The sequence below is a fragment of the Actinoallomurus purpureus genome, from assembly GCF_024055795.1.
Lineage (GTDB): Bacteria > Actinomycetota > Actinomycetes > Streptosporangiales > Streptosporangiaceae > Actinoallomurus > Actinoallomurus purpureus.
In genome coordinates, this window is sequence record NZ_JAMXMY010000016.1 from 115,344 (window position 1) to 170,806 (window position 55,463).

A 55,463-nucleotide genomic window follows, 5' to 3' on the forward strand; every position below is an offset into this window, starting at 1 on the left:
CTCGAACCTGGCGGTACGGGACGGGTCCTGCCCAGCTTGTGGGACAGCGCCGCCGACCGAGCCACCCGCGCCTCGTACGTCACGCTGCGCGAAGGCGGCGTGCTCCTCCTCGACGGAGCGCTCCTCCTCGGCCGGGGCCTGCGCTTCGACCACGTGGTCCACCTGTCGATATCCACGGCGGCGCTGGCCCGGCGAATCGACCCCGAACAGGAGTGGACCCTGCCCGCCTACGCCCGGTACGAGGATGAGGCGCAACCGGCGCAGGCCGCCGACGTCGTAATCCGCGTCGACGATCCGAGGCACCCCGCGCTGGTGGAGCGGCGGCCATGACCCGGCTCGCGGGCCGCCCGGGATCCGGCGTCGGCTTCCCGCACGACTTCCTGGCCAGGCCGATCACTAAAGCTGGAGTAGCAGGTCGCGCACTCCCGCACCCAGCCGGGACGATCCCTGGCTTGACCGCGTTCTCGCTCCACAGCAGGAGCGGGCCCAGCGTGTGCTTTACAGGGGATCTTGCGGCTGGGGCAGGAGCAGCGGAAGACGGGCTCGGTCAGCGCACACTCCGAAGCCACCGACAAGGTCTGACGAACAGGGGCCTCCAGCGCGGCCCGTGCGGCGTGGGGCGGCAGGCTACCGCGTGGCTACCACACCTCGAGTGCGGGGATGGCCACAATTTTCTTAGCCACTATCAGACGCTCTGAGGAGATGACGAGCTGGCCTATGTCGAGACCGCCGTTCGCGGTCTGGTCACGAGCAACCGGGACGGCATCGCTCGCCTCATCGACGTCTGGGAGTCGATCCGGACGTGCACCCTGTCCCAACGCGAATCGATCGAGCTCATCAAGAGAACGGCAGACGAACAATGGACCTGAACAACGCGGACTGGCGCAAGTCACTGCGCAGTAACGTCAACGGCGGAAACTGCGTCGAGGTATGCGTCGCGGAGCAGGCGCGATAACCCATGGACCTGGACCACACCGACTGGCGCAAGTCACGGCGCAGCGGCACCAACGGCGGAAACTGCGTCGAGGTGCGCGTCGTGGAACAGGCCGAGTAATCCCCTCGCGCGCGGTTCACGCCGGGGCTCAGGCGACGGCGTGGACCGCGCGAGCGGCCAGGAGGCGGCTGCGGAGCAGGATGCCCAGGTGCGTGGCGACCACCATGCTGAGCGTGAAGAACAGGATCGAGTCGCCGAAGGCAGCCGGGCTGATGCGGTTCTCGACGAGGAACCGGCCCAGGTCCCGGGTGAACCAGTGCTGGCAGCCGTACACGAACAGCTGGCGCAGCGCGGTGATCAGGACCCAAAGGACGACGTACGGGTAACCGGCGTCGTACCAGCCCTTGCCCTCCTCGTCCACGCTCACGCGCAGCATCGCGCAGGCCAGCGCCCCGACCGCGATACGCCGGCCGGTGAGCGATCTCGCCATTCACATCGTCGTCGCCGATGGGACTGCAGCCGGATACCCCTCGCCGAAGACCATGCGGTGCCCGCGGGCCGTGTCCATGTATTCGCGGACCCGGTGGATCAGGCCGTCCCGGAGCTCGAAGACGAAGCAGTAGTCGTTGGCGTAGTGGTTGCCGTTGGCCAGAGTCGCCGTCATGGTCTCCTCGACGATCACCCGATCACCGTCGGCGTAGATCCCATGGAAGGTGACGGTGACGTCCTGCACGAAGAAGCGGGCGAAGTCCTCGGCGAGGAAACGTACGATCGCCGTCTTGCCGACCATGTGGCTGGGGCCCTGCAGCGCGACGGCAGTGGCGTTCCCGGCGGGCGCCAGCCACTCGGCGTCCTCGGTGAAGACTGCGGCGATCCGGCCGGCGTCGTGGCTGGCGAACGCCTTCCAGGCGCTCTCGACGATGGTGCGGCTCTGCTGCGACATGCCGCGACCCTAGGCGGGCACAGGCGGAGGGGCTGGCCGCTTTCCGCCCTCACCGCCGATCACCGACATCGACATCGACATCGACATCGACGACGGCGGGTACGGGCTGTCCGCGATGCGGGAGCGCGTCCGGCCGGCGGGCGGCACGGTCATCAGCGGATCGACCGAGGACGGCTGGCGGGTGCGCGCCCGGGTCGACCGGTGAGCGAGCCCGCCGACCCCGCCTTTCACTGGTTCGATCAATGGTGGAAGCTCGTGCCGTCCTCGGGGCCCAACATCGGCCGGGGCTGCTTTCGCAACCACGGAATTAGGCTCTCCAGGTCCTCGACCAGCCTGTCGGCGAGGTCCAGAGAGAATCCGTTCCGGACCACGATCCGGAGTACTGCCAGGTCCTGGCGGTCGGCCGGGAAGGTGTAGGCCGGAACCACCCAGCCGAACTCCCGCAGCCGTCGAGAGACATCGAAGACGTCGAATTCGGTCACCTCATCGGTGGTGGTGAAGGCGAGCACCGGTAGCTGGTCGCCGCGAGTGAGCAACTGGAAGCAGCCCATCGCCTCGATCCGCGCGGCCAGGTGCGTCGCGATGTCCCGGCTCGCCTGCTGGACGGCGCGATAACCCTGGTAGCCGAGCCGCAGGAAGTTGTAGTACTGCGCGACCACGTGCGCACCGGGCCTGGAGAAATTGAGCGAGAATGTGGGCATGTCGCCGCCCAGATAGTTCACGCGCTCCACCAGTTCTTCGGGCAACACCTCGCGGTCGCGCCACAAAGCCCAGCCGACTCCCGGGTACACCAGCCCGTACTTGTGGCCGGAGGTGTTGATCGAGGCGACGCGGGGAAGCCGGAAGTCCCATACCAGGTCGGGATCCAGGAACGGTGCGATCATGCCCCCGGATGCGCCGTCCACGTGGACGGGCACGTTCCACTCTGTGCGCTCCTCCAGCGCGTCGAGGGCGGCGCAGATCTCGGCGACCGGCTCGTAGCTGCCGTCCATCGTCGAGCCGAGGATGGCCACGACGCCGATGGTGTTCTCATCACACCGCGCGGCGGCTTCTTCTGCACTGAGATGGAACCGGTCACCGGCCATCGGCACCTGACGCGCCTCCACCTCCCAGAAATTGCAGAACTTCTCCCAGCACACCTGCACGTTGGTGCCCATCACCAGGTTAGGCCGAGCCCCGGCGGCGTACCGATCGGCATTGCGGTGCATCCAGCGACGCTTGAGTGCCATCCCGGCGAGCATGCATGCTTCACTCGATCCGGTCGTAGAGCAGCCGACTGCGGTGTCGGGGTCGGGAGCGTTCCATAGGTCGGCCAGTATCGCGACGCAGCGGCGCTCCAGTTCGGCCGCGTGAGGGTACTCGTCCTTGTCGATGATGTTCTTGTCGGCGGTCTCGGCCATGAGCGTGGCCGCCTGCGTTTCCATCCAGGTGGTCACGAACGTGGCGAGGTTCTGGCGGGAGTTACCATCCAGCATCATCTCGTCGTGGACGAGATGATAGGCGGTCGCCGGGGCCATCGGACGCTCGGGAAGCCGATGCCGTGGGAGGACGGTCTCGACACCGGATACCGGGTCCGCCTCCCCGAACAGCGGATTCACGTGTAGCGGCCGTTGACGGCCGTCCTCGCCCTTGTGCAACGCCATCGGTCGTGACCTCCTTCGTCGGCTCGTTTGAGCCGCAAGCGTCTCTGATCAGCTTAGGGATCCGTAGTCACATTGGAGTGTTGTGACTGGTGGATCTACCCACCGGGGTGGGGTGGCGTGGGCGTGCAGGTGGAAGCCTGCGCCCAGTGCCGCTCCCCTGGGCCGGTGCCGTGGGTGGTCCGGTCGGGTGGTGGGTGTGCTTGAGCTGATCGTGTGCACGATAGTTGTGCGTACGCCCTGGTACCGGCAGGCCGCGCGGGGCGGTCTGTGGTCCGTGTGAGCGTGTCCCTCCGGACGCTGACCCGCCGGCCTTTGGGGGCTGGGGGTGGAGGGTGCCCTGCGTCGCCTGGGCGCGGGGCGTGGGGATCTGGGCGGGGTGGGTCCGGTCTTGGACCGGTCACCCCCGCTGGCCTGAGAAAGTGCGGTCGGGGTGATGACCGCACCGGTCTCGAGTTCGTCGATGACGCGGCCGATGGTCATCTGGCCGGTGGCGCGGTCGATGGTGGTGTTGTTTTGGTGGGTCAGGCCGCGGGCGGCGATACGGCGCCATGCGCCGTGGTCGCGGTCGCCCTGCCAGCCACAGTGCGGGTCGGGGCAGTACGCCCATTTCCATCCGGGTGTGGTGGGGCGGTCGGGTGCTTTGCAGTGCCGTAGCGGCAGTAGACACTGTGGACAGTGCTTGGAAGTGTTCTTCGGCGGGACGGTGACCACGGCGATACCGACCTCGGCGGCCAGGTGCCGCATGTTGCCGACGATCCGCCCGCGCACCGCTTGGGACAGGCGGGTGTTCATCGTGCGGCCCATGCCCTTGGCCTCCAGCGACCGCAGATCCTCCACATACATCACCGTCGCACCCGCGGCGATCGCCTGATCCACCGCCCACCGCGCCGCTGACCAGGCGAGTGCGTCGTTCAGGCCCGACCGGCGGTCGGCCACATGCCCGCTCTCGGCTTTCACTACGGTGTGTTTGGCGACCAGGGCATGATCTGGGTCGCCATCGATCAGGTGTTCGTAGGCATCGGTCTTGGCGTGCAGGTGTTCGCCGTGGCGGCGCAGCCGGTGCTGACGGGCCATCACCCCGGCGGCCCTAAACATCGCCCCGGCCCCGAGTGCGGTGATGGTGCCGTCGGGGTACAACCGGCACGGCCCCGCACTGAGCAGGGTGTTCAGACCCCAATCCACGCCCAACGCCGTCACGTGCCCGGCCCGTTCGGACTTGGGGACGGGGTAAGAGAACGCCAGATCCGCGCGCACCTTGCTGCCGTGTGGGCGCAGCGTGGGCAGGTGCAGCACCGCATCAGGCGGGACGGTGGGCGGCAGCGTGAGCGGGCAGGCCACCCAGGTCCAGTCGGCATACGAGCGCGGATCCGGGCGGGCGGGCAGTTGCACCCGCAGCAGGGCCCTGGCCGGGTTGTCCTCGGCGCGTTCCAGGGTGGCCTGCTGCCGGTCCACCGCGGCCAGCACCAGCATCCGCGCCACGCGCGGCGCGTCTTCCAGTTCGAACACATCGACCGGAAGCCGCCCATGACGGGCGACGAACGCGCTGATCTGCCTGGTGCGTGCCTTGATCACACCGCCGGGCAGACACCGACCATCAGGCACCGCCCCGCGAACGGCGTCCCACTCAACCGCCGTCCGCTTGTCCGGGTCGGCAGGCCAGGTTTGCAGGACCCCGCCGGTCAGTTCCGCCCGGTGCCGGGCACCGCGAAGGATCCGCCCGGCCTGTTCCTGAGCCATCCGCACGATCCGGTCATTGACCTTGACCCCCTCGGGGACGGTCACGTCCCAGCCCAGCCTGCGCAACGCCATCCACGCATTCGACGGTAAGACGCGGCCCGCGCCATCCACCCCGGCGGCCAGCCCGGCCACGTCACGGGCGTTCCAATGCTCGGCCAGCAGACCGGCGGCCATCCCAGCGACCAAATCAGCGGCCCAGCCGACGCGCTCGGCCACCGTCCGGGCCGACAACACCTCACCGGTCTTCTCATCCGCCCCACCACGCAACAACACACGGGCGGTCGCGGTCCGGGCCACCTGACCGACGGCCAGCGGAAGCTTACGGCTACTCATACGGCGCGACCCTGCGGACACTGCCCGGTCCCAGGCGGCAACCGTCGGGGGTGACGAGACATACACGTACCGTAGCGAACGGCATCGGCATTCCGCTCGGCGATTCGAAAATCTGAGCGAGGTCAGCCCGCAAAGCGTCGGCCATCCAGCGTCGACGCGTAATCGGGCGCGCCAAACGCTTCACCGCCTCCGAAAATGCAGCAACTCTAGGCCCCATAGCGGTACCTACATGACAAGAGGTAACACTGAAGATCTCTAAGCAAATCTGTGAGCCTGACAGGCGGCGCTTTAAGAAGAGGTATATGCGCCTTTTCGCCTGAAGCCCAGCAGCGCGGGCGCTGCCGATGTCATTGCATCACGAACCCACTCGGCGAGCCGCGACCGCAGTTCGCCCTCGCTCTGCCCGCCGACTAGCCTGCGCCCATGGCCGGGCGCCCGCCTGGGCGCTCGTCGGACCGCGTGGGAACGGCCCGGCGCTGCGAGCGGCGATCGCGTGCACCGGCCTGGCGGGCAGCGCTTCGTCGCGTACCTGGTCGGGCGGAACCACCGCCTCCATGCCGACCGGGCCGAGCAGGCGCGGCTGCTGGCCGAGCAGACCGCACTGGCGAGCGAACGCCAGGCACAGGCGGCGCCCCTCGCCGAGTGCGGCCGCCGGCAGCCACGGTACGGGCGGATTCCGCCATCACCTGACGTTCACGCCCTGGCCGACCGCCGGTGACGGGGAGTTGGTCTCCGGTCGTTTCACTCGCCCTGCTTCCTCATGATCGGGAGATAGGCGATGACGCAGGACCTGGGACGGCGGACCTTCCTGACGGCGACCGGTGCGATGGCCACCATGGCCGCGATCGGCACCCCCGCGTATGCGACAGAGGACGCCCGCGACGCGGCCACCGCCGACGAGTACGTGGACGTTCAGCTCCTCAACATCACCGACCTGCACGGCTACCTGCACGGCAGCAGCGTCATCACCGGCGCCGGCGGCGCGCGCTACACCGTCGGCGGCGTCGGCTACCTCGCCGCCCACCTCAACCGGCTCCGCGACGGGCACCGCAACTCGATCTTCTTCGGTCCCGGCGACATGTTCTCCGGCTGGGAGTTCGACGCCGAGAGCGTCGCCGACGAGTCGACGGTCGAGGCGCTGAACCGCATGGACTTCCGGTTCAGCTCCGCGGGCAACCACGAGTTCGACAAGTCGCCGGCGTTCCTCACCGCCCACATGGAGCGCGGCGTCCCGTTCCCCGAGGTCGGGTGGGACGACGCGTTCGTCGACTCGACGGGCCGCAGGTTCCGTGGCGCGAGGTTCCGCTATTACAGCGCCAACGTCGTATGGTCGGCGACCGGCCGGACGGTCGTCCCGCCGTACAACATCGAGTGGGTGGACGCCGGCGGCGGACGCCGCCTGCCGATCGGGTTCATCCACCTCACGGCGTTCGGGACCGAGACCTTCCCGGCGTCGTTCCAGCCCGCCCTGCGGACCCTGGACGAGGTCGAGACCGTCAACCGGTACGCCGCCCTGCTGAAGGCGCGCGGCGTCAACGCGATCATCCTCAGCATGCACGACGGGGCCGTCGCGGGCAGCGACTTCAACAGCGGCACCGACCCCTCCGGCCCGGCGTACGACCTGGCCCGGCAGGTGTCCCCGGACGTCGACGCGATCGTCACCGGGCACTGGCACTGCCGGTTCAACATGATGGTTCCCGACCCGAACGGCGTGCCGCGCCCGTTCGTCGAGGCCGGCTACAACGGCCAGCTGATCAATGAGATCAACCTGCGGCTCGACCGCCGTACGGGCAAGGTGATCCGCGAGCTCACCGTGTCCACCAACCACGCGAACACCCAGGACGTCGCGCCGGACCCGGAACTGCAGGAGGTCGCCGACTACTGGCTCGATTTCGCCACCAGGCGGGGCCAGACCCCGATCGGCCGGGTCACGGCGTCGTTCACCCGCACCCGGAACGCCGCCGGGGAGAGCACGATGGGCGACCTGGCCGCCGACTGGGCGTACTGGTCGGGGCGGCAGCCGATCGACCCGACGAACAACGGCAACGCGTACCGCGACGTGCCCGCCGACCTCGCGCTCATCGCCATCGCCCCACGCGTCGGCTCGGCCGTGATCGGCGGTGATCTCATCTCGGCCGCGGCCGACGGCGCGATCACCCTGGCGCAGTCGTTCAAGGCCGTTGGGTACGGCGACCCGGTCGTCACCGCGACGGTGACGGGGCAGCAGATCCACGACGCGCTGGAGCAGCAGTGGACCGCCGGCACCGGCGGCAAGGTCGTGTACGCGCCGTTCGCGGTCTCCCGCAACGTCCGCTACACGTACGACGCGAGCCGGCCGGTCGGCGACCGGGTCGACCCCGCCGACGTGCTCATCGACGGGAAATCGCTGGACCTCGAGCGCGACTACCGGCTGGCGACCATGGCGTACACCTTCGTCCAGGGCGACGGGTACCCCGCGCTGGCCGAGTACCACCGGCCGGTCCGGCACCCTCGCGACTTCGAGAACTTCGTGAAGTTCGTACGCACCCGGAAGGTGCTGACCCCCGCGCCGCTCGACCGCGTCACGGCCAAGAACGCCGGCTTCGCCGCCCGCGCCGTCGAGGTCCCGCCCCCGTCCGACGAGCCACGGACCGGCAACAACCTCACCTACGGCGACTTCCGGATTCCCTGCTGAGCGGGCTCGGCGCTGCCCCGGACGGCAGTGCCGCCCCTCGTTGACCATGGGATTATCGCCCTTTCTGGTGCCGCCGGAAGGGCGATAATCCCGAACTCAACGGTGCCGACTCGCTTCGGCGACCGGATGACCTTGCACCGGCACTCCCCAGCGCGGCAGGCGGATTGACCTCAGTCGGGCAGCCCCCAGAAAGAGCCGTGCAGGCCGACCTCGGCGAAGTAGGCGGTGGCGGAGGCGGGGTCGCGGCGGGTGTAGCCCGGTTCCAGGCGCCCGGTGTACCAGTCGCTGGCGAAGCGCCACAGGGTGCCCAGATCCATGACGTAGCCGCGCTCCTGGCCCGTCCGCTGCAGCCAGGTGTCGACGCAGTCGGTGGAGCAGAAAAGGCGCTGGTTGCCGCAGGTGTGAACGACATCGTCCCAGGCCCGGCGCATGGGGATGAGGAAATGGGCCACCTGGTCGCCTTGCGGGGGTGCGTCTCGGCCGACCACCCAGGCGTGCGGGGTGTCGCAGGCCGGGCAGCGGGTGGCGACCAGGACGTCGGGCTCATCCTTGAGCAGGTGGGGCATGGCGAACGAGTCCCAGGCGCAGCCGCCCCACCACAGTGTGTGCACCCCCATGACGGAGAAGCCGAGCGGCACGGACGCGAAGGGGTGGGCCATCACGACGTGGTCGTTGTCCTGCGGGTTCAGGACCACATCATGACTTCCGTGAAGGGTGCGCAGTTCCTGACGCACCTGGTCGGGGGCGAATCCGGTGAGTACGGCGAGTTCCGGAACGCTCGGAGCATGGCCGGTGCGGGCGAATCCGTCGTAGACAGCCAGGCGGACCCTCTCCGTCCCGTGAAGGCGCGTCGGTGCTGCTGAGACGTTTCCGGTCATTCTGGTGATTCCTTCGCTGGTTGAGGCGATGGATCCAGGGTGCGCCTCGAGGAGGTCCGAGGGCTTGAACGCTCGTGCGGCACAATTGGGACATGACGTCTTCCGGAGAACGCGCCGCCTACTGGCGGGTTCCCGGGCTTGCGTTGGAAGCCATGCACGCCCGCTTCGAGCACTACGTCTATCCGATGCACGCCCACGACACGTACTCCTGCGGAGTCACCGACGACGGCGCCCAGTCGTTCGTGTGCCGGGGAGAGCGGCACGTCAGCGGGGCCGGACTGGTCATGGCGTTCAATCCGGACGAGCCACACGACGGCCAGTCGGCCGTCCACCACGGGTACCGCTACCGGATGCTGCACCTCGGCGAGGATCTGCTCCGGGATGTCCTCGACGACGCGGCTCGCGGCAGCGCCGGGCTGCCGCTCTTCGACACCCCGGTGGTGGACAACCCAGCCCTGGCCCTAGCCGTGGCCCGCCTCCACACCGCGGTCGTCGAGAACGCCCCCCGATTGGTCACCGAGGAGCGCCTCACCGCCACCGTGCTGGCCCTGACCCGCCATGCCGCCACGCGTTCGGCACGTCTGCCGGACCGGCAGGGCCGGATGGACCTGGCCGCCATGGAACGGGCCCGCGGTCTGCTGCGGCAGCGATTCGCCGAGAACATCGCCGCCGACGAGCTGGCCCGGGCGGCCGGCTGCAGTCGCTTCGCGCTGTACCGGGGCTTCCGCGCGGCGTATGGCTTCGCGCCCAGTGACTACCAACGCGATCTGCGGTTGCGCCGAGCCCGTGTACTCCTGGCCGAGGGCATTGCACCATCGACGGCGGCCGCCGAGGCCGGCTTCGCGGACCAGGCCCATCTCACCCGGTGGTTCACCCGTACCTACGGTGTCACTCCTGCCGCCTACCGCAGGGGGCTGTGATTTTTTGGATCAAGCCGCGTGCGAACGGTCGTCGAGGGCCGCTCACAGGCGGCGGTGACCTGGCGCGTACGGGATCAGCTGTAGAAGTAGAAGGGTCCTCGGGTCACCCACGTGTCCCGCTCGGCCCAATAGGTCCTGACGTCAGCGCGGTAGTAGGTGTCCTCGTAGGCGCTGGACAGGCTCTGGCAGTAGGCACCCGGGTGGCCGTAGTAGTCGTTCCTGTCCGTCCACGAAGGGCTCGGGCCGGACCGGCTGAGCGGGACCAGATTCACCTCGACCAGACGTCCGCCCTCGCTGTTGTACGCCTGCGCACAGAACGTGTCACTCGCGTCGTTGTAACTGATGGTGCCGTCGCCGACGTTACTCGAGAACGAGTTGGCCGACGCGGGCGTCGCGAGAGCGAAGGTCACGGCCGCGATCCCGGCGCCGACCACGGCCGTCTTGAGAAGACTCCTCATCATTCCCCTTTCACGTGGAGCGGACCAGACGCCGCCCGCGATGATCTTGAACCAGTGGATCACTCCGGCAAAAGGCCCGACACCCGTTGTTCACCGGCTGGACACACGGGCGTCACCCATGGGGCAAGGCGATCACCGTCACCCTGACGGCCGTCACGACACCGACGCCGCCCCATCCGACGAGCCGCGGGGCCGGCAACGACCACACCTACGGCGACTTCTCGATGCCTCGGTGAACGAACCCGGCACCGCCCCGCCGGCAGGGCCACACTCCTCGTTGACCACGGGATTATCGCCCTTTCTGCTGCTGCCAGAAGGGCGATAATCCCGAACTCAGGCGATGCCGACTCGCTCCGGCCCGCTCGGCCATGCCGAACAGGCTGGCTCGCGACGCGCCGGCCGGGAACGGACCCCGGCCAGCGCGTCGCGAGCTACAAGGCAGCGGCCTTATCCAAGGTGCCGGGCGAAGAACTGCAGCGCATTGTCGGTCTCGAACGCGGGGATTCCCCCGTGGTCGCCGGGGTTGGCGTGCAGCGTCTTGTCGGGCGAACCCAGCGCGTCGAACAGCGCCAAGGCCTGGTCCCGGGGCACCCGCGTATCGTCCCATTGGAGCAGGAACTGCACCGGCACGGTGACCTGGGCGGCGGGTGCGGCCAGCCCGTGCACGCCGAGCAGGCCCAGCACCGCGGCGCGGATCCGGGGTTCGGCGGCGAGCAGCGGCACACCGAGCCCGCAGCCCATCGACACGCCCCAATAGCCGACCGGTCCGGCGCCCACGTGGTCGAGTGCCTGGACCGCGGTCAGGACGGCCTGCCAGTCGGCGACGGCCTGTCCGGCCAGCAGGTCGTGCATGGCCGCGACCAGCCCGGCCGGATCCTCGCCGGCGGCCATGCGGGTCCGCAGGCGATGAGCCATCGGGCATACCTAAAGCAAGCTTGACCCGGGTCGACTTGCAATCAATCGAACACCAGTTCGATGATGGTCGCATGCACGACGCCCGGTCACTCGACCACTACCCGTCCGGCTCCCACCGGATCGAGGCCCGCGACTCCTGGGTCTGGATCCACCACAGGGGCGCCTGGCGCAAGGGGGCCATCCACTGCTGGTACGTCCACGGCGACACGTGGATGGCGTGGATGCAGCACGAGGATCCCGCCCCCGACGTCCCGTGGTCGGCGTGGGGGCTGTACCTCTACGACGGGGTCACCATCAGACGCCGGCACGCCCCGGCGGCCATCGCACGTATCGAAGTGCCGATGGACGGGAACGGCCGAGAACGCGTCACCGCGCGGCTCCGCGACACCGGATACAGCGTCGAGCCGCATCCGACCTCAAGCGACCAAGGGACGCTCCTCATCTGCTGAGATCGCGCGGGTCAGTCGAATGCGGGTAGAACAGCCGATATGCCGATACTCGTAGGCACGTCCGGGTGGCAGTACACGCACTGGCGGGACGTGCTGTACCCCTCCGGGATGCCGCAGCGCGTGTGGCTGGAGCGGTTCGCCGAGTGCTTCGACACGGTGGAGAACAACAACGCCTTCTACCGGCTGCCCAGCCGTGAGGTCTTCACGACGTGGCGGGAGCGCACCCCACCAGGGTTCGTGATGGCCGTGAAGGCGAGTCGTTACCTGACCCACATCAAGCGGCTGAAGGACCCGGAAGAGCCGGTGGACCGCCTGATGAACGCCGCCGGCGGGCTGGGCGACAAGCTCGGCCCGATCCTCGTCCAGTTGCCGCCGACGCTTCAGGTCGACGTCGATCGCCTGACCCGCTGCCTGCGGCGCTTCCCGGCCGGCGTCCGGGTCGCCGTGGAGCCCCGTCACCCCTCCTGGTGGACCGATGAGGTGCGGGACGTGCTCGTCCGGCACGGCGCCGCGCTGTGCTGGGCCGACCGGCTCGGCAGGCCGCTCATCCCCCTGTGGCGGACGGCCGGCTGGGCGTACCTGCGTCTGCACGAGGGCGCCGCGACGCCGTGGCCGGACTACGGCGACCAGGCACTGCGCTCCTGGGTACGACGACTCGCCGAGACCTGGGACGACGACGTCGACGCGTACGTCTACTTCAACAACGACCCGGGCGGAGCCGCCGTGCGCGACGCCGTGCGGTTCGCCGAGTTCGCCCGTGCGGCCGGTCGGCGCGTGACCCGCACGCCCGCCCTCGCCACGCGGTGACGGCAGGTCGTCACCAGGTGACGGGCAGCGCGGCGAAACCACCGGTCAGGCGCTCGGAGCGCTCGGGCAGGCCGTCGAGCGGCACGGCCAGGCGCAGGTCGGGGAACCGCTGGAACAGCGAGCCGAAGACGGCCCGCAACTCGACACGGGCCAGGCTCGCGCCCAGGCAGTACCGGATGGCGTAGCCGAATCCGAGATGCGGCTGGACCTCGCGGCCGAGGTCGAACCGCTCGGGCTCGACGAAGACGGTGTCGTCGCGGTTGGCGGCCGAGATCATGATGACGCAGAGCTCCCCCGCCCTGATCGTCACGCCGTCGACCTCGACGTCCTCGCGGGCGTACCGGCCGAGGCCGTGGTCGTTGGGCGCACCGATGCGCATGATCTCCTCGACGGCGGCGGGGGCCAGCGCCGGGTCGCGTTTCAGCGCCTCCAGCTGCTCGGGGTTGTCCAGCAGCAGCACGACCCCGGCGTCGATCCGGTTGACCGTGGTCTCGTGCCCGGCGAACAGCAGCCCGCCCGCCATGGTGGCGATCTCGTCGTCGGGCACGTCGGCCCGTGCCAGGTCGGAGTAGACGTCCTCGCCCGGATGGTCCCGCTTGGTCTTGACGATGCCGTGGGAGTACTCCTCCATGGCCGTACGGGCGGCGGCGGACCGGTCCGGATCGGTGAGATCGGTCATCTCCTCGGCGATCGCCCGGAAGTGGTCGCGATCGGCGAGGGGGACGCCGAGGAGCTCGCAGATGACCTGGATGGGCAGTGGCACCGACAGCGACGCGTGCAGGTCGGCCGGTGGACCGTGCTCCTCCATCCGGTCGAGCAGGTCGTCGACCAGCTCCTGGACGTGCCCGGACAGCGCCTGCATCCGCCGCGCGGAGAACGCCGGCGCGAGCAGCCGCCGCATCCGGTCGTGGACCTCCTTCTCGGTGGCGTACTCGCCGTTCGGGCCGCCGGTGAGGGCGGAGTTCGACACCCGGGGGGCGTGGTCGGGGTCCGGATGGGAACGCCCGAAGCGCTCGTCGGCGAAGATCGCCCGCGCCTGTTCGTAGCCGGTCACGAGCCAGGCCTCGTCGCCGGTCCGCGTGCGCACTCGCGCGATCGGTTCCCTGGCGCGCAGCGTCCCGTACGCGGAGGAGATCTCCAGCACGCTGGTGCGCTCGAACGGCAGTCGCGGCAGGTCGGCCATGGGACGACGGTCCTCTCCCCGGGGATCTTGAGTCAATTCCCACAGTCCCATTCGTCATGCCTTACGTCAATGCATGAAAAGTCCTGAAAGGCGGCTGTCTGCCGGTGATCAACCGGCCTATCGCCGGATGCCCGACCTCGGGAAAGAGCGTTCCTCATGAACTTCCGAATTACGTCCCGGATCACGCGGCTGCGACGTGCCGCGGTCGTCTTGGCGGTCGCCGTGCTCGGATTCTGTTATGGCGTGGCCGGTGCCGGAGTCGAACCGGCGAGTGCGGCACCGCCGCGGGCGACGGCGCTCGCCAGTTCGGCACGTGGATGTTCCGTGACTGGTGGCGCCACCTGAAGAATCGCTACGGCTACTGACGGCCGTGGAGCCGTACGGGGACCGCCGCTCCGGTGATCCCCGTACGGCTCCACGGCACCGCCACCTCCGGCCAGGGTGTCCAGGCCGGGTCCCGGCCGGCGAGGCCGAGGGCCCGGTCGAGGAGCGGGGCGGTGCCCGGCACCTCCACCTCCGGGCCGAACGCGCCGTACCGCCGGGCCGTCTCCGCCATCGACGACACCTGCTCGAACAGCGCTCGCGTGAGCTCCTCGTCGATCGGCGCCTTCTGGCCCGTGGCCACGGCCAGGTCCCAGGCGTGCAGCAGGACCTCGGCGAACATCATCCCGCCGACGAACGCGGCGGGCATCGTCCCCGCGCCGGAGATCCCCGTGGCCCCCTCCCAGGCGGCGGGCTCGGACCACGCCGCGGCGGCCGCGCGCACCCCCGCGGCGTACCGCCCGGCCCAGTCGGGTTCCGCGATGAAGTCGTGGCCCTCCGCCGGGGACTCGGGCGGCGGCGTCTTGCGCGCCCCTGCCTCGAAGCGGGGCCCCGTCCAGTAGAGGAGATGGTTCAGCAGGGCGCGGACGTCGTACTCCGGGCACGGGGTCGGCAGGGCGAACCGGTCGGGGCCGATCCCCTGGACGACCGCGATCGACACCTCCGCGGCGCGCGTCATCAGCGGGTGCAGTTCCATCGCTCACACGGTAGGCCGGTCGCGGCCGGCCGTCTTGAACGAATGCGACGCCCGACCGTATGGCCGGCGCCGCCCCGCAGGACCTCCGCGCCGTCCTCCACCGCCACGATCGGCATGTCGCCCACCCGGTACGGGCGGGAGTGCGCGGCCCGGCGATGATCACTGCCTGGCGCCGGTGTCGATGCCCGCTCCGGCCGCCGCGACGGGGCCGTGGCCGCCTCACGTAGCATTTGAAGGACGACGACGCCGGCAGAAGGACTGTTCCCAAGGTGACCTCCGCTACTGAACCCCTGCGCGCGCTGCTGTTGGAGGGCATTCACTCCGACGCTGTCGCCTCCCTCGAGAAGAACGGCTACGCCGTCGAGACGGTGGATCGCGCCCTCGACGAGGACGAGCTCACGGCCCGCGTCCCCGGCGTGCACCTGCTCGGCATCCGGTCCAAGACCACGATCACGGACGCGGTGCTCGCCGCCGCCCCGGACCTGCTCGCGATCGGCGCGTTCTGCATCGGCACCAACCAGATCGACCTCTCTGCCGCCCTGCAGCGCGGGGTCGCGGTGTTCAACGCGCCGTTCTCCAACACGCGCAGCGTCGTCGAGCTCGTGGTCGCCGAGATCATCGCGCTGACCCGCCGGCTCATGGAGAAGAACTCCTCGATGCACGCCGGTGTCTGGGACAAGTCGGCCGAGGGCGCCCATGAGGTCCGGGGCCGGCGGCTGGGCATCGTCGGCTACGGCAACATCGGCAGCCAGCTGTCGGTGCTGGCCGAGAGCCTGGGCATGAGCGTGTTCTTCTACGACTCGGCCGACAAGCTCGCGCTGGGCAACGCCCGCCGCTGCGCCAGCATGGAGGAGCTGCTGGCGGTCGCCGACGTCGTCACGCTCCACGTCGACGGCCGGCCCGGCAACAGCGGCCTGTTCGGTGAGGCGGAGATCGCCCGGATGCGTCCCGGCAGCCTGTTCCTGAACCTCTCGCGCGGGTTCGTCGTCGACCACGGCGCGCTCCGCCGGCACATCGAGTCCGGGCACCTGGCCGGCGCGGCGGTCGACGTCTTCCCGCACGAGCCGAAGGGGCGCGGCGACGAGTTCGTCTCGGAGCTGCGCGGGCTGGCCAACGTCATCATCACGCCGCACATCGGCGGATCGACGGAAGAGGCCCAGCAGGACATCGGCCAGTTCGTCGCCGGCAAGCTGCAGGACTTCGTGGCCACGGGCAACACCGCGCTGAGCGTCAACCTCCCGCCCGTGTCGCTGCCCGCCCCGTCCGGCGGGCACCGCCTGACGCACCTGCACCGCAACACCCCGGGTGTGCTGGCGACGATCAACGGCATCCTCGCCGACCACGACGTGAACATCGAGGGGCAGCTGCTCGGCACGCGCGGGGAGATCGGCTACGTCATCACCGACATCGGCACCCAGTACACCCCGGACGTCATCCAGCAGCTGCGCGGGCTGCCGACGACCGTCCGGCTGCGCCTGCTGTCCTGATCGCGGCCCGCTCTCGTACGCCCGCCCGTCCTCAGTGGGCGGGCGTACGAGCGGCGTGGTCCTCAGGCGATGTTGAACTCGGGCTCGGCGGCGATCTCGGCCTCCTCGGCCGCGACGGCGGCGTTGACCTGTTCACTGGCCACGGCGATCCGTACGGCGAAGAAGTAGACGGCGAGGGCGAACACCGCGACCGTCAGGATGTCGACCCACTCGGGCAGCACCTTGAGGCCGCCGTAGCGGCCCAGGGACCCGATGAGGATCATGCCGCCCAGCCAGGGCCAGACCCACATGGCCGCGGGCCAGTTGAGGGCCGACCGCTCGGCCTGCGGGCTCGTCGCCCGTGTCACCGCGAAGATCCCCAGACCCACCAGGATGGCGAGCCCGAGCTTCCACTCGGCCTGGAAGCTCGACCAGTAGATGATCAGATTGGCACAGACGAAGCCGACGGGCGCCAGCACCCGGTGTGCCGGAAGGCGGTACGGCCGGGGCCGCTCCGGGTCGCGCAGCCGCAGGGCCCGCAGGGCGATCGGCCCGAAGGCGTACATGATGGCGGTCGCCGACGTGACGAGGCCGACCAGGGACTGCCAGCTCGGGAACGGCAGGAACGCGATCTCCCCGACGACGAAGGCGATGATGATCGAGACGGTCGGCACGCCCTTCCGGCTGACCTTGGCCACCCCACTCGGCACCGACCTCTCCCGGCCGAGCGCGTACGACAGCCGGGACGACGTCGCGACGTACACCAGGCCCGTCCCGGCGGGTGAGATCACCGCGTCCGCGTAGAGCAGGACCGCCAGCCACGCGGCGCCGGCTCCGATCGCGAGCGTCGCGTACGGGCCGAAGTCGCCCTTGCCCACGGGGCTGGCCCAGCCGTGCGCGAGGTTGGCGGGGTTCAGGGCGCCGATGAAGGCGATCTCCAGCAGGATGTAGACGACCGTGCCGATCGCGGTGGCCGTGATGACCGCGCGCGAGATGTCACGTTGCGGCTTCTTCGCTTCTCCGGCCATTTGGATCGCCTGTTCGAAGCCCTGCAGGGCGAAGACGACACCGGCCGGGAGCGCGGCGAAGATGCCGTGCGCTCCGAACGGCATGAACCCGCCGCCCGCCGTGAAGTTGGACGCGTGGAAGGTCAGCAGCAGGAGGACGACCACGGTGAGCAGCGGAATGGCCGTCTTCCAGATCACGGTGATCCCGTTGGACTCGGCGAGGAGCTTGACGCCGACGACGTTGATGATCGTGAACAGGAGCATGAAGACGGTGGCGACCAGCAGGCCGGCGCCGGTCAGCGTCCCGTCGGTGTGCAACAGCGTGATGTTGTTCTTCACCCAGCTGATGTGGTCGCAGTAGGACAGCGTCGCCTCGACCTCGATCGGGGCGATCGCCACCGCCTGTATCCAGGCCATCCAGCCGGCCGTGAAGCCGACCAGCGGGCCGAACGCGAAACTCGGGAACCGCGCGGTGCCTCCGGCGACGGGGTAGGTCGCGCCGAGTTCGGCGTGCACGAGGGCGAGGATGGCCAGCATGACGGCGGCGAGGATCCAGGACAGGAGCGAGGCGGGCCCGGCGATGGTCGCCGCGGTGAGCGCTCCCAGCAACCAGCCGGATCCGATGATCGATCCGAGCGATACGAACATCAGTCCCCAGAAACCGACGTCCCGCCGTAGGTGTCGTCCCGAATCGACGGATCCGGTGGTAGTGGGCGCCATAGAGCCCCCTTCACGAGTGATGGCGGAGTACGGCCGCCGACGACGGTGAACGACCTATCTCCCCGCATGTCGGGCGTACCGGTTCGCAAGTGATGTTAATTGACGTTAAGGACATGCCGTATTGCACGTCAACGCCGGAGAGAGACTAAATCGATACAGCCTCGAATGCAATGAGCGACCAGTACACCAGCGCGCCCAGAGACTCCTATGGGGGCATAGGTGCCATTGGTGAGATTGATCCTCCAGTGACATCAGAGATCCCACCCGGCCGCCAGCATTCGGCCTTCTACCGCAAATAACGCGATCTATCCCTCAAAACGGAATGTCCGAAGAACGCGGCGCTTTGCCATCCCCAGAAAGGGAGAAGACGCTTACCGACCCTGCCCCGCGCGACGGTCACACGCGCCGGACGCGCAGCCGCCAGAGGGACGTCACCTCGGCGGCGCGAGCGGCGTGCAGCGGGTCGGCCGGATCGGTGGCGCGCGGATGGCGCGGCCGTACGTCCGACCAGGCGATCGTCTCCAGCCCTGCGGCGTCGAACGCGGCGAACAGTTCGGCGCGCGACCGCAGCCCCAGGTGCTCGGCCCCGCGCCAGAGGACGGCCGTGCCCTCGCACGCCAGGTGGTAGGCGTCGTCGGCGGTCATGCGATCGTCCGCGACCTCCACACACCGGGGCGGCGGCGCGCCGTTCTCGGACCGCCAGCGGGCGGAGTGCTCCGTCCCCGCCTCGGTCCAGCGAACGACCTGTCGCGCTTCCACAGCGATCCTCCGCTCCCCGGTCACGCGGAAGGTAGGAGAAGGCGGGTTTCCCCTCAACCGAATTACGCCCGCAAGAGGCCCGGGGCCACGGTCGGGCCGGCGTCGGGCGATCAAGTGTCGCAGCTCGAACCGGCGACCGCCCCTCGTGCGCCGCACGATCGGCGTACGCCTACCGTTAACAAACCTATTCTTTTCCGGCCGGAGGCAGGGACTGCGGCCACCGCACGGGTTAGATTGAGACGCACCTGAGCGGGGGCTGGAGGTGCCTGTGGCCGAGCGAGCACGGCTGCCGGGGAGCGTCGACGCACACACGCCGACCGACGCACGGGTGTACGACTACGCGCTCGGCGGCAAGGACAACTACGCGGTGGACCGCGTCCTGGCCCACCGGATCCTGTCCGTGGCCCCCGAGGCGCGCCACCTGGCGGCGGAGAACAACCGCTTCGCCCGGCGCGCCGTCCGCCACCTGCGCGCCGCGGGCGTACGCCAGTTCCTCGACATCGGCTGCGGCCTGCCCAAGCGCGTCAACGTCCACGATCTGGCGGGTCCCGAGGCCCAGGTCGTCTACGTCGACTACGACCCGGTCGCCGTGACGCACTACGAGGCGACGCTGTCCGGCGGGTCGTCCGCCGCCGTCGTCCACGCCGACGCCAGGCATCCGGAGCGGATCCTCGGCGACCCGGTGGTCTCCGACGTGATCGACTTCGACCGGCCGGTCGCGCTGCTGTTCAGCTTCCTGCTCCACGTCATCGATGACGAGGAGCACCCGGCCCGGATCGTGCGGCGTTTCCGCGACGCGGTCGCCCCGGGTAGCCATCTCGTCATCTCGCACGCCACCTTCGAGGAGAAGGCCCCCGAGGCCGTCCAGGCGGTGGAGGACATCTTCGCGGAGCTGCGCGAGTCGCTCACGCTGCGCCGGCGAGAGGCGATCCTGGGCTTCTTCGACGGGTTCGAGCTCCTCGAGCCCGGTCTGGTCCCGGCCCCCGCTTGGCGGCCCGACCGCCCGTACCGTACGCCGTCGGGCTGGCTGCTCGCGGGAGTGGGCCGCAAGCCCTGACACCTGCCGACGACGGACAGGGCGGGGGCGCCGCGCGCCCCCGCCCTGTCCTCACCGCACCGTCAGCGAACCTTCTTCGGGTGGTACGCGTGGTACTGGCTGCCCGCGCTCAGCCCGTACTTGAGAACGCGGTGGTCGGTGCCGTAATGACCCCGCTGCTCGAAGGCCCAGTAGCCGACGATCTTCCCCTTCTTGTTCCTGACCCATTTCTCGAAGATCACGACGTGCCGGGTGTTGCTGGTGCCCGATGCGTCGATGACCAGGTCGCCCTTCAGCAGCTGGGACATCCTGATGGGCTTCGTGTATCTACTCGTCGCGAGCGCCTGGGTGTTGGGCCCCGGCTTGGACAGGCCGAGCGCCATCGACACGTACCCGGAGCAGTCTCGGCGGTAGCCGTTGTGGTACGGCTTGTTCTGGCTGTACGGGACCCGATTCGCCGTGTGCGGGTGCCACGTGTAGGCCCGCACGATCACCGTGCGTCGGCTGATGTAGGCAGTGGCCGAAACGTCCTGCGCGGCCGGGCGGGCGGCGGCGTGGAGGGCCGCCGGGGCGGCGGGGGCCGCGGTGGCGCCGGCGGGCAGGCCGAGCGCGGCGGCGGCGCCCAGCGCGACGGCGCCGAGCCCTATTCGGAGCGTACGAGACGCGGTCATGAAGCTCCTTACGTGAACACTGATGGAGTCTTCGGCCGTTCCGCGAGCGTCGCATGAGCCCCGCGGCGATCGGCCAGCGGCCACGTTAGGGAGAAAGGCCGCCGCTCCACCATGGGTATCGGCCATCAAGGGACAGAGCAGGAGCCCCCGAGGCTTTGAGCAGCTGAGACATCCACTTTTCGGGACATGCCCGAGACAGTGGGACACGGATCCCGGCTCCCGACGGACGAACCTCCTTCACACCTGCTTCGATCGTGGCCGCTACGGTCGGCGTCCGGATGACTCCGATAACGATGAACCGCACAGCGCCGCCCTGCGTCATAGGAGCGGTCGACTTTCGGTCCGAAAGCCGAGGGAGAACATTGGATCGACGACAGATGACGCGGACCCGCGTGAGCCGGACCCGCCAACTGCGCCCATTGCCCGAAAAGCTCCCCGAGACCACCCGGACTCTGCTGGAGGAACTGCGCGCCCTGAAGGACCGCTCCGGGTACGACCTTCGCGCTCTGGAGGGGAAGACCTACGCGAGCCGATCATCCTGGGGACGCTGGCTCAGCGGAGAGACCTGGATCCCCTGTGAGGCCGTCGAGACGATGGCCGAGCTCTGCGGCGGTGACAAGCAGCGCCTCCGGGGCCTGTGGCACCGCGCGGACGACAACCGGCGTACCCCACCGGCCACGCAGCCCGCCGACGGCGGCGTACCGCCCGCCGAGAAGGAGCCGGAGGGGGCGACGCCCGAGCACACCGCGCCGGAGGGCGCGACGCGCGATCGCACCGCGCCGGAGGGGACTGCGCGCACCGCGCTGGAGGGGGCTGCGCTCGATGACACCGCGTCGGTGCGCCCCGACGCGGCGGCGTCCCGACGGCCCGGCGTCCCACGGCGGCGGATGCTCCACATCGGCACCACCCTCGGCTGCTCGGTCGCCGCCGGCGCGATCGGCCTGGCCGCTGGGCTGTCGCACCGGCCCGAACCGGCCCAGCGACCGCACCCGGCCCCCACCTACGCGCAGTGGATCACCCGGCCCCAGATCCTCGGGCGCGCTCTGACATGGAACCCCCGCAGCGATCAGCGCGTCCCGTACGACCAGTCGAAGAACCACGGCGGCTTCCGCACGGACGGCTCCGGGTACGCCTCCATGGCGCTCGGCCTTCCCGCGCCGGGGCCCAACTCCACCGACCTCGCCTGGGGGGGCTACACCCGGCAGATCCCCCCGTCGAAGCTGCGCCCCGGTGATCTGATCATCAATGCCACCGGCCTGGCGAGCACCCGGCAGGTCGCGATCTTCGAGAAGTGGGCGAACACCGCGCACACGGCCTACTGGGTCTACCAGCAGCGCCGCGCGTACGGCACGGATCATCTGGTGCTCCGCTACGACATGTCGGAGAACAGCCCCTACCACGCCTACCGGCCGCTGAACATTCATGAACAGCCGGCGGTGCCCCCCTCCTGAAACCGGGCGGCGCGGAGGATCACGGCCGACCGCACTGAGACAATGACGTATGGGTTTGATCGCGACAGTAGGGCTCGTCCTGCACCCCGAACGCGACTGCAAGGGCGTCATGACCAGCATCACCGGATGGGCGCGCTCCCGGAACGCCCAGGTCCTCGGGCTGCCCGGGGAGATCGCCCGCATCGACGGTGATGTCACCGCCGTGGAGCCGGAGAGTCTGGCCGAGCGCGCCGACCTCATCGTCAGCCTGGGCGGGGACGGCACGATGCTGCGCGCCATGCGGCTCACCTGCCGGCGCGGGACCCCCGTCCTCGGCGTCAACCTCGGGCGGCTCGGTTTCCTCGCCGAGATCGACGTGCCGGAGCTGGACGCCGCGCTCAGCGCCATCGACGCCCACCGCTTCACCGTGGAGACGCGCAGTGGGCTCCGGGCGACCGCGGACGGCATGGACGCGATCGCCTTCAACGACGTCGCCCTGGAACGCGTGCCCGGCCGCGGCATACCCGTCGTCGAACTCTGCGTGGAGGGCAACCCCTTCGTCCGGTACGCCGCGGACGCCGTCGTCGTGGCGACGCCCACCGGCTCCACGGCCTACAACTTCTCCGCCGGCGGGCCGATCGTCTCCCCCAGCGCCGAAGGCCTGCTCGTCACGCCGGTCGCGCCGCACTCCGCCTTCAACCGCGCGCTGTTCCTGTCCTCGCAGGAGAAGCTCTCGCTGCGAATCCTGCCGTCCAGCGGTGCCGTCGCCGTCGAGGCCGACGGCCGGCTCATCGGCCATATGAACCCCGGCGACGTCCTCGACCTGGCGACGCTCCCCGCCGCGGCCAGCGTCGTACGACTCGGGGAGACGACCTTCTACCAGCGCGCGCAACGACGCCTCCGGCTCCTGGGCTCGGTCGAGGCCGACTGACGCCGAGGTCGTCGTCGCGGTGCCACCACGGCAACGACGATGAAGGCAGCGCCGCGGCCGTACGCGCGCTCGTCCGAGCCGCCGGTTCCCCACGCCGCCCGGCAGCGGGGCACCCTGCCCGATGCCGGGTGCCGACGCCCCGGACCGGCGGACTCGCGCCGACGACGGCGGCAGGACGGTGCTGCGGATATTCTCGCCCTGTGGCGACACAGACCGGTGGCGGTTCGATCGACAAGGCGCTCACGGTGCTGGAGGCACTGGCCGAGCACAGCCGGGTGACCGACATCGCGGCCGGCACCGGGCTCCCGAAGTCGACCGTGCACCGCATTCTCCAGTCCCTCGTCGGATGGGGGTTCGCCCGCACCGACGGCAACGGCGGCTACGTCCCCGGTCCGCGCATCCTCACCCTGGCGGGCAAGGTGATGAGCCGGTTCGACCCGGCGCAGCACGCCGACTCGGCCCTGCAGGCGCTGCGCGACCGTACGGGCTTCACCGTGCACTTCGCGGTCCGCAGCGGTGACGAGGCCGTCTACGTGCGCAAGCTCGAGGGCCTGCGGCCGTACCAGATGGGGTCGCGAGTGGGCATGAGCCTTCGGCTGCACTCCACCTCGATCGGCAAGGCGATCCTCGCCCAGCTGTCCGACCGGGAGGTCACCGCGATCACGTCGCGGACCGGGCTGGAGCCGCGCACCCAGCACACGATCACGGATGTCGACGCGCTGGTCGCCCACCTGGCCGAGGTCCGGCGTCGCGGCTACGCCGTCGACGACGAGGAGAACGAGCGGGGCATCCGCTGTGTGGGCGCACCCGTCTTCGACCACACCGGCGCGGTCATGGGCGGCATCTCCGTCTCCGGGCTCGCGTTCGAGGTCGACGCCGGCGATGCGGCCCTGATGGCCGAGGTGGTCGCCGCCGCCCGCGACGTCTCGCTGGCCATGGGCGCGCCGCCCGACCGTGTGCCCGCGCCCGCCCCGGCCTGACCACCCTCTCATCGGCCCTGCCTGGGCGCTCCGCCCGACCGGGTGCCCGCGCCCGCACCCGCCTGACCGCCCCCTCGACCGCGTGCCCGCCCCGGCCCGCCTGCCGCGTCCGCTCCCGGCACCGCCCGGCCCGCGTCGGCCTGAGCGGAGACGCCGCCGATGAGGGTCAGCCGGTCGAAAGAAGGCGCTCGATCTCGGCGGCCGTGGCGACCCGGCCGGTGCCGCCCTGACCGCCGAGACAGATCGACGCCGCCGCCGCGCCGGCGCGTACGGCGTCCACGATCGACGCGCCGCGCGCGAGTCGTGCGGTGAGCGCGCCGCCGAAGGCGTCTCCCGCTCCGGTCGCGTCGACGATCTCCGCGGCCGGAACGGCCGGCAGGTGTCGTCGCTCCGGGCCGCTCGCGAGGTACACGCCGTCGGCGCCGCAGGTCACCGCGACGGCGGCCGCGCCGAGGCCGAGGCAGGCCTCGGCCGCGCGTTCGGGGTCGGTGGTGTCCAGCAGCGCCGAGGTGTCGGCGGGGCAGGACGGCAGGACCAGGGCGGCCCGCGGCGCGACCTTCGCCAGGACCTCGCGGGCGTCGCCCGGCGTGGTGAGGCGGCTGCGGAAGTTCGGGTCGTAGACGACCTTGCCGCGGGCCGTCTCGGCCGCGTGGACCACGGCGGCGGCGCAGGACTCCGACAGCGCGGCGGTGATGCCGCTCAGCAGTACCGCCCCCGCCTCCGCGACGGGCGCGAGGTCGACGTCGGAGGGGCCGAGCCGGGAGGCCGCGCTGCCGGAACGCAGGTAGGCGAAGGCACGCGTGCCGAGCGGGTCCGCGCCGACGGCGTACGCCCCAGTGTGTCCCGGTCCGCGCCGCATCCAGCGGGTGTCGACGCCGTGCCGGGCCGCGAAGGCGACCAGCCGGTCGCCGAACTCGTCCTCGCCGGTGCGCGTGACGAGGGCGACGTGGGCCCCGGCCGCCGCGGCGGCGACCGCCGCGTTGAGCGCGTCGCCCGAGAAGGACAGCCGGAAGGTGTCCGCGTGGGTCAGGGGGCCGGCCGCCGAGAACTCGACCATCGGCTCACCGATGACGACGACGTCGGGGACGTCGCCGCGGCTCACTTCGTGACCTCGATCAGGTCGCGTACCGCCTTGGCCGGGTCGGGCGACTTCACCAGGTCCGAGCCGACGCCCACGGCGTACGCGCCCGCCTCGAGGTAGGCGGGGACGTCGGACAGCGCGATCCCGCCCGTGGGCACGACGCGCGCGCCCGGCAGTACGGCCAGCACCGAGCGCAGGTAGGCCGGGCCGCCCACGTGCGCGGGGAAGAGCTTGGCGATGCCGCGCGCGGCGGCCGCGGCGACCTCGCCGGGGGTGAGCCCGCCTTCGAGGAAGGTCGTCCCGGTCTCGTCGGCGACGGCACGGACGGCCTCGGCCGGATAGGGACTGACGAGGAAGTCGGCGCCCGCGTCGAGGGCGCGGCTGGCGTCCTCGGCCGTGGTGACGGTGCCGGCGCCGAGGACCGCCGCCGGGTGGGCGCGGCGCAGGCCGGCCAGGGCGTCGGCCCAGCCGGGGGTGGTCGCGGTCAGCTCGATGACGTTCAGGCCGGCGTCGAGCAGCGTCTCGGCCGCCTTGACGGCGCCCGCGGCGTCCGGCGTCCTGAGCACCGGCAGCACCCGTGCCGCCCCGATCGCCCGTTCGATCTCCACCCGATCCATCCGACCGCCCCTCGTTCTGCCCAACGGGACAACGTTCCATAATGGATGATAAATGAGAAGCGGATCGAGCGCGTCGTGGCTATGGTTCTGCCAGCCGGATGATCTACCGCCCCCGGGACCGCCCATGACCGAGATCCTGCTCGCCGGCATCGTCGGCTCCACCGCGTACGGCCTGGCCACCCCCCACTCCGACGTCGACCGGCTCGGCCTCTTCGCCGCCCCGACCAACGCCCTGCTCGGGCTGCGCGTCCCGCGCGAGTCGATCGTGTCCACCGACCCGGATCGGACGCTGCACGAGGCCCGCAAGTGGTGCAACCTGGCCCTGGGCGGCAACCCGACCGTGATGGAGCTGGTCTGGCTGCCCGACGACCTGTACGAGACGCGGACTCCGTTCGGTGACGAGCTGATCGGCATCCGGTCCGCCTTCCCGTCCGCCAAGCGGGTCCGGGACGCCTACCTCGGCTACGCCACCCAGCAGTTCCGCAAGCTGGAGAACCGCGGCGACGGTTCGTTCTCCGCCGACACCCGCCGGCGCACCGCCAAGCACGCCCGGCACCTGGCGCGGCTCCTCCACCAAGGCCGTGAGCTGTACGCCACCGGAGGCCTGCGCATCCGCCTCGACGACCCAGGCTGGTACCACCGCTTCGGCGATCGCGTCGCGGCGGGCGACGTAGAGTCCGCCCGCCGGCTGCTCGCCGAGACCGAGGCCGACTTCGACCGCCTCCGCACCCCGCTCCCGGACCGCCCCGACGAGGACACCGTCGAGGCGTGGCTGCAGGGCGTGCGCGCGGCGTACTACACGCCCGCCGCCGAGTAGGGCTTCAGAGCCGTGTCCGGCGGCCCGGGCGGAGGCGTTCGAGGCGCCACCAGGCGATGATGACGAACGCCAGCCCGAGGCCGGCCAGCACGCCCATGTCGGTGGCCCAGGTCGTCGCGTCGGGATGCCAGAGCCGGTCGCGGATCGGCTTGTGCGGCAGGTGCGCGAGGTCGACGGTCGAGGCGGCGGCCCCCAGGCCCCAGCGCGACGGCGTCACCCAGGCGACCTGCTCCAGGCCCGCCTTGCCCTGCAACGGCATGAGCGCGCCGCAGAGGATCACCTGGGCGAGGGACAGCAGCACCAACAGCGGCATCGTCTTCTCCGACGTGCTGACCGCCGCCGACACCAGCAGCCCCATCGCCATGGACACGATCGCCAGCGCGGCCATTGCCAGCATGAGCTCGACGTACGGCGAGGTGAACGCGCCGTGCTTCGGCATCGGCCGGAACGCGAGGCCGATAAGGACGAGGAGCACCGCCTGGACCCCGGTGATCAGGCCCAGGATGAAGATCTTCGACAGCAGGTAGATCCCGGCGGACAGCCCGGCCGCCCGCTCCCTCCGGTAGATCGGGCGTTCCTTGACGAGTTCGCGCACGGAGTTGGCGGCCCCGACGAAACAGACGCCGATCACGAGGGTGAGCAGCACCGACGCCGCGTCGTCGTTCTCCCCGAGGCCGGTCAGGCCGTGCGGCGCCGGCATCGCCCGGATCAGCAGCCCGACGACCACCGGCAGCACCGCGAGCACGGCGAGGTAGCTGCGGTCGGAGCCGATCACCGCGAGGTACCGGCGGCAGAGCGTGCCGAGCTGGGCGAACCGGCCCTGCCGCCGGGGCGGCGGGGCCGCCGTCGCCCGCTCCGCGCGGGGTGTCTCGGCGTCGCCGTCCAGCCCCGACAGGACGTAGCGCGGGTACAGCGGCGCCATCCGGAACTCGGCGGCCCAGTCGCGGTCGGGCTCCCGGTCGAACGCCTGGAACACCTCCGCCCAGCTCGCCTTGCCGAAGAAACGCAGCCCCTCGGCGGGCGGTCCGTAGAAGGCGACCCGGCCGCCGGGGACGAGCACGAGCAGGCGGTCGCACGTATCGAGGTTGGCGACACTGTGCGTGACGACGACGATCGTGCGTCCGTCGTGGGCGAGGTCGCGCATCATCTCCATGACGGACTTGTCCAGCCCCGGATCGAGACCGGACGTCGGTTCGTCCAGGAACAGCAGCGACGGCTTCGTGAGCAGTTCCAGCGCGACGCTGACCCGTTTGCGCTGCCCGCCGGACAGGGCGTCGATCCGGGTCTGGGCGTGCGGGGTCAGTCCGAGCTCCTCGATCACCTCGTCGACCCGCCGGTCGCGTTCGGCCGCGACCGTGTCCCCGGGGAACCGCAGCTCCGCCGCGTACCGCAGCGCCCGGCGGGTGGCCAGCTGCGTGTGCAGGATGTCCTCCTGCGGCACCAGGCCGATCCGGTGCCGCAGCTCCGCGTAGTGGCGGTAGAGGTCCCGATTGTCGTACCGGACGCCGCCCTCGGTCGCCGGACGCGTGCCGGTCACCGCGCCCAGCAGGGTGGACTTGCCGGCACCGCTCGGGCCGATCACTCCGACCAGGCAGCGCTCCGGGATGGGGAAGCTGACGTGGTCGAGCAGGACCTTGCCCTTCGCGGTCCGTACGGTGAGGTCCTGCGCGACGAGGGAGACGTCGCCCGTGTCCATGAACTCGCGCAGTTCGTCGCCGACGAGCCGGAAAGTGGCGCGCCCGATCGCGACGACGTCACTTTCGGTGAGCGGCGCCGAGGTGATCCTTTTCCCGTTGACGAAGGTGCCGTTATGGCCGCCGAGATCAACGATCTCATGGCGCCCGTCGGCCCTTTTCCGGAGTTCGGCGTGATACCGGGAAACGATCAGATCGGAGAGCACGACATCGTTGTCCGGAGCGCGCCCGATCCGCAGCGGGCGGGACGGGACATGAATGACGGAGCTCGGCTCGCGGTCCACGCCGATGCGCGAGTCGAGGACCGGCGGGACCGAGCAGGCCACCTGCGGGCCGCTGTCGGCATTGCCCAGCCGGAAGACGATCTCGCCCTCGATGCCGGCCCGCCGGATGCGCCGGTGGCCCGCGAACGTGCCGTTCGTGCTGCCGGAATCCTCCAGGAGCCAGCCGTTGTCGTCGGTGCGCAGCACGGCGTGCCGCCAGGACACGCGGGCATCCGCGATCGGGACGTCGGCCGCCGGGTCACGGCCGACGGAGTACGACCCCCCGGGCTGCAGCCTGCGGACTGCCTCCTTGGTCCGCACGACGAGAGCCGGCGGGGCCATCGACGAGACAGAGCCCTCGGCCGTCATGTCCCGCAGTGTAGAGCGGATGCCACGAAACGCCCATCTTTCCGTCACGACTTTGCCGTGAAACCATTGACGGCGCCCGTTCGGTGAAATTTGCTGAGCGTCATGGCGACTCGTACCAGCGTCGAATGAGCGCGCACGAGAGCGAATGGACCCGCCCGGATCGTCTTCCGCCGAGGCGGCGCCGGCGGCGCCCATTGATCGTCGCATTGGTGATCGTTCTTGTGGTGCTCGGCCTTCTCTTCGCCCTGGACCGGTTCGCGGCCGCGTACGCCGAGAGCCGCATCGCCGGCGAGATCCAGAAGGAGGGGTTCGGCACCCGGCCCGACGTGACGATCCACGGCTTCCCATTCGTGACCCAGGTCCTGAGCCGTCATTTCCCGCACGCCCACATGACCGCGCGCAACGTTGGAGAGGGGCCGATCACGATCAGCCGCATCGACGGCGACGTGCGCGATGTCCGGATCGACTCGTCGTTCCGCAAGGGGACCCTCGGCAGCGTGGACGGCACCGCGACCATCGGGTTCGGCGAGCTGGCCAAGGTGTCCGACCAGCCCGGACTGAAGTTCTCGGCGGCCGGCCCCGACAAGGTGAAGGGCGACGTCGACTTCGGCATCGCATCCGGCACGGTGATCTGGCAGGTGACCAAGATCGGTCAGAACCAGATCCGCGTCCATCCGCTGTCGGCCGAGGGATTCGACCTCTCCGACCTGGACGAGGACCTCGACTTCACCGTGCCGGTCGGCGGGTTGCCGCTCGGCCTGACCTTCCAGAGCCTGTCGGTGTCGTCGAAGGGCCTGGCGCTGCGGGTGACGGGCTCGCACATCGCGTTCAGCGGCTGACCGGAATCGGCCTGGAGGGGGTCGGGCTTCGGCACCCGCACCGCACCGTCCGCTACCGGACCGTCCCGCGGGCGCGGGCGGCGCGGGCGTACTGGTCGTCGAAACGACGGGGGAACGGCAGCATCCGGTGCCGCTCCGGCCATCGGGCGAGCTGGCGGACGGCGTTGCAGCCCGCCGCGGTGATGATCCGGTCCGCCCCGGCGAACAGCGGCCACGCCGGATAGACGTCGCGGTGCGCGATCCCCGGCGGGAGGACCTCCGGACGGCTCGGCGACACGAGGGTGAGTCTCGGCCGCTCCCTTTCGAGCTCCGCGGTGTCCAGCGCGTACGCGATGAGCTCCGACAGTTCGGCGGACGGGCCGGAGTGAACGATCAGCCAGCCGCCGGGACCGGCGGGTTCCGGCTCCGGCGGGTCGACCAGCGTCAGCGGCGCGACGACGGACGACACCGCCTCGAGGTACGCGCGGTGCGCGTCGCCGACCGGCTCCACCAGCCAGGTCTCGGTGAAACCGAGAGGGTCGCCCTGCAGCAGTGGCCGGTAGGCGTCCCAGCGCAGCAGGCGGGCGAGGTGGACGACGCGGACACCGGCCGGGACGGTCGCGGCGCTCAGCTCGCCGGACAGCCCGGCGGGAAAGGCGTCGACGACCAGTTCGCGCGGCCGCAAGGCGGCCAGGGTCTCGCCCACCCACCGCGCGAGACCGCCCCGGTCCAGCCCTGCGGGCGCGGACAGCACCCGATGGCCGCGGACCACCCGCGGGTCACCGGCGAACGGGGAACCGGTCAGGACGGTCACCGGCTCGTCCGTCACCTCGCGGGTGTGGAGGTAGGCCCGGAGGCGGGTGAGGTGCCCGAGTCCGCCACCCTGCGCGTAACAGACGATCAACGCCGGGCCACCAGCGCGGCGACCAGAACGGCGCGCAGGTCCGGCGGCACCTCACGGCACAGCAGGACGGCGAGGCCGTCGCTCGGCACGGTTCCGGACCGGGCGACCGTCACGCCGCCCCGGGTCTCGACCCTGGCGCCCTGTTCCAGCGGCCGGACGGCGCCGACCTCCGTCTTTCCCCGCTTCACCTTGATCCGGCCGTCCGCCTCGCGCCGGAACTCATAGCGCGTGTCCGCCTCACCGCGCCGGATCCGCACCCGCCCGGCCGACAGCCTGGCCCGCCACAGCGTGCGTCCGGCGGTGTTCTTCAACTTGACGCCGTCGGGCGAGGACGTGATCAGGGCGATCACCCGGCGGCCCTCGGTGTACCGTCCGCCCGTGCCGGTGATGACGACCGGTGCTCCGCCGAGCCTGCTGGTGATCCTCGTCGTCGCGCCGACGACGGCGACGACGAGCAGCGGGCCGCCCGACGCCGTGGTGACCCGCAGGTAGATCGGTGTGCCGGACACCGCGGTCGGCGACGGCGCGGCGGTGGTACGGGAGGCCCCCCGGCCGCCCGAGCACCCGGCCGGCAGCAGCATCGCCGCCGCCAGCGCCAGGCGTGTCACCGAACGGTTCACGTCGGCGGTGTTCCGGTCTCTGTCAGCACGGCGAGGTACCCGGCCGTCTCGGCCTCCGGGGTGAAGTCCCGATGGACGCGTTCGCGCGCCGCCGCCCCCAGCTTGGCCAGGCGCTCATCCGTCGCCCGGGCCGCGCGGTCGACGGCCGCACGGCAGCCGTGGACGTCGCCCGCCCGGAACGTGAAGCCGATCTCCTCGTCGGCCAGGTCGGCCAGGCCCCCGGCGTCGGAGGCCAGCAGCGGCACGCCGAGCGCCGCCGCCTCCAGAGCGACGTTCGGAAGCCCGTCGTAGAAGGACGGGAGCGCGACGAGGTCACAGCGCGCGTACACGCCGGGCAGCTCGTACCGGTCCAGGAACGGCATCCCCGTGTGCGGCACGGCGGCCAGGCGGTCACCCACCCCGTCCTCGACCTCGCCCACGAGGAGCAGGTGGAACGCCGACGCGTGCCCGGAGGCCAGTAGCGCGTCGAGCAGGAACCCGACGCCCTTCTTGTTCTTCAACTGCCCGACGAGGCCGAGCACGCGCCGCCCGGGCTCCACGTGGGCGGCCCGCCAGTCGCGCGCGCGGGCACGCTCGGAGGGCAGGACCTCCCAGTTCGCCGTGTCGACGCTGTTCGCGACCCAGGTCACGGCGGCCTCCGGGACGAGGGCCGACACCAGCGGGCCGTGCGACCGGGCGACCACGCATACGCGGGCCGAGGCGCGCAGCGCCGTCAGCAACGCCTCGCGGCGGCGCAGGGAGAAGACGCCGGTGTCGAAGTCGTTGCCGCGCAGCAGCGTGACCAGCGGCGCACCGAGCCAGGCCGCCAGCACGGGCGCGCCGAGCAGGGCGTACGTGCCGCCGAACGCGACGACATGGGTGTAGTCCTCGCCGCACAGCTCGGTCCACAGCCGGCGCAGCGCGTGCTCGGGGTTGTCCTCCAGCGGAACGACGAGCAGCCGGCCGCCGGGCTCGCGGTCCACCCGCCAGGGCCCCGCACGGCGGGTCAGGTGCGCCACGTCGATCTCCACGCCCGCCGCGCGCAGCCCCCGTACGACGCGGTCGCACGACTCCGCCATTCCGCCGCGGCTCGGCGGATAGTGCTCGGTGATCCACAGAACACGCATCAACTGTCGACCCAGTCGTTCCCGTCGTCGCCGCCGACGTCGAATCCGCCGTCGTCGCCCGTGTCGCCGCCGATGTCGAAGCCGTCGCCCGCGTCGAACTGGTCCCGGTCGTAGGAGTCGAACCGGGAGTACCACAGCGGGTCGCTGTACTGCCCGGAGCTGTCCTCGTAGTACCGGCGGCGGTACCCGCGCGCCCATCCGGGATGAAACGGGTCCGCGTAGGCCTGCGCGGTGGCGCACTCGGGGCACAGCCCCTGGGGATCGACGTGCTCGGCGCAGACGGCCCGGCCGCAGCGGCACACGGTCACCGACGGCCGGCCGCACCGGCCGAGCAGAAAGAAGCCGGTCGTCACGGCGCAGGGGTTCACGCCGTTCTCCTCACCGTCGCCGCCGGCGGCGTCCACCGGAACGGTTCGGTCGCCACCGCCAGGATCCACTGGACCTGGTCCACCTCGGCGGGCGCGGGGCCGAGCTTCATCGTCGCGCCGACCACCGTCCGCTTGGCGGACTTGACGCGCACCGTGATCCACGGCGGCGGCGGGGTGTCCGGCCGGCGCACGTCCTGGCCGGGCTGGAGTGTGCGCCGGGCGGTGATCCTCTGGACCGTCTTGGTCTTGGTCTTCGTCTTGTGCTTCCCGCGTGGGTTGACCTTGTGGACCCGCCGGTAGCGGACGCGGTCGGTGACGGTCAGGTCGAGGACGCTGCCGTCGCGCAGCTCCGCCCGCACCGCGAGCCAGGGGTCGATCGCGAACCACTCGGTGATGCTGCGGACGGGCCGCCGGACCGGCAGCTTCCGGCTCGGCCCGGCCTTGCCCGGTACCCGGGGGCCGCGCAGGTCGGCGGTGACACCGATGGCGCCGTCCGGGGCGACGTCCTCGCACAGCACTCGGAGGAGCGGCACCAGCACGGTCACCGTCCGGTCCGGCAGGCGCCACTTCCGCCGCTTCACGGTGTCGGCGTGCCGGGCGAGGCTGCCCACCAGCGCGTTCCACTCGGCCGGAGGAAGCGTGGCGGACGCGGTGCGCTGCCAGACGAGCCCTTGGTGGACCGGGTGGAACCGCTCGATCGCCGCCCGCGTCTTCCGCCAGAACATGGCCGGACCCTATCAACCGGACATGAGCCGCCATAGGGCTTTAAGCAGCCACGAAGGGGGGTGTGCGCCAGAGGCTCCCGAGCTCAGACGACGCCTCCGGATGGCTCTCAGGCGTAAATGTCGGACGGCGTGACGAGCGTGAGCCTCGGATCATCGGCCGCGAACGAGCGCAGCCGGTCGCTGAACCCGTTCCTCGAGAAGATGAAACGCCGAGCGTTCCCCCCTTTGTCGCCGATGTAGGGGGCGAGGCGGTCCAAGAGGTTGAGTTCGTCGAAATCGACGTGTGCGGACGTCCACTTGCACATGCCGATGACCAGGGGCGTGCCGTGAGCGTCGACGCCGACCACGTCGACCTCCCGCTCCTCGGTTCGTGGCCCGTCTCCGGTGGGAACCTGGCCCCACCAGCGGCCGACCGCGCTCACCCCGGAAACCGTACGGAGGACATGTTCCCGGCAGATGTCCTCCCAGGCCTGGGACGCGTGGTGGTCGAGCTGAGGAAGGACGGAATCATGAAGTAAGGCGGCGGCGAGGGCACTGGTGCGGAGCTGTGAGCGCGCGGGCTCGACGAACCGATAGTGGAATCGCAGGAACTGGTCGCTGATCCGATATGCGATCTTCTTAGCCCTGGGTGACATGGTGATCGGTCGCAGGCGCTCCACCAGCCCCAGCCTCTCGAGCGTGGCCAGCACCTTCGTCACGTGCGCGGGCTCCAGCCCGACACGCTGGCTGATCTGGCTGTTTCGGTTCTGGCCATGCGCGATCGACCGCAGGACCGCGATGTGGTTGGCCGGTGCGGCGATCGACTGACGGAGCATCAGCTCGGCCTCGTCGTGCAGGAGACCCGTGCGCTCGAAGACCTCGGTGAGCAGATGCTCGACGAGGGGACGGCCGTCGGTGAACCGTTCGAGGTAATAGGGGATCCCACCACAGATCGAATACGCCCGTACGCGATCCTCTGGACCATACGCGGGATGGAACAGCGCAGCCTCTCGGGCCAGGAAGGGCATCACCTTCAACTGTCCGGTACGCCGGCCGTACAACCGCCCGGCGAGTACCTCGTCTTCGAAGAACGACAACTCGCTCCCCGCCAGGACCAGAACGAGCGGCAGTTCACGGCCGGTCGTACGCCACCACCTGCTCAGGACCGTCTCAAGCTCGGGAGACTGTTCTGCCAGCAGCTGGAATTCGTCGAAGACCACCAGCGTTCGCTCGTCTCCCACGAACCTTGCGATCGCGGCGAATGCCGCCTCCCAGTTGGTCAGTGGCTGGGCCCCGAGAAGCTCGTCGCCAGAGACCCGTGTGAGCTCCGCGGTGAGGTCCTGCAGCTGCTCCCGAACAACGGTGTCGGTGGCCTCGAAGTAGAGCGATCGCACCGTGGACGCGAGGTGGGCGAGCAGCTCCGTCTTTCCGACTCGGCGGCGTCCGTAGACGACGAGCAGCTCGGCTCGGTCACCGGCCAGCCGCCGTCGCAGCAAGTCCAGCTCGTCCGTGCGGTTAAGAAACTCCACAGGATAATCCTACGCAGGATTATCCTGTGACGGCAATTGACTCCGTTGACTCTACCGGTTGGCTCGTCGACCGGTGATGACGTCGTACACGTCGCTCAGGCGGGACCTGGACGCGGGCCAGGTGAAGTCGGTCAGGATCCGCTGCCGGCCGCGGTCGCCCATGGCACGGGCGGCGTCGGGGTACTCCAGCAGGACGCGGAGCACGCGGGCCAGCTCGGCGGGGCGGTCCGGGGCGACCAGCCGGCCGTGCTCGCCGTCGGTCATCAGCTCACGCACCACCGGCAGGTCCGAGGCGACCACGGGGACTCCGGCGGCCATCGACTCCAGGATCTTCAACGGGGCGCATCCCTGGTCGAGGTTGCGCGCGCAGGCGGTCAGCGGCGCCACGGAGATCGCGGCACCCGCCAGCCAGCCCGCCACCTCCGGGTGCGGCAGCGTGAACCGCCAGACCAGGCGGTCCTCGACGCCGAGCCGCTGGGCGAGCCGACGCAGCGGGCGGGCGCGGCGTTCCGGCACCGACGAGCAGATGACCAGCGACAGATCGGTCAGGTCCGCCAGCCGGGCGAACGCCCGCAGCAGCACGTCGACGCCCTGCCACGGCTGCAGCGCCCCGACGTAGACGAGGTAGCGGTCCGGCGCGCCGTCCGGACGCGGCGCGGCATCGGGCACGTCGGCGCCGTTCGCCACCAGGTGGATCTTCGCCTCCGGCACCCCCCGTCGGGACAGCGCCCCCGCGATGACCCGTGACGGCACCACCACCGCGTCGGCACCCGCCAGACAGAGCAGCTCCAGATCCGCGATCTTCGCCAGGGTGGCGGGGGTCACCGACGGACGGGTGTGCGCCAGCTCGATGGAGGGCAGGCCGTTGACCTCGTACACCACGCGGTAGCCCCGGCCGGGAAGGGTCACCACGGGCAGCGCGCTCCACGGATCGCGGACGTGGCAGATCCGCAGGGTCTCGCGGTGCGGCTCCAGGTGCGCGGCGACCCAGCGCGAGAACGCCTCCGCGCGGTCGAGGAGGTTCGGGATCGGCTCGCCGAAGCGGGCGATCTCGATGCCCCCGACCTCCCGCTGGTAGCGCGGCAGACTTCCGCCGCCGAGCACGCCGAGCAGGCCGCCGTCGAAACGGGCGAACAACTCGGCCGCCATGTGCCCGATGTGCACGGCCGATCCCTTACTGGAGGGGAAGCGGTCGAAGGCGAAGTAGGCGGCGCGGATCGCCGAGGGGTCACCGCTCATGCCGCGTGCTCCGTACGGTCGCGGTGCCGGCGGACCTGGTCGGCCAGGCCCTCGGCCAGCCCGATCCGGGCGGACCAGCCGAGCAGGCGCTCGGCCTTCGCCGTGTCCGCCCACGTACGTGTCGCGTCACCGGCCGCCGGGGGGTGCTCCCGCACTCGCGGCCGTACGCCCAGCAGCCCGGCCAGCAGGGTGATCGCGTCCCGGACGGTCGCGGGCTCGGGATGGCCGACGTTGAGCACGGTTCCCGGCGGCAGGTCGGCGGTGGCCGCGGCCATCGTCGCGGCCGTCACGTCGGCGACGTGCGTGAAGGCGCGCGACTGGCCGCCGTCCCCGAACACCGGCAGCGGCCGGTCGTTCCGCGCCGCCTCGATGAACCGGTGGAAGGCCATGTCGGGCCGCTGGCGCGGGCCGTACACCGAGAAGTAGCGAAGGGTGACCGCCGCCAGCCCCTCCTCCACGGCCCGCGCGGTGAGGTGTTCGACGGCGACCTTGCTCCTCGCGTACGGGCTGGCGGGACGCGGTGGGTCGTCCTCGCGGTGCGGGCGGGCGCCGGCGGAGCCGTACACCGAGGAACTCGACGCCACGACCACACGCGGCCGGCGGCCGGGCGGCGCGGCCTGGCAGGCGGCGAGCAGCCGCCGCGTCGCGGTGACGTTGTCGCGCTCGGCCGCCACGGCACCGGGGCCCCAGGAGCTGCGCACTCCCGGCCGGCCGGCCAGGTGGACGACCGCGTCGGCCTCGGCGAGCTTGGTCAGGTCGTCCGTCGCCAGGTCGCTCTCGACGAGGGTGATGCCCGGCCGGTCGGCGAGCGCCGCCCAGTTGTCCCGCGCCGCGTCGGGCGCGGCGGACCGGTCGAGCGCGTCGACGGCGACCACCTCGTGGCCCGCCCCGGACATCGCCTCCGCGACATGGCCGCCGATGAACCCGGCCGCCCCCGTCACCACCACCCGCACGTGCGCACCTTAGTGCACCGTGGTCGCCTGAGAGGCGGTCCATTCGGCGATGCGGCGGATCAGCGCCGGGGTCGCGGCGCTCTCGGCGTGCCCGTAGCCGCGCTCGATCCACAGCTCGCGGGGATCACGGGCCGCGGCGTACAGCTGCTCGGCGTGGTCGACCGGCAGGAACGGGTCCCGGTCGCCGTGGACGACGAGGAGTGGCGTCGGCGCGATGCGTCCCACGACCTCGTGCGGCGCTTCGGGCACCTTCTTCCAGGTGCCACCGGCGATCCGCGTCCGCTTGACGACGCGGGCGGCGAGGCGGCCCGGCCGGCGCTCGATCGCCCAGTGCACGCGGCGCATCGGCTTGGTGTCGCGGTAGTACCACCGGGCCGGCGCGCTCACCGCGGCGACGGCGTCGACCCCGCGGTGCAGGGCCGCGTGCCGGACGACGACGGCGCCGCCCATCGAGAAGCCGACGAGCCCGACATGCTCGTACCCGAGATGGCGGGCGTGCCGCACGGCGGCGTCGACGTCGAGGATCTCGCGGTCACCGACCGTGGACCGGCCGCCGGACCGCCCGTGGCCGCGAAAGTCGATCGCGATGACGCCGCCGAACCTGTTCAGCACGGCGGCGATCCGCCGCGTGGTCGGCTGCCGCCACGCACCGGTGAATCCGTGCGCGAGGACGAGGCACAGGCCTTCCGGGCCGGGCAGGTGACCGGCGTCGATCCGGACGCCGTCCATCGCATGCAGAGTCAGGGGCTGAACGCTCACGCCCTTCATCGTGCCCGCTCCGGGCAGGCACCTGATGGCCGCCCTCGGCCGACGGGCGGAAGGACCGGTCGACGCGCGGCAGCGAGCGAGCCGGTCGCCGCGCCGGCGGCCCATGGAGCGGGCTCGGCGCGTGATCCGAAAACGGGCTCAGCGTTTGATGTAGTCGACGAGCTGTTCGCGTTCGGTCTCGAGCTCGGCGATCGCGCTCTTGACCACGTCACCGATGCTGACGATCCCCACGAGGCGCCCGTCACGGACGACCGGGAGGTGACGGATGCGGTGCTCCGTCATCGTGGCCCGCAGCCCGTCCACGGCGTCACCGGGCTCACACGTGCGCACGGCCGTCGTCATGATGGCCGACACCGGCGCGTCCAGCAGCTCGGCGCCCTGCTCATTGAGCCGCCGGACGATGTCACGCTCCGAGACGATGCCCTCGATGGTGGAATGGTCCGTGGAGACGACGACGGCACCGATGTTGTGCTCCGCCAGCAGCGCGAGCAGCCGCCGTACGCTCGCGTCCGGCGCGATCGTTGCGACATCGCCGCCCTTGGCGCGGAGGATCTCCGTAATTCGCATCTATCGACCTCCCGACTGGTCGTGACCGGGCATCACTACGCTAAGCATCCTCCCTCTTCGGGGAAACGTCACGGCCTTCGGGACATCGAACCGGCGGGTTCGGGAGCCGCCGGTGAGCCGGCCGGCGCGGGACGGCCGCTCCGGCGGCCCGCGGCCAGATGGGCGTAGACGATCGTGTTGTCGACGTAGCTGTGCCCGTTGAAGTCGCCACCGCACGTGATGAGACGGAGTCCGGCGAACCGCAGGTCGCCGTAGACGCGTTGCGTCGGGAAGTGCTTCTTGGAGACCCGCTCCACCGAGTCCACGGTGAACGCCGCCACCGTCTCGTCCGCGCGGGTCACCTCCACGGTGTCGCCTGGACGCAGGCGGGCGAGCCGGAAGAACGCGGCCGGGCCCTTTCTGCTGTCGACGTGGCCGACGAGCACGGCGGGTCCGCGCTCCCCCGGTGAGGGGCCCTTGTCGAACCAGCCGGCCAGTTGAGCGCGCGACAGCGGCGGCACCGCGACCGACCCGTCGCGTTCGAGTCCGACCCGGAGCAGGCGCGAGTGGATCCCGACCCGCGGGACGTCCACGCGGAGCGGCACCGAGGCATGGAGAACCGGCTGCGTCCCCTCCGCCGACGGGCTGATCGCGGCGCCTGACCGGGCGGCGTGCGGATCCGGCCGCGGCGGTCCCAGGTTCTCGCACGCGTCGAACCACAGGACCGCCGTACCCGCCGCGATCAACCCGGCGGCCGCCCCGCCCCGGAGACGGCCGCCACGTGATCGTGCTGATGGGCTAGGAGCGGGCACCGGCCCGGATCCGCCGGCGAGCAAGAAGCCCGGTGCCGCCCAGGATCAGCGAGAGTCCGGCGACGCCCAGCGGCACGCTCGATCCCTGGCTGCCACCGAACCCGGCCCGCACGGCCCCCGAGGGGACCACCCCGACCTGGCGGCGCATGCGCATATGCCGCTCCGGGGCCGCCGCCCCCTTCTTCTCGGCCTCCTCGTGCCCGGAGCAGCAGCCGGATTCGTGCTCGTCAGCGCTGACGCGGTCACCGTCTCCACAGTGCTCACCCTCACAGCCCGAGTCCCCGAAGGCGAAGGGACCGAAGCCGTGGTGGCGGCGGTGGCGGAAGCCGCCGCAGTGGCCACCGTCGCAGTGGTGCTGGCGGAGATCGCCGTCACGATCGCCGTCACCGTCGTGATCGCCATCACGATCGCCGTCACCGTCACCGTCCCTGCGGACCAGGGCCACGCCGTGCGCGCCCTCAGGGATCAGTGCCTGGTGGGCCGCCGTGTGGACGGCGACGTGCTGCGTCCGGTGATGCAGCCCCGCGTGAGCACCGGTCTGGGACGTCGCCCCCAGAGCGGGTGAAGCCAGCCCGATCGTCAGTGCGGCCGCTGAAGCGGTTGTCAGGGTCAGGGTTTCGACCCTCATGAGTACCCCCTTGATGTCAGCGGCAGCCCGGACTGCTCCCTGGCTGCCGGCATCGCCACCGCCCCCCTCATTCCCCTATCGCCGACACCGCGATCTAAGTCTCTATGCTCTTGATCAAATGATTACGGTAGGACACGGACGCTTAGTCACATCGGCCGTGCGGCCATTTCCAGCGAGCAGGGAATTAGCCGACCTTGACCCCATTAAGCGACTTTCTGCGCACAACCGACACGGCCGGATCCCCCGGCGCCACCGCGTGGCCAGCGCGGTCCTGGACGCACACCGCGGCGTACGGCCCGGCGTCGGGCACATCGGGATAATCCACGCCGCTCCACCACCATTTCCGGCCTGTTCCGATTCTCGGCGGACCCGAAATAAGCGCTCAACGACCGGAAAGAACCATACGCGGGTCGGACGACCGGCCGCAGGATTGAGACGGAGGGATAATCGCGCGATTAACTCTCGGCGGAAGATGCCGCGGCAACGGGCGCGGACTTCCCCGCCCTTCGGTCGTCCCGGGGGCACTGCCCCGGATGGGACCTCCGGGCCCGGCCGGAGTCGGACGGCCGTCCACCGGGCCGGCGCCCCTGTCGTGACGGGCGGCGACGCGGCCAATGCTCGCGCTGCCGGTCCCGGTGCTCGACACGGAGCTGGTCGATCAGCCGGTCGAGGTGGACGATCAGGGCACCGCGGAGCGCCCACTCGCCGGAGTCGCGGGTGGGAAGCTTCAGGAGGATCTCCGTGACGCCGTCACGGTGCCCCTCGGCCGATCCCAGGGCGCTCCGGAGCTCGTCCTCCGCATGGTCCGGATCGCCGGCCACCTCGCGGCGCACCATGTGGCCGTAGGCCCGCATCGCGTCCGCGAGGTCGCAGAGCACCGCCGCGACCTGCTCATGAGCGCGCCGCCCGTACACCGGATCGTCCGTCCCGATGCCGTCCACGATCGCGCCGGCCAGCCCCCGCAGGAACACCTGGAAGTGCTCCAGCGACTCCAGCCCGCTGCGCAGCACGACACCGGCGTGCACGAGACCGCCCGCGCGGGGATTCAGCCTGATGCTCTCCTCGGCCTCCTCGAGCGCCCGCCGCACCCGGCCGAGCTCGCGGCCGAGCTCCCGCGCCCGGCGGAGCCAGTCGAGCGCCTGGTCGCGGGAGGGGTCACTCCGGAGTCCCATCGCCATCCGGTCGAGGAGCGCGGCCATCCGCCGGCTCAGGTCCTCGACCGCCTGTTCCGCCGGCTGAACGTGCAGTGGAGACAGGATCAGACCTGCGACGAGCCCGGTCCCCGCGCCGATGAGGGTCTCGACGACCCGGTCGGCGGCGTTGAAGTTGCTCGGCAGGGAGAGGATCAGCATCGCGCTGATCGCCACCTCCAGGATCTGATCACCCAGGCGCAGCGCGATTCCGAGCAGGAGCGCCGACGCGATCGCCAGGCCGAGACTCCACCAGGTGAAGCCGACGACCTTGGCGAGCAGGACGGCGATCAGTACTCCTCCGACGACGCTGCCGATGCGCTGGACGGCCTTGTGCACCGTCCGGTACAGGGTGACCTGCAGGACGAGGAGGGCCGTCAGCGGGGCCAGGGTGGGCCGGGAGCTGGTCATGGGGAACACGCAGGCGACGAGGTAGGCGGCGACGGCGGTCGCCGTGAGCCGGGCGACCAGCGCCGCCTGCGGCTGCGCCTGACGGCGGACGAGGTTGAAGGGTTCCATGACCCGTGCGGGGACGACAGTGGAAATGCTCATGTGAAGTATCGACTCAAGGGGTAGAGGTCGAACGGAAGACGGGCGACCAGGGGGGTACCGGGCCGCCGGCGGGCCACCGGGGATACCGGACCATCGAGGGATCACGGCGCCGACCAGTGGTCACCAGGGTCATCGGGCCGCCGAAGGATGACTGGCGGGGACCGGACCTCCTATAGTCATCGTCTCCGGACGGGTGGTTATTCCCCCAGTCCCGTCCGATTCATCGCAGGGCGGTCAGACCCGCGCGGGCGGCGGCGATCGCGTTGGCCAGGCAGCGCTGCTCGCTCGCGGTCCGGTCCCTGTCCGCCGGCTGCTCCTCGGTGTACTGCACCCGCAGGACGACGTTGCGGTAGCGCACGGTGGCCTCCCCCACCGCGACCCTCACGTCCCGGTCGATCCAGTACCGCTCGAAGGCCGCGTCGCCGAGACCGCCGACGCGGCGCAGCGCGCCCGTATCGGCCGTCAGGTCCTTCTCCGCCTGCCGCCACTGCGCCTCGAACGACCAGATCGTCATGCCGGTCGCCTGGTCGTGCATGTACTTGGGCAGGAAGGCTCGCGCGTCGACCTGCACGGCGCGGAAGCGGTTCCCCTCCGTCACGGAGTACTTGCAGACGCCCGCCGTCTCCGCACCCATCTTGTCGATCTTCGGGGTGGTCGTCGGCACCAGCCGCCGTACCGTCTCGGCGGGCAGGATCACGCACGCCTGCGGCAGGCTCGCGAACACGGGTGGCCGCGCGGCCGTCGGCGGCGCGTCCGCCGCCCTGGATCCGGTCGGAGCGGGCCGGGGCCGTGACGGCGAGGCTCCCGGCCGGGCTCCCCAGCGGCCGAACGCGAAGACCGCGGCGGCCGCCAGGCCCACCGCCACCGCGACGAACGCGGCGACGAGGACACCGGTCCTACGCGGCCGGCGGGTGTCGGCCCTCGGCGCCTCCGGGGGTGAGTACACCCGATGGAAGGGCTCCGGTAGCCGCGGCAGTCCCAATCCTTCTCCCCACTCGTGTTGCCCGGACGGCCCGGGCTGACGGCTCGATGCGAAGGTAACCGGCGATTCCCTCCCGAAACCAGATTCCTGCGCACCTGGCACACGGGTCATGGTCGCGTTCGCCTCCTCCGGCCGCCGGTGCCCGGCCACCGGTGCCTCCGGGGGACGGGCTCTCCCGATTGTCGGTCCCCGGCGTCAGAATGGAATGTGCTGTTGAGCGAGATCACCGAGACCTCACGGGCCGTGGCCGCGACGTCCGGGCGGCGGGCCAAGATCGAGCTGCTCGCCGCCTGCCTCCGTGACACCGGGCCGGCGGAGACGGCGATGGCGGTGGCATATCTCTCCGGTGAGCTGCCACAACGCCAGATCGGCGTCGGCTGGGCCGCGCTTCGCGACCTGCCGCCCGCGGCCGCGGCGGCGACCCTCACCGTCGCCGAGGTCGACGCCGCGTTCACCGCGATCGGCGCCGTCTCGGGTAAGGGTTCCGTCACCGCCCGGCGACACCTGGTGGGTGAATTGTTCTCCCGGGCGACGGCCGCCGAGCAGAGCTTCCTCCTCCGCCTGCTGTCCGGCGAGCTGCGCCAGGGCGCTCTCGACGGCGTGATGGCCGACACCATCGCCGCCGCGGCCGACGTGCCGGCGACCGAGGTGCGCCGCGCCGTGATGTTCCGCGGCTCGCTCGGCGCGGTCGCCGCCGTCGCGCTGTCGGCGGGCCGCACGGGCCTGCGCGCCTTCGGGCTGGAGGTCGGGCGCCCGGTCAGGCCGATGCTCGCCGCGAGCGCGCCGTCCGTCGAAGCGGCGCTGGAGAAGGTGAGCCCCGCGGCCGTCGAGTGGAAGCTCGACGGCATCCGGGTCCAGGCCCACGTCTCCGAGGGCGAGGTCCGCCTCTTCACCCGCACCCTCGACGACATCACCGCCCGGCTGCCCGAGACCGTCACCGCGCTCGGCGCCCTGCCCGTACGGACGGCCGTCTTCGACGGCGAGCTGATCGCGCTGCGCGACGACGGCCGCCCCCACCCGTTCCAGATCACCTCCGCCCGCGCCGCCAGCCACGGCGTGCGGCCGGGCACTGAGCAGGCCGTGCCGCTGTCGGTGTTCCTGTTCGACGTCCTCCACCTCGACGGCGAGGACCTGATCGACCTGCCGGGCGCGCGGCGCGACGACGCGCTCGCCCGCGTCGTCCCCGACGCGCTGCGCATGCCACGGGTGGTCACGTCCTCCGTCGACGAGGCCGGCGCGTTCTTCCGCGACGCCCTCGCCCACGGTCACGAAGGCGTACTGGTCAAGTCGCTCGACACGCCCTACACCGCGGGCCGGCGCGGCGCCGGGTGGATCAAGGTGAAGCCCCGTCACACGCTCGACCTGGTCGTCCTGGCCGTCGAATGGGGCCATGGCCGCCGCCGGGGGAAGCTGTCCAACCTGCACCTCGGCGCCCGCGACCCCGAGACCGGCGACTTCGTGATGCTGGGCAAGACGTTCAAGGGCCTGACCGACGAGATGCTCGCCTGGCAGACGAAACACCTGCTCGACCTGGAGACGCACCGCGACGAGTTCACGGTCTACGTGCGCCCCGAGCTCGTCGTCGAGATCGCCTTCGACGGAGTGCAGCGCAGCCCGCGGTACCCCGGCGGGATGGCGCTGCGGTTCGCCCGGGTGCTCCGCTACCGCCCCGACAAGTCCGCCGCCGAGGCAGACACGGTCGACGGCGTGCGCGCCGTCGCCGCCTTCACTTAGGTCTGCCGCTGCGGTCGAGGCGGCGGCGAGGTCCCACACCGCGCTCGTGGGCGATCAGGTCGTGGCGGCCCGCGATGAACTCCTGCACCCAGATCTTGGCGCGGATCATCGGGCGGCGGATGCGCTGTTCACGGCGCAGCGCCCGCCGGAACTTCCGCGTGCCCGACCGGTACCTCCAGCGCGCCCACGGCGAGCCCGGACGGGCCAGCCGGAACGCGCTCACGATGAGCACCACCGGCAGGAACAGGCCGAGCAGCCCCGTCCAGATCTTGCCCTTGAACAACGTGATGATGGCCAGCGCCAGGTTGATGAGGATGTTGGCGAGGACGACGGCGAAGACGCCGATGGGTACGGTCGCGTCCGGTCGCAGGTCGCGGACGTCGCTGAACCCGATCGGGCGGACGCCGACGAGGATCAGGCCCGTCACCGCGATCGCGATGAACACCGCGTCGACGGAGGCGCGCCCCTCCTCCATCCAGTAGACGTCGCGCAGGTGCAAAATCAGCGCGAACTCGTCCAGGACGAGCGCGGCCCCCACCCCGAACACCGAGGCCGCACCGGCGTACCAGGTCGTGTAGGTGTCCGGGATGGACAACGCGGCGACGCCGCCGATCAGCATCAGCACGACGCCGAACACCACGTGGTGGATGTGCAGGTCACCGACCTCGACGTTCTTGAACCACCAGCGGACCTTGGCGCGGATCAGCCGCACGTTGATGCGCACGACGACGAACGTGACGATGAACGCCACGAAGAAGCAGAACAGTGGCAGCCGCCCGGTCTGGACGATCCGCTCGGTGAAGAACCCCTCCACTTTTGCCCCCGACGTCGTACGTCCTCATCATGACCTATTCCGGTCCGTGATAACGCTTGACGTCGACCGTGACGCGGGGCCCGAGAGCCGCCGGACGCCGTCAGCCGTTCAGGCGTACCGGATTCACCAGGTCGGCGTAGATCAGCAACACGCCCATCGTGATGATCACTGCGGCCATGGCGTACGTCAGCGGGAGCGCCTTGGCGACGTCGACGTGTCCGGGGTCCGGCCTGCGGGTCACCCGGGCGATGCCCTTCTTCACCGCCTCCCACAGCGCGCCCGCGATGTGCCCGCCGTCCAGGGGCAGCAGCGGCACGAGGTTGAACATGCCGACCGCGAAGTTGACCGTCCCGAGCATCATGAGGAAGAACGCGAGCTTGTCCAGGCCCGGCTCCTTCGATGCGGCGATCTCCCCGCCGATCCGGCTCGCCCCGACCACTCCGATCGGCCCGTTCGGGTCGCGTTTCTGGTTCCCGAAGGCGGCGTTCCAGACCCCGACCATCTTCTTCGGCATGTTGATCAGCGAACCGGCGGTGCGCTTCGTCAGGTCGGTCATCGTGCTGACGACCAGGCCCGGCCCCTGGCGCTCACGGGCGCTCGTCGGGCTGATCCCCAGGAAGCCGACGGTCTCGGTCTTGTTCGGGTCGGTGAGCGACTGCATCTGGTTGGTGGTCACCGGAACGGTGAGGGAGACGTCCTGGCCGCCCCGGTGGACGACGACCGGCACCGTGTGCCCGCCGGACGCCCGGATCAGTCCCTGCAGCTGCTGGTACGAGTGGATCCGCCGGCCCTCGTAGGAGACGATGCGGTCGCCGGGCCGCAGCCCCGCCTGGACGGCCGGGGTCACCGGGTCGCCGGCCCGGCAGTCGCGGCCCGCCTGCGCGGCCGGGATCGTGCACTTGGACACCGAGGCGATCACCGGCTGCAGGGTCGACACGCCGATCCCCATGACCACGACACTGATGAACACGAACGCCAGCAGGAGGTTCATGAACGGCCCGGCGAACATGATGATGACCTTCTGCCACCACTTCTTGCGGTAGAAGACGCGGTCGTCGTCGTCGGGTCCGACCTCTTCGAGGGCGGCGCCGCGCGCCGACTCGATGAGCCCCTGGAAGGGGCCGGTGGACGACTGGCGGACCGTGCCGGGAGTGTCACCCCGGCGCGGCGGCAACATGCCGATCATCCGGATGTAGCCGCCCAGAGGGATCCACTTGACGCCGTACTCCGTCTCGCCCTTGCGCCGTGACCACAGGGTCGGCCCGAAGCCGACCATGAACTGCGGCACGCGGACGCCGAAGAGCTTGGCGAAGGACATGTGGCCAAGCTCGTGCAGGGCGATCGAGGCGAGCAGCCCGAGGAAGAAGACGACGATGCCCACCACGAAAAGGACGCTCATTGCCCGCACACGCTCCTCACCCGTCGTGCCGCAGGCGCCCACCGGGCGCCCTGTGACCGACCCGCTCCGCTCGCCGTGCCGCGCACGCTCACCGAAGGCCTCCGAGATCTCGACCGGTCAAGCGTATGCCGAAAATCAGTTCCCGACGGCCGTCAGAGCCCCGGTGTGCCCTCCCCCGTGCGCCCAAACGCTCGGTAAAGGCCGGCGTCGGTACCCCGAAACGGGACACAAACGGATGAATCAGACGGGGAGGGCCACGTCTTCCCAGCGTTCCGCACGTCCCCGAAGACCGGCACCGAGGCCCGTCAGGGTGTCCTCAGCGGCCGGTCCCCGGCGAACGGCCCCTGTCAGGGGGCGTCGGCGTGGGTCAGCGTCTCCCACCCGAGGAAGTAGCTCGCGCCGGCGGGCCGGTCCTTGGCCACCAGCCTCGCCGTCTCGGGCAGGGATGCCTTCAGCCGGCCGTGGTACTCGTTGTAGCCGACATCCAGGATGCTGCTCTCCGCCGGTCCGCCGAACCGCGTCGTCAGGAACCGTCGGTCAAGTGGACGGCGAGGTCGGGGCTGAACTGGCCGGCCGGCGTGTTCGGCGCGGTGCCGCAGGCGCCGTCGGAGTCACCGGGGACCTTGACCCACAGCAGCATCTCGGCCCCTCCTCCGGACTGGGCCGGGACGCCGAGCTTGCGACCGGCCGGGTTGCACCACTCCCCGTCCTTCGATCCCTTGCCGTTACGGCTGGTGTCGACCACGAACGGCACCGTGCTCGACAGCGAGGCGTTCACCGCCGCCCCGTAGGAGACGGACTCGTCGGTGGTGTAGTAGTTCGAGACGTTGACCGCGAACCCCCGGACGTTGTGCACGCCGGCGGCCTCCAGCCGCTTGGCCATCGTGGCCGGGGCGATCCACTTGGCGTTGCCGCCGTCGAGGTAGGCCCAGGTGTTCGGCGCCTTGCCCTTGAACTGCTCGGTGGCGTACTTCAGCAGGTCGAGACGGATCTGCCGTTCGGAGTCGTTCGGCAGGCAGTCGATCTGGGCGACGGCGTCGGGTTCGATGACCACGACGGCGGGCCGCGTCCCGATCGCGGCGGCGAAGTTCGCGATCCAGGTCCGGTACGCCTCGGGGCTCCCCGCACCGCCCGCGGAGTGGCCCGAGCAGTCACGCCCCGGGACGTTGTACGCCACCAGGACCGGCAGCTTGTCGGCGGTGTCGGCGGCACCCACATAGGCCGAGACCGCAGTGCCGATGTCGCCGCTCCAGTCGCCGAACCAGCGCGCCATCGGCCTGTCGGCGATCGCCGACTTGATCCGGTTCGCGCGGTCGCCCGGATTGTTCTTCACCCAGGTGGCGGGGTTGGAGTCCGGGTCGACATAGAAGCCGCTGGTCATGTCGATCGGATCGCCGGCCGCGGCGGCGGACGCGGGACCGCGCGCGGCGACGGTCCCCGCCGTCCGGCCGGGCGAGCACGCCGTGGTCAGGGCGATGACGGCCGCGACGCCGAGCGCCGCCAGGCCGGTGATCTGCCGGGATGTCCTCGACCGGGATGTCCTCGAATGGGCCATGGAGTTCCTCACGCTCGTGCGATCTGAAAGCCGAGCCCCCGCATACGGCCCCGTCCCCCGGCCGGGCCGAGCGACACGATAGTTGGCGATCTTCGGCCGCTGCCGGTCGTTCCACGGGAATTGAGCCGGAAGTCCTGGCCTCACGTTCCCTCGCGACCCGGCGGCCGACCCCGTCTCCGGGCGGTACTGCTAGCCTGACCATGCCGTTGATCCCGCGCGGGAGAGCGACCTCGCCGCCAGCGAGGTACGCCGAAGGAGCAACTCCTCCCCGGAACCTCTCAGGCCACATGGACCGTGCGGACCAGGCGACCTCTGGAAAGCGGAGCGACGCTCCCGCCGAAGGTGCAAGCCCCCTCTACGGGGGTGAAGCTCTCAGGCACCGATGACAGAGGGGGAGGGCACCGCCACCGGATTTCGCGTGCCAATGGGAGGATGGGATCCCGGCCGCCCGCGTGAATAGGAGCCTGCCCCGATGTCCGCGCCGGACGCCAAGAGAACACCACTCCACGATGTCCACGCCGAGCTCGGTGCCACGATCACCGAGTTCGCCGGATACCTCATGCCGCTCCGCTACGGCAGCGAGACCGCCGAGCACCAGGCCGTCCGCACCAGCGCCGGCCTGTTCGACCTGTCCCACATGGGAGAGATCTTCGTCACCGGCCCCCAGGCCGGGGCGGCCCTCGACCACGCGCTCATCGGGCACCTGTCCGTGCTCGCGGTCGGCCGGGCGCGCTACACGATGATCGTCGATCCGGCCGGGGGCGTCCTCGACGACCTGATCGTCTATCGGCTCGCCCCGGAGACGTTCATGGTGGTCGCGAACGCCGCCAACGCCGCGACCGTGCGCGCCGAGCTCACCGACCGGGCGGGCGGCTTCGACAAGGCCACCGTCGACGACCGGTCCGACGCGTACGCGCTCATCGCCGTGCAGGGCCCCAAAGCCCAGGGGATCCTCGAGAAGCTCACCGACGCCGCGCTCGCCGACCTGAAGTACTACGCGATCCTGCCGGGGAAGATCGCCGGGCTCGACGCGTTGATCGCCCGCACGGGCTACACCGGTGAGGACGGCTTCGAGCTGTTCGTCTCCGCGGGTGACGCCGTGACCGTCTGGAACGCCGTCACGGAGGCCGGCGGCGACGACCTGCGGCCCGCCGGGCTGTCCTCGCGGGACACGCTCCGGCTGGAGGCGGGCATGCCGCTGTACGGCAACGAGCTGACCGCCGAGACCACACCGTACGACGCAGGCCTCGGCCGTGCCGTCAAGCTGGACAAACCCGGTGACTTCGTCGGGCGCGCCGCGCTGGCCGCACGCGCCGACACGCCGCCGGGGCGCACCCTCGTGGGGCTCGTCGCGCGGGGGCGCCGGGTTCCACGCCACGGGTACGACATCGTGACGTCGGACGGCACGCCCTGTGGGGTCGTGACCAGTGGTGCGCCGTCCCCGACGCTGGGCAAACCCATCGCCATGGCGTACATCGACGCGGGCCACACCGAGGACACCGACCTCGCGGTGGACATCCGCGGTAAACACGAGCCGGTCGACAAGGTCGCGCTGCCGTTCTACAGGAGGACTTCGTGAGCACCGTTCCCGAGACGCTTTCCTACACCCAGGAGCACGAGTGGATCACCCAGCCGTCCGACGGCGTGGTGACCGTCGGCATCACCGCCTACGCGGCCGATGCGCTGGGTGACATCGTGTACGTGTCGCTTCCTCAGGAGGGTGCGTCCGTCGAGGCCGGAGAGCCGTGCGGCGAGGCGGAGTCGACCAAGTCGGTGAGCGACGTCTATGCGCCCGTCACCGGTGAGATCGTCGCGGTGAACGCCGCCGTGGAAGAGGACCCCGCCGTGATCAACTCCGACCCGTACGGCGAGGGATGGCTGTTCCGGGTGCGGACCGGTGACGACCCGGGCGACCTGCTCGACGCGCAGGCCTACTCGAAGCTCATCGAGGAGGCGTCATGAACCTGTCCGACCTGCCCCTGTCCGAGATCGATCCGGACGTGGCGGCCGCGATCGCGGACGAGCTGCGACGTCAGCAGTCCACGCTCGAGATGATCGCCTCGGAGAACTTCGCGCCGGTCGGCGTCCTCGAGGCGCAGGGCTCGGTGATGACCAACAAGTACGCCGAGGGGTACCCCGGCCGGCGCTACTACGGCGGTTGCGAGTACGTCGACGTCACCGAGCAGCTGGCGATCGACCGGGCCAAGGCCCTGTTCGGCGCGGACCATGCCAACGTGCAGCCGCACTCGGGCGCGCAGGCCAACATCGCGGTCTACTTCGCGCTGCTGGAGCCCGGTGACACGATCCTCGGCCTGGATCTCGCGCACGGCGGGCACCTCACCCACGGCATGCGGATCAACTACTCCGGCAAGATGTTCGACGTCGCGGCCTACCACGTGGGCCCGGACGGCCTCGTGGACATGGACGAGGTCGCCCGGCTCGCCCACGAGCACCGGCCCAAGATGATCATCGCCGGCTGGTCCGCCTACCCGCGGCAGCTCGACTTCGCCGCGTTCCGGCGCGTCGCCGACGAGACCGGCGCGCTGCTCATGGTGGACATGGCCCACTTCGCCGGCCTGGTCGCCGCGGGACTGCACCCCTCGCCGGTGCCGTACGCCGACGTCGTGACGACGACGACGCACAAGACGCTGTGCGGTCCGCGCGGCGGTCTCATCCTCTGCCGCGAGGAGTACGCCAAGAAGATCAACTCGGCGGTGTTCCCGGGCACTCAGGGCGGGCCGCTCGAGCACGTCATCGCCGCCAAGGCCGTCGCCCTGAAGATCGCCGCCACCGAGGAGTTCGCCGAGCGGCAGGCCCGCACGATCGAGGGCGCGCAGATCCTCGCGGCCCGTCTCCTGCGCGAGGACGCCGCCAAGGCGGGGGTCAGGGTGCTGACCGGCGGCACCGACGTGCACCTCGTCCTGGTCGACCTGGTCGACTCCGAGATCACCGGTCGGGACGCAGAGGACCGGCTGCACGACATCGGCATCACGGTCAACCGCAACGCCGTGCCGAACGACCCCCGGCCGCCGATGGTGACGTCCGGTCTCCGGGTCGGCACACCCGCCCTCGCCACCCGAGGGTTCCAGGCGGCCGACTTCGCCGAGGTCGCCGACATCATCGCGCTGGCGCTCCAGCCCTCGTACGACTCGGCGACCCTGTCCGCCCGGGTCCGCGCGCTGGCGGACAAGCACCCGCTCTACCCCAGCTTGTGACGGATGAGACGATGACGATCGCTCCTGAGGGCCGGAAGTTGTTGCGTGTCGAGGCCAGGAACGCCGCGACACCGATCGAACGCAAACCGCCCTGGATCAAGACCCGGCTGTCGATGGGCCCCCAATACCGCGAACTGACCGACCTGGTCCGCGCCGAAGGCCTGCACACCGTCTGCCAAGAAGCCGGCTGCCCCAACATCTACGAATGCTGGGAAGACCGCGAAGCCACCTTCCTCATCGGCGGCGACCAATGCACCCGCCGCTGCGACTTCTGCCAGATCGACACCGGCAAACCCGCCGCCTACGACCCCGACGAACCCCGCCGCGTCGCCGACTCCGTCACGCGCATGGGCCTCAAATACGCCACCATCACCGGCGTCGCCCGCGACGACCTACCCGACGGCGGCGCCTGGCTCTACGCCGAAACCGTCCGCCAGATCCACACCACCATCCCCGGCTGCGGCGTCGAACTCCTCATCCCCGACTTCAACGCCACCGCCCACCTCCTCGCCGAGGTCTTCTCCGCCCGCCCCGAAGTCCTGGCCCACAACCTCGAAACCGTCCCCCGCATCTTCAAACGCATCCGCCCCGGCTTCCGCTACGACCGCTCCCTGAACGTACTGACCGCCGCCCGCCAAGCAGGCCTGGTCACCAAGTCCAACCTCATCCTGGGCATGGGCGAAACCCGCCAAGAAATCACCGACGCGATGCGCGACCTCCACGAAGCCGGATGCGAACTCCTCACCATCACCCAGTACCTACGCCCCTCCCCCCGCCACCACCCCGTCGAACGCTGGGTCAAGCCTGAGGAGTTCGTCGAACTCAAGGACGAGGCCGAACAGATCGGCTTCTCCGGGACCATGTCCGGACCCCTGGTGCGCTCCAGCTACCGCGCCGGACGCCTCTACCAGCAGGCCATCACCGCCCGCCAGGCGGACTAGGACACCATGGCGATCAGCGTCTTCGATCTTTTCAAGGTCGGCATCGGCCCGTCCAGCTCGCACACGGGCGGGCCGATGACGGCCGCCCACCGGTTCGCCCGTGGCCTCAGGCACGACGGTCTGCTGGAGAAGACCGCGTCCGTCCACGTGATCCTGTACGGCTCGCTGGGACTCACCGGCAAGGGGCATGGCAGCGACAAGGCGGTCATCCTGGGGTTGGAGGGCGACAAACCGGAACTCGTCGACGTCGAGACGGCCGACGAGCGGGTCGCCAAGGTGCGGGAGCGCGGCGTCATCCGCCTGTTCGGCGAGCAGGAGGTGCCGTTCGTCGTGGGCGAGCACCTCGTCTTCGAACGCAAGGAGTCGCTACCGCACCACCCGAACGGCATGCGGTTCACCGCCCGCGACGCCGACGGGACCGAGCTGCGGGAGAAGGTCTACTACTCGGTCGGCGGCGGTTTCGTCGTCGACGAGGACGCCACCGGCGCCGACCGCATCAAGCCGGACGACACCGTCGTGCGTCACCCCTTCGCGACCGGTACCGAGCTCCTCGCCCACACGCGGGAGACCGGCCTGTCGATCTCCGCGCTGATGCTGGAGAACGAACAGGCCTTCGGCCGCGACGCGCGGGAGATCCGCGAGCGCCTGCTCGAGCTGTGGCAGGTCATGCGGGAGAGCGTCACCCGCGGCTGCTCCCGCGAGGGCCTGCTGCCCGGCGGGCTGAAAGTACGCCGCCGCGCGCCCCACCTGCACCGGAAGCTCGTCACGGAGCCCGCCACCGACCCGCTGCACGCGATGGACTGGGTCACGTTGTTCGCCCTCGCCGTGAACGAGGAGAACGCCGCGGGCGGCCGGATCGTCACGGCCCCGACCAACGGAGCCGCCGGCATCGTGCCCGCCGTCCTGCACTACTACGACCGGTTCGTGCCGGGCGCCTCCGACGACGGGATCGTACGGTTCCTGCTGACCGCGGGCGCGATAGGCGTGATCATCAAGGAGAACGCATCGATCTCCGGGGCGGAGGTCGGATGCCAGGGAGAGGTCGGCTCCGCCTGCGCGATGGCGGCGGCCGGCCTCACCGAGGTCCTCGGGGGCACGCCCGAGCAGGTGGAGAACGCCGCCGAGATCGGAATCGAGCACAACCTCGGCCTCACCTGCGACCCGGTCGGCGGCCTGGTACAGGTGCCCTGCATCGAGCGGAACGCCGTGGCCTCGATCAAGGCGATCAGCGCCGCCCGCATCGCGCTGCGCGGCGACGGCCGTCACTTCGTCCCCCTGGACCGGGCGATCAAGACGATGCGCGATACCGGCCGCGACATGCTCGACAAGTACAAGGAGACCTCGCGCGGCGGCCTCGCCGTCAACGTCATCGAGTGCTGATACCGATCCCCCGGCCTCTAAAGTCGGCGGGATGAGCGCTCCTCCTCCCGACAGCGACGCCCGGACCATCGCGCGCCGGGCGTCGTCCTTCGGCGGCCAGGCCGCCGCCTACGCCGCCGAGCGGCCCGGCTATCCCGACGCGGCGGTGCGCTGGGCCCTGCGACCCGTCGCCGCCCGCACGCCGCTGCGCGTGCTCGACCTGGCTGCCGGCACCGGGAAGCTCACCGAGGGGCTGCTGCGACACACCGCGGACGTCGTCGCGGTGGAACCCGACTCCGGCATGCTCGCCGAGTTGCAGGCCCGGCTACCGGGCGTACCCGCCCTGACGGGCACCGCCGAGCGGATCCCCCTCACCGACGGCTCGGTCGACGCCGTCCTGGTCGGGCAGGCCATGCACTGGTTCGACCTGAGCCGGGCGCTGCCCGAGATGGCGCGGGTGCTCGCGCCCGGCGGCGTGCTTGCCGGTCTGTGGAACATCGACGACCACAGGATCCCCTGGGTCAGGCGGCTGAAGGAGGTCTCCCGGAACACGGTGTCCTTCAAGGACTGGAATGCCGAGTCGGCGTTCACTCCGACACCGGAGTTCCCGGCGATCGAGCAGGTGGAGTTCTCCCACGCCCAACGGCGGACCGCCGAGTCGATGGCCGCGACCATCGCCACCCACTCACACGTGCTGATCCTGCCCGAGGCCGAGCGGACGGCCTTGATCACCCGGATCGTCGACTACCTGCGCGCGACGCCGGAGACGGCCTCCGGGGAGTTCGAGCTTCCCATCGTCACGGTGGCGATCCGCTCGCTCCTCGGCTCGCGTTCCGCGCCCGAGGACACGTGACCGGCGGGCCGCGCCGGGTGGTCCGGTGCGTCCAGACCACCCGGCGGGGAATTCCGGCAGAGCCGCAAGGCCAAGGAGTACGAGCAGCTAACCCTTCTGCTTGAGCAGGGAGAGGATCTCGTCGACCGCGCCCCGGACACCTTCCATCTGGGTCTCCAGGCCCCCGACGCTCTTCTCCAACCCCCCGACGCTCTTCTCGAACCCCTCGAACCGGGTCTCAAGCCCCTCGAACCGGGTCTCAAACCCCTCGAACCGGGTCTCGAGGTTGTCCAGGCGGCGGGTGTTCTCCGCGACGCCGTGCTGCAGCTCGGACAGGACGCGCCCGTGCTGGTTCTGCCTGCGTTCGATCCGCGTGACGGCCTCGCGTGTCTCGAGGATCGTGTCGCCGAGAGCCAGGATGTCCTCCCGTGCTCGCTCGTCGACGGCCATGCGTGCTCCTTTCGTCCCACTCCGGCGGAAGCGAGATGGTGGGTTGGCCGCCGTTACGGTGGGGGGGGTTACCGTTGGATGCTGGACTGTGCGGGGCGTAACGGAGACTACACGTTCCGTGTTTATCTCGCACGCCACTCGGCGAGGTCTGCGGCGAAGCCGGCGTTGAGGGCGTAGTGCACGCTGACGACCTTGGCCTTCTTCGGCACGGCGAAAACGATGAACCCCGACCTGACCTGCCCCTGGCGGAGCTTCACGACCTTGGGAAAGCCGGGACCGGCGGTCACCGTCGCCACCGTCGGGTCGTACGTCCGCCCGGCATCGTCCATGACCTTCGCGCCGTAGGTGGGGCTGTCGTCGTACGCGGCGTCGCCGACGTTCTTCAGCACGAAGCGCGCGGCTACGAAGCGCTCGCCCTTCCGCGGCTGCTGGAAGGCGCCGTGGCCGGTCGCGGTGGAGACGATCTGCTTGACCTTGACGGTGAGCCGGAGCCGGCCGGCGCCGCCCGAGTCGTCGGCGCCGCTCAGTGTGACGGCCTGGCCGATCTTCACCCGTTGGATCCGCGTCGTCGCCGAGGGGGTCGGCGACTGGGAGTTCTTCGCGGTCTGCGCGGCGTTGCCGCACCCGGCGAGCAGTGCCGCCGTTCCGACGGCAAGGGCCAGCCTCCGCACCACGTCGCTCCCCATTGGACGGACTGTCAGCACCGCTGGCT

57 protein-coding genes and 2 riboswitches (1 of these 59 only partly in view) are annotated in these 55,463 nt (G+C 70.8%); of the genes, 23 read left to right on the top strand and 34 right to left on the bottom strand.

Annotated features, from left to right (window positions below; all coding sequences use genetic code 11):
- The 3 genes from NE236_RS27220 to NE236_RS27225 form a co-directional block, all read left to right on the top strand.
- Positions 1-330: the 3' portion of a nucleoside/nucleotide kinase family protein gene (locus NE236_RS27220; protein WP_252844998.1), read on the top strand. 303 nt of this gene lie to the left of the window's left edge; only the last 330 of its 633 coding nucleotides appear in the window; the start codon falls outside the window, past its left edge; the stop codon is at positions 328-330.
- 529 nt (positions 331-859) lie between these two features.
- Positions 860-955, top strand: a complete 96-nt coding sequence (locus NE236_RS45240) for a DUF397 domain-containing protein (protein ID WP_372494445.1) — start codon at positions 860-862, stop codon at positions 953-955.
- A gap of 3 nt (positions 956-958) precedes the next feature.
- A complete protein-coding gene (locus tag NE236_RS27225) occupies positions 959-1,054 on the top strand; it encodes a DUF397 domain-containing protein (protein ID WP_252844999.1) in 96 nt (31 codons plus the stop codon).
- A 28-nt stretch (positions 1,055-1,082) separates the two neighbouring features.
- Here the strand turns inward: NE236_RS27225 and NE236_RS27230 are convergent, their stop codons facing one another.
- From NE236_RS27230 to NE236_RS27245, 4 genes are all read right to left on the bottom strand, one after another.
- Positions 1,083-1,424, bottom strand: a complete 342-nt coding sequence (locus tag NE236_RS27230; RefSeq protein ID WP_252845000.1) for a hypothetical protein — start codon at positions 1,422-1,424, stop codon at positions 1,083-1,085.
- A complete protein-coding gene (locus NE236_RS27235) occupies positions 1,425-1,877 on the bottom strand; it encodes a nuclear transport factor 2 family protein (RefSeq protein ID WP_252845001.1) in 453 nt (150 codons plus the stop codon).
- Between the two features lie 239 nt (positions 1,878-2,116).
- Complete coding sequence (gad, locus tag NE236_RS27240) at positions 2,117-3,520, bottom strand: glutamate decarboxylase (RefSeq protein WP_252845002.1); 1,404 nt, start codon at positions 3,518-3,520, stop codon at positions 2,117-2,119.
- A 48-nt stretch (positions 3,521-3,568) separates the two neighbouring features.
- Positions 3,569-5,590 (bottom strand): zinc ribbon domain-containing protein, encoded by a 2,022-nt coding sequence (locus NE236_RS27245; RefSeq protein WP_252845003.1) that lies wholly within the window; start codon positions 5,588-5,590, stop codon positions 3,569-3,571.
- 493 nt (positions 5,591-6,083) lie between these two features.
- Here NE236_RS27245 and NE236_RS27250 point away from each other — a divergent pair, with 493 nt between their 5' ends.
- The gene (locus tag NE236_RS27250) at positions 6,084-6,308 is read left to right on the top strand and encodes a hypothetical protein (protein ID WP_252845004.1); all 225 of its coding nucleotides are present in this window, start codon (positions 6,084-6,086) and stop codon (positions 6,306-6,308) included.
- Positions 6,309-6,368: 60 nt separating this feature from the next.
- Complete coding sequence (locus NE236_RS27255) at positions 6,369-8,264, top strand: bifunctional metallophosphatase/5'-nucleotidase (RefSeq protein ID WP_252845005.1); 1,896 nt, start codon at positions 6,369-6,371, stop codon at positions 8,262-8,264.
- Positions 8,265-8,434: 170 nt separating this feature from the next.
- Here NE236_RS27255 and merB read toward each other — a convergent pair whose 3' ends face one another.
- Entirely contained in the window at positions 8,435-9,142 is a 708-nt protein-coding gene (merB, locus tag NE236_RS27260) for an organomercurial lyase (protein ID WP_252845006.1), read from the bottom strand.
- A 92-nt stretch (positions 9,143-9,234) separates the two neighbouring features.
- On the opposite strand from merB, the gene NE236_RS27265 reads away from it, so the two are divergent.
- Positions 9,235-10,062 (top strand): AraC family transcriptional regulator, encoded by an 828-nt coding sequence (locus NE236_RS27265; protein WP_252845007.1) that lies wholly within the window; start codon positions 9,235-9,237, stop codon positions 10,060-10,062.
- Between the two features lie 74 nt (positions 10,063-10,136).
- Here the strand turns inward: NE236_RS27265 and NE236_RS27270 are convergent, their stop codons facing one another.
- Positions 10,137-10,520 carry a hypothetical protein gene (locus tag NE236_RS27270; protein WP_252845008.1) on the bottom strand — a complete coding sequence of 128 codons (384 nt, stop codon included), beginning with the start codon at positions 10,518-10,520 and terminating at the stop codon, positions 10,137-10,139.
- Between the two features lie 447 nt (positions 10,521-10,967).
- A complete protein-coding gene (locus tag NE236_RS27275) occupies positions 10,968-11,435 on the bottom strand; it encodes a dienelactone hydrolase family protein (RefSeq protein WP_252845009.1) in 468 nt (155 codons plus the stop codon).
- A 71-nt stretch (positions 11,436-11,506) separates the two neighbouring features.
- On the opposite strand from NE236_RS27275, the gene NE236_RS27280 reads away from it, so the two are divergent.
- Both NE236_RS27280 and NE236_RS27285 read left to right on the top strand, forming a co-directional pair.
- Entirely contained in the window at positions 11,507-11,884 is a 378-nt protein-coding gene (locus tag NE236_RS27280) for a hypothetical protein (protein WP_252845010.1), read from the top strand.
- A gap of 39 nt (positions 11,885-11,923) precedes the next feature.
- Positions 11,924-12,691 carry a DUF72 domain-containing protein gene (locus tag NE236_RS27285; protein WP_252845011.1) on the top strand — a complete coding sequence of 256 codons (768 nt, stop codon included), beginning with the start codon at positions 11,924-11,926 and terminating at the stop codon, positions 12,689-12,691.
- Between the two features lie 10 nt (positions 12,692-12,701).
- Here NE236_RS27285 and NE236_RS27290 read toward each other — a convergent pair whose 3' ends face one another.
- Both NE236_RS27290 and NE236_RS27295 read right to left on the bottom strand, forming a co-directional pair.
- Complete coding sequence (locus NE236_RS27290) at positions 12,702-13,874, bottom strand: cytochrome P450 (RefSeq protein ID WP_252845012.1); 1,173 nt, start codon at positions 13,872-13,874, stop codon at positions 12,702-12,704.
- A 358-nt stretch (positions 13,875-14,232) separates the two neighbouring features.
- Positions 14,233-14,892, bottom strand: a complete 660-nt coding sequence (locus tag NE236_RS27295; protein ID WP_252845013.1) for a TIGR03086 family metal-binding protein — start codon at positions 14,890-14,892, stop codon at positions 14,233-14,235.
- 269 nt (positions 14,893-15,161) lie between these two features.
- Here NE236_RS27295 and serA point away from each other — a divergent pair, with 269 nt between their 5' ends.
- Positions 15,162-16,379 (top strand): phosphoglycerate dehydrogenase, encoded by a 1,218-nt coding sequence (serA, locus tag NE236_RS27300; protein ID WP_252845014.1) that lies wholly within the window; start codon positions 15,162-15,164, stop codon positions 16,377-16,379.
- A 62-nt stretch (positions 16,380-16,441) separates the two neighbouring features.
- Here serA and NE236_RS27305 read toward each other — a convergent pair whose 3' ends face one another.
- Together NE236_RS27305 and NE236_RS27310 are read right to left on the bottom strand one after the other, a co-directional pair.
- A complete protein-coding gene (locus NE236_RS27305) occupies positions 16,442-18,085 on the bottom strand; it encodes an APC family permease (protein WP_252845015.1) in 1,644 nt (547 codons plus the stop codon).
- Between the two features lie 396 nt (positions 18,086-18,481).
- Complete coding sequence (locus NE236_RS27310) at positions 18,482-18,844, bottom strand: hypothetical protein (protein WP_252845016.1); 363 nt, start codon at positions 18,842-18,844, stop codon at positions 18,482-18,484.
- Positions 18,845-19,112: 268 nt separating this feature from the next.
- Between NE236_RS27310 and NE236_RS27315 the strand changes: the two genes are divergently transcribed.
- Positions 19,113-19,901 carry an SAM-dependent methyltransferase gene (locus tag NE236_RS27315; RefSeq protein ID WP_252845017.1) on the top strand — a complete coding sequence of 263 codons (789 nt, stop codon included), beginning with the start codon at positions 19,113-19,115 and terminating at the stop codon, positions 19,899-19,901.
- Positions 19,902-19,963: 62 nt separating this feature from the next.
- Here the strand turns inward: NE236_RS27315 and NE236_RS27320 are convergent, their stop codons facing one another.
- A complete protein-coding gene (locus tag NE236_RS27320; RefSeq protein ID WP_252845018.1) occupies positions 19,964-20,551 on the bottom strand; it encodes a C40 family peptidase in 588 nt (195 codons plus the stop codon).
- A gap of 377 nt (positions 20,552-20,928) precedes the next feature.
- On the opposite strand from NE236_RS27320, the gene NE236_RS27325 reads away from it, so the two are divergent.
- The 3 genes from NE236_RS27325 (at position 20,929) to NE236_RS27335 (ending at position 23,892) form a co-directional block, all read left to right on the top strand.
- A complete protein-coding gene (locus tag NE236_RS27325; RefSeq protein ID WP_252845019.1) occupies positions 20,929-22,002 on the top strand; it encodes a helix-turn-helix domain-containing protein in 1,074 nt (357 codons plus the stop codon).
- 49 nt (positions 22,003-22,051) lie between these two features.
- On the top strand, positions 22,052-22,912 hold the full coding sequence (locus NE236_RS27330; RefSeq protein WP_252845020.1) for an NAD(+)/NADH kinase: 861 nt from the start codon (positions 22,052-22,054) through the stop codon (positions 22,910-22,912).
- Between the two features lie 200 nt (positions 22,913-23,112).
- Positions 23,113-23,892, top strand: a complete 780-nt coding sequence (locus NE236_RS27335) for an IclR family transcriptional regulator (protein ID WP_252845021.1) — start codon at positions 23,113-23,115, stop codon at positions 23,890-23,892.
- Between the two features lie 166 nt (positions 23,893-24,058).
- Here NE236_RS27335 and NE236_RS27340 read toward each other — a convergent pair whose 3' ends face one another.
- Positions 24,059-24,994 carry a sugar kinase gene (locus NE236_RS27340; protein ID WP_252845022.1) on the bottom strand — a complete coding sequence of 312 codons (936 nt, stop codon included), beginning with the start codon at positions 24,992-24,994 and terminating at the stop codon, positions 24,059-24,061.
- Positions 24,991-25,590 carry a bifunctional 4-hydroxy-2-oxoglutarate aldolase/2-dehydro-3-deoxy-phosphogluconate aldolase gene (locus NE236_RS27345; protein ID WP_252845023.1) on the bottom strand — a complete coding sequence of 200 codons (600 nt, stop codon included), beginning with the start codon at positions 25,588-25,590 and terminating at the stop codon, positions 24,991-24,993. The genes NE236_RS27340 and NE236_RS27345 overlap by 4 nt, the downstream gene beginning before the upstream one ends.
- Positions 25,591-25,714: 124 nt before the next feature.
- Here NE236_RS27345 and NE236_RS27350 point away from each other — a divergent pair, with 124 nt between their 5' ends.
- Positions 25,715-26,407: a nucleotidyltransferase domain-containing protein gene (locus NE236_RS27350; protein WP_252845024.1), complete on the top strand. Its 693-nt coding sequence runs from the start codon at positions 25,715-25,717 to the stop codon at positions 26,405-26,407.
- A gap of 4 nt (positions 26,408-26,411) precedes the next feature.
- Here NE236_RS27350 and NE236_RS27355 read toward each other — a convergent pair whose 3' ends face one another.
- Positions 26,412-28,733 carry an FHA domain-containing protein gene (locus NE236_RS27355; protein WP_252845025.1) on the bottom strand — a complete coding sequence of 774 codons (2,322 nt, stop codon included), beginning with the start codon at positions 28,731-28,733 and terminating at the stop codon, positions 26,412-26,414.
- 209 nt (positions 28,734-28,942) lie between these two features.
- Here NE236_RS27355 and NE236_RS27360 point away from each other — a divergent pair, with 209 nt between their 5' ends.
- Complete coding sequence (locus NE236_RS27360) at positions 28,943-29,572, top strand: LmeA family phospholipid-binding protein (protein ID WP_252845026.1); 630 nt, start codon at positions 28,943-28,945, stop codon at positions 29,570-29,572.
- A gap of 52 nt (positions 29,573-29,624) precedes the next feature.
- Here NE236_RS27360 and NE236_RS27365 read toward each other — a convergent pair whose 3' ends face one another.
- The 12 genes from NE236_RS27365 to NE236_RS27420 form a co-directional block, all read right to left on the bottom strand.
- Complete coding sequence (locus NE236_RS27365) at positions 29,625-30,455, bottom strand: hypothetical protein (RefSeq protein ID WP_252845027.1); 831 nt, start codon at positions 30,453-30,455, stop codon at positions 29,625-29,627.
- Positions 30,452-31,075, bottom strand: a complete 624-nt coding sequence (locus tag NE236_RS27370; RefSeq protein ID WP_252845028.1) for a hypothetical protein — start codon at positions 31,073-31,075, stop codon at positions 30,452-30,454. Before NE236_RS27370 ends, NE236_RS27365 begins: the two co-directional genes overlap by 4 nt.
- On the bottom strand, positions 31,072-32,181 hold the full coding sequence (locus NE236_RS27375) for a glycosyltransferase family 4 protein (RefSeq protein WP_252845029.1): 1,110 nt from the start codon (positions 32,179-32,181) through the stop codon (positions 31,072-31,074). The genes NE236_RS27370 and NE236_RS27375 overlap by 4 nt, the downstream gene beginning before the upstream one ends.
- Positions 32,181-32,549, bottom strand: coding sequence for a hypothetical protein (locus NE236_RS27380; RefSeq protein WP_252845030.1), 369 nt, complete (start codon positions 32,547-32,549; stop codon positions 32,181-32,183). The genes NE236_RS27375 and NE236_RS27380 overlap by 1 nt, the downstream gene beginning before the upstream one ends.
- Positions 32,546-33,274, bottom strand: coding sequence for a hypothetical protein (locus tag NE236_RS27385; protein WP_252845031.1), 729 nt, complete (start codon positions 33,272-33,274; stop codon positions 32,546-32,548). Before NE236_RS27385 ends, NE236_RS27380 begins: the two co-directional genes overlap by 4 nt.
- Positions 33,275-33,381: 107 nt before the next feature.
- Positions 33,382-34,782: an ATP-binding protein gene (locus NE236_RS44690; RefSeq protein WP_252845032.1), complete on the bottom strand. Its 1,401-nt coding sequence runs from the start codon at positions 34,780-34,782 to the stop codon at positions 33,382-33,384.
- A gap of 51 nt (positions 34,783-34,833) precedes the next feature.
- Entirely contained in the window at positions 34,834-36,021 is a 1,188-nt protein-coding gene (locus NE236_RS27395; protein ID WP_252845033.1) for a glycosyltransferase family 4 protein, read from the bottom strand.
- A complete protein-coding gene (locus NE236_RS27400; RefSeq protein ID WP_252845034.1) occupies positions 36,018-36,974 on the bottom strand; it encodes an NAD-dependent epimerase/dehydratase family protein in 957 nt (318 codons plus the stop codon). The genes NE236_RS27395 and NE236_RS27400 overlap by 4 nt, the downstream gene beginning before the upstream one ends.
- A 9-nt stretch (positions 36,975-36,983) precedes the next feature.
- Positions 36,984-37,703, bottom strand: a complete 720-nt coding sequence (locus NE236_RS27405; protein WP_289850965.1) for an alpha/beta hydrolase — start codon at positions 37,701-37,703, stop codon at positions 36,984-36,986.
- 177 nt (positions 37,704-37,880) lie between these two features.
- Entirely contained in the window at positions 37,881-38,309 is a 429-nt protein-coding gene (locus tag NE236_RS27410; protein ID WP_252845036.1) for a CBS domain-containing protein, read from the bottom strand.
- 68 nt (positions 38,310-38,377) lie between these two features.
- Positions 38,378-39,100, bottom strand: coding sequence for a class F sortase (locus tag NE236_RS27415; protein ID WP_252845037.1), 723 nt, complete (start codon positions 39,098-39,100; stop codon positions 38,378-38,380).
- Entirely contained in the window at positions 39,087-39,254 is a 168-nt protein-coding gene (locus NE236_RS27420) for an LPXTG cell wall anchor domain-containing protein (protein WP_252845038.1), read from the bottom strand. Before NE236_RS27420 ends, NE236_RS27415 begins: the two co-directional genes overlap by 14 nt.
- Here NE236_RS27420 and NE236_RS27425 point away from each other — a divergent pair, their 5' ends adjacent.
- Entirely contained in the window at positions 39,255-39,665 is a 411-nt protein-coding gene (locus NE236_RS27425) for a hypothetical protein (RefSeq protein ID WP_252845039.1), read from the top strand.
- Between the two features lie 518 nt (positions 39,666-40,183).
- On the opposite strand, the gene NE236_RS27430 is transcribed toward NE236_RS27425, so the two are convergent.
- Both NE236_RS27430 and NE236_RS27435 read right to left on the bottom strand, forming a co-directional pair.
- On the bottom strand, positions 40,184-41,470 hold the full coding sequence (locus NE236_RS27430) for an FUSC family protein (RefSeq protein ID WP_252845040.1): 1,287 nt from the start codon (positions 41,468-41,470) through the stop codon (positions 40,184-40,186).
- Between the two features lie 220 nt (positions 41,471-41,690).
- Positions 41,691-42,452: a hypothetical protein gene (locus NE236_RS27435; RefSeq protein WP_252845041.1), complete on the bottom strand. Its 762-nt coding sequence runs from the start codon at positions 42,450-42,452 to the stop codon at positions 41,691-41,693.
- Positions 42,453-42,659: 207 nt separating this feature from the next.
- Between NE236_RS27435 and NE236_RS27440 the strand changes: the two genes are divergently transcribed.
- On the top strand, positions 42,660-44,186 hold the full coding sequence (locus NE236_RS27440) for an ATP-dependent DNA ligase (protein WP_252845042.1): 1,527 nt from the start codon (positions 42,660-42,662) through the stop codon (positions 44,184-44,186).
- Here NE236_RS27440 and NE236_RS27445 read toward each other — a convergent pair.
- The 3 genes from NE236_RS27445 to NE236_RS27455 all read right to left on the bottom strand — a co-directional run bounded on the left by NE236_RS27445 (position 44,179) and on the right by NE236_RS27455 (position 47,954).
- Complete coding sequence (locus NE236_RS27445) at positions 44,179-45,000, bottom strand: hypothetical protein (RefSeq protein WP_252845043.1); 822 nt, start codon at positions 44,998-45,000, stop codon at positions 44,179-44,181. The two genes, NE236_RS27440 and NE236_RS27445, sit on opposite strands and share 8 nt — an antisense overlap.
- A 100-nt stretch (positions 45,001-45,100) precedes the next feature.
- On the bottom strand, positions 45,101-46,399 hold the full coding sequence (locus NE236_RS27450) for a M50 family metallopeptidase (protein ID WP_252845044.1): 1,299 nt from the start codon (positions 46,397-46,399) through the stop codon (positions 45,101-45,103).
- Positions 46,400-46,922: 523 nt separating this feature from the next.
- Positions 46,923-47,954, bottom strand: coding sequence for a glycoside hydrolase family 6 protein (locus tag NE236_RS27455; RefSeq protein ID WP_252845045.1), 1,032 nt, complete (start codon positions 47,952-47,954; stop codon positions 46,923-46,925).
- Between the two features lie 207 nt (positions 47,955-48,161).
- Positions 48,162-48,259: riboswitch (glycine riboswitch) on the top strand.
- Between the two features lies 1 nt (position 48,260).
- A riboswitch (glycine riboswitch) is annotated at positions 48,261-48,353 on the top strand.
- A gap of 73 nt (positions 48,354-48,426) precedes the next feature.
- On the opposite strand from NE236_RS27455, the gene gcvT reads away from it, so the two are divergent.
- Genes gcvT through NE236_RS27485 form a run of 6 tightly spaced genes read left to right on the top strand, consistent with a single transcriptional unit; the run spans position 48,427 to position 54,322 of the window.
- On the top strand, positions 48,427-49,533 hold the full coding sequence (gene gcvT / locus NE236_RS27460) for a glycine cleavage system aminomethyltransferase GcvT (RefSeq protein WP_252845046.1): 1,107 nt from the start codon (positions 48,427-48,429) through the stop codon (positions 49,531-49,533).
- Positions 49,530-49,916 (top strand): glycine cleavage system protein GcvH, encoded by a 387-nt coding sequence (gcvH, locus tag NE236_RS27465; RefSeq protein ID WP_252845047.1) that lies wholly within the window; start codon positions 49,530-49,532, stop codon positions 49,914-49,916. Before gcvT ends, gcvH begins: the two co-directional genes overlap by 4 nt.
- A complete protein-coding gene (gene glyA / locus NE236_RS27470; protein ID WP_252845048.1) occupies positions 49,913-51,169 on the top strand; it encodes a serine hydroxymethyltransferase in 1,257 nt (418 codons plus the stop codon). The genes gcvH and glyA overlap by 4 nt, the downstream gene beginning before the upstream one ends.
- Before the next feature lie 11 nt (positions 51,170-51,180).
- Entirely contained in the window at positions 51,181-52,110 is a 930-nt protein-coding gene (lipA, locus tag NE236_RS27475; RefSeq protein WP_252845049.1) for a lipoyl synthase, read from the top strand.
- Positions 52,111-52,116: 6 nt separating this feature from the next.
- Complete coding sequence (locus NE236_RS27480; protein ID WP_252845050.1) at positions 52,117-53,490, top strand: L-serine ammonia-lyase; 1,374 nt, start codon at positions 52,117-52,119, stop codon at positions 53,488-53,490.
- 31 nt (positions 53,491-53,521) lie between these two features.
- Complete coding sequence (locus tag NE236_RS27485; protein WP_252845051.1) at positions 53,522-54,322, top strand: class I SAM-dependent methyltransferase; 801 nt, start codon at positions 53,522-53,524, stop codon at positions 54,320-54,322.
- 87 nt (positions 54,323-54,409) lie between these two features.
- On the opposite strand, the gene NE236_RS27490 is transcribed toward NE236_RS27485, so the two are convergent.
- Together NE236_RS27490 and NE236_RS27495 are read right to left on the bottom strand one after the other, a co-directional pair.
- Complete coding sequence (locus tag NE236_RS27490) at positions 54,410-54,751, bottom strand: hypothetical protein (RefSeq protein WP_252845052.1); 342 nt, start codon at positions 54,749-54,751, stop codon at positions 54,410-54,412.
- Between the two features lie 122 nt (positions 54,752-54,873).
- Positions 54,874-55,437, bottom strand: coding sequence for a DUF4352 domain-containing protein (locus tag NE236_RS27495; protein WP_252845053.1), 564 nt, complete (start codon positions 55,435-55,437; stop codon positions 54,874-54,876).
- Between the last annotated feature and the right edge of the window lie 26 nt (positions 55,438-55,463).

Bases quoted from the DNA above. Each gene is read 5' to 3' on its own strand.
- NE236_RS45240 (WP_372494445.1), top strand. From the start codon at position 860: ATGGACCTGAACAACGCGGACTGGCGCAAGTCACTGCGCAGTAACGTC.
- NE236_RS27225 (WP_252844999.1), top strand. From the start codon at position 959: ATGGACCTGGACCACACCGACTGGCGCAAGTCACGGCGCAGCGGCACC.
- NE236_RS27230 (WP_252845000.1), bottom strand. From the start codon at position 1,424: ATGGCGAGATCGCTCACCGGCCGGCGTATCGCGGTCGGGGCGCTGGCC.
- NE236_RS27235 (WP_252845001.1), bottom strand. From the start codon at position 1,877: ATGTCGCAGCAGAGCCGCACCATCGTCGAGAGCGCCTGGAAGGCGTTC.
- gad (WP_252845002.1), bottom strand. From the start codon at position 3,520: ATGGCGTTGCACAAGGGCGAGGACGGCCGTCAACGGCCGCTACACGTG.
- NE236_RS27245 (WP_252845003.1), bottom strand. From the start codon at position 5,590: ATGAGTAGCCGTAAGCTTCCGCTGGCCGTCGGTCAGGTGGCCCGGACC.
- NE236_RS27255 (WP_252845005.1), top strand. From the start codon at position 6,369: ATGACGCAGGACCTGGGACGGCGGACCTTCCTGACGGCGACCGGTGCG.
- merB (WP_252845006.1), bottom strand. From the start codon at position 9,142: ATGACCGGAAACGTCTCAGCAGCACCGACGCGCCTTCACGGGACGGAG.
- NE236_RS27265 (WP_252845007.1), top strand. From the start codon at position 9,235: ATGACGTCTTCCGGAGAACGCGCCGCCTACTGGCGGGTTCCCGGGCTT.
- NE236_RS27270 (WP_252845008.1), bottom strand. From the start codon at position 10,520: ATGAGGAGTCTTCTCAAGACGGCCGTGGTCGGCGCCGGGATCGCGGCC.
- NE236_RS27275 (WP_252845009.1), bottom strand. From the start codon at position 11,435: ATGGCTCATCGCCTGCGGACCCGCATGGCCGCCGGCGAGGATCCGGCC.
- NE236_RS27280 (WP_252845010.1), top strand. From the start codon at position 11,507: ATGCACGACGCCCGGTCACTCGACCACTACCCGTCCGGCTCCCACCGG.
- NE236_RS27285 (WP_252845011.1), top strand. From the start codon at position 11,924: ATGCCGATACTCGTAGGCACGTCCGGGTGGCAGTACACGCACTGGCGG.
- NE236_RS27290 (WP_252845012.1), bottom strand. From the start codon at position 13,874: ATGGCCGACCTGCCGCGACTGCCGTTCGAGCGCACCAGCGTGCTGGAG.
- NE236_RS27295 (WP_252845013.1), bottom strand. From the start codon at position 14,892: ATGGAACTGCACCCGCTGATGACGCGCGCCGCGGAGGTGTCGATCGCG.
- NE236_RS27305 (WP_252845015.1), bottom strand. From the start codon at position 18,085: ATGGCGCCCACTACCACCGGATCCGTCGATTCGGGACGACACCTACGG.
- NE236_RS27320 (WP_252845018.1), bottom strand. From the start codon at position 20,551: ATGACCGCGTCTCGTACGCTCCGAATAGGGCTCGGCGCCGTCGCGCTG.
- NE236_RS27325 (WP_252845019.1), top strand. From the start codon at position 20,929: ATGACGCGGACCCGCGTGAGCCGGACCCGCCAACTGCGCCCATTGCCC.
- NE236_RS27330 (WP_252845020.1), top strand. From the start codon at position 22,052: ATGGGTTTGATCGCGACAGTAGGGCTCGTCCTGCACCCCGAACGCGAC.
- NE236_RS27345 (WP_252845023.1), bottom strand. From the start codon at position 25,590: ATGGATCGGGTGGAGATCGAACGGGCGATCGGGGCGGCACGGGTGCTG.
- NE236_RS27350 (WP_252845024.1), top strand. From the start codon at position 25,715: ATGACCGAGATCCTGCTCGCCGGCATCGTCGGCTCCACCGCGTACGGC.
- NE236_RS27355 (WP_252845025.1), bottom strand. From the start codon at position 28,733: ATGACGGCCGAGGGCTCTGTCTCGTCGATGGCCCCGCCGGCTCTCGTC.
- NE236_RS27375 (WP_252845029.1), bottom strand. From the start codon at position 32,181: ATGCGTGTTCTGTGGATCACCGAGCACTATCCGCCGAGCCGCGGCGGA.
- NE236_RS27385 (WP_252845031.1), bottom strand. From the start codon at position 33,274: ATGTTCTGGCGGAAGACGCGGGCGGCGATCGAGCGGTTCCACCCGGTC.
- NE236_RS27395 (WP_252845033.1), bottom strand. From the start codon at position 36,021: ATGAGCGGTGACCCCTCGGCGATCCGCGCCGCCTACTTCGCCTTCGAC.
- NE236_RS27405 (WP_289850965.1), bottom strand. From the start codon at position 37,703: ATGGACGGCGTCCGGATCGACGCCGGTCACCTGCCCGGCCCGGAAGGC.
- NE236_RS27410 (WP_252845036.1), bottom strand. From the start codon at position 38,309: ATGCGAATTACGGAGATCCTCCGCGCCAAGGGCGGCGATGTCGCAACG.
- NE236_RS27420 (WP_252845038.1), bottom strand. From the start codon at position 39,254: ATGCGCATGCGCCGCCAGGTCGGGGTGGTCCCCTCGGGGGCCGTGCGG.
- NE236_RS27425 (WP_252845039.1), top strand. From the start codon at position 39,255: ATGCCGCTCCGGGGCCGCCGCCCCCTTCTTCTCGGCCTCCTCGTGCCC.
- NE236_RS27430 (WP_252845040.1), bottom strand. From the start codon at position 41,470: ATGAGCATTTCCACTGTCGTCCCCGCACGGGTCATGGAACCCTTCAAC.
- NE236_RS27450 (WP_252845044.1), bottom strand. From the start codon at position 46,399: ATGAGCGTCCTTTTCGTGGTGGGCATCGTCGTCTTCTTCCTCGGGCTG.
- NE236_RS27455 (WP_252845045.1), bottom strand. From the start codon at position 47,954: ATGGCCCATTCGAGGACATCCCGGTCGAGGACATCCCGGCAGATCACC.
- gcvT (WP_252845046.1), top strand. From the start codon at position 48,427: ATGTCCGCGCCGGACGCCAAGAGAACACCACTCCACGATGTCCACGCC.
- glyA (WP_252845048.1), top strand. From the start codon at position 49,913: ATGAACCTGTCCGACCTGCCCCTGTCCGAGATCGATCCGGACGTGGCG.
- lipA (WP_252845049.1), top strand. From the start codon at position 51,181: ATGACGATCGCTCCTGAGGGCCGGAAGTTGTTGCGTGTCGAGGCCAGG.
- NE236_RS27480 (WP_252845050.1), top strand. From the start codon at position 52,117: ATGGCGATCAGCGTCTTCGATCTTTTCAAGGTCGGCATCGGCCCGTCC.
- NE236_RS27485 (WP_252845051.1), top strand. From the start codon at position 53,522: ATGAGCGCTCCTCCTCCCGACAGCGACGCCCGGACCATCGCGCGCCGG.
- NE236_RS27490 (WP_252845052.1), bottom strand. From the start codon at position 54,751: ATGGCCGTCGACGAGCGAGCACGGGAGGACATCCTGGCTCTCGGCGAC.
- NE236_RS27495 (WP_252845053.1), bottom strand. From the start codon at position 55,437: ATGGGGAGCGACGTGGTGCGGAGGCTGGCCCTTGCCGTCGGAACGGCG.